A 57,671-nucleotide genomic window follows, 5' to 3' on the forward strand; every position below is an offset into this window, starting at 1 on the left:
GAGTAACGGAGGCGCCCAAAGGTTCCCTCAGGCCGGACAGAAACCGGCCGAAGAGTGCAAAGGCAGAAGGGAGCTTGACTGCGAGACAGACAAGTCGAGCAGAGACGAAAGTCGGGCTTAGTGATCCGGTGGTACTGCGTGGAAAGGCCATCGCTCAACGGATAAAAGCTACCCTGGGGATAACAGGCTAATCTCTCCCAAGAGTTCATATCGACGGGGAGGTTTGGCACCTCGATGTCGGCTCATCACATCCTGGAGCTGGAGTAGGTTCCAAGGGTTGGGCTGTTCGCCCATTAAAGTGGTACGCGAGCTGGGTTCAAAACGTCGTGAGACAGTTTGGTTCATATCCATCGCGGGCGCAAGAAGTTTGAGGGAGGCTGCTCCTAGTACGAGAGGACCGGAGTGGACGGATCAACGGTGTACCAGTTGTCACGCCAGTGGCACGGCTGGAAAGCCGCATCCGGAAAGGATAAACGCTGAAAGCATCTAAGCGTGAAGCCCGTCCCAAGATGAGACTTCTCATCAGCAATGAGTAAGACCCCTTAAAGACGATGAGGTTGATAGGCTGTGAGTGGAAGAGCCGCGAGGCTTGGAGCGACGCAGTACTAATAGGTCGAGGTCTTAACTTAATTTCACAAAAGCACGACCGGCTTGAAAGAGCCTTCGGAACTTCTTCTGTATAGTTTTGAGAGAACAGACTCTCAGATTCAGTGGTGATAGCTGTGAGGATACACCCGTACCCATGCCGAACACGGTAGTTAAGCTCACAAACGCCGAAAGTACTTGGCTGGAAGCGGCCTGGGAGGATAGGAAGCTGCTGATTAACTAAAAGGGCACTAACCAATATAGGTTAGTGCCCTTTTGCTTTATGTGTCATCTTGGCTGGAATGGCTGGGAGGAACAAGCAGAGCTGATTAACTAAAAGGGCGTTGGTCTTACGATCAGCGTCATTTTTATTTGCATGAATACCTGCTGCTTATCTTGGCTGGAATGGTGAACAACAAGCAGAGCTGATTAATAAAAAAGGCTCTTCACGCTTTTTTGTGGGATAAAAATAATAACATATAAAATTGGCATTGAAAAAGAGCATTATCTACTCCAAAATGTAAGTTGCCTAAAACTACGCACGGAGGTCGAATAATGCTCTTTTATTACCATAATGAAATCACTTTTAATTGTCAATATTATCGCACAGAAAATATCACTAACCATCCAAATCCTCATTGCCATACCCGAGTTACCAGTCTACGGACTGCCAGAGATTTTTCCTGTCCGCACTGTCACTCCCGTATGTATAGTTATGGGGCTTTTTCTGTACTCATCAAGGATTTTCCAGATCTTCCTAAGCAAAAGAAGTATATAGAGTTCTCGGGGCACAGATTCCGCTGCACATCCTGCGGGGAGACCATAACGGAAGATATCCCCTGCCAATGCCCTTTCACACGCGTTACTTGGGATATGGCCTTGTGGATTATCCATCTGCTTAAGTGTCATACATCCATTTCTGCCATTTCGGCCATGCTCTCTGTACATTGGAGTGCCATACAGAAAATACAAAAGCATATCATGGATAAGGCGTTGGCTGCCTTTGAAACCTGCCTGAAGAAAAGTAACTATCGCCCACGGTATTTGGCCGTAGATGAGTTCGCTATCCATAAGGGCCATCGCTATGCCACCTGCGTTATGGATTTGGAAACGGGATTCATCTTGTGGGCCGGCCTGGGCCGCTCCATGGCAGATTTTGAGCACTTCTTTAAGAGCATTGACCTTTCGCTTCTTTCCAGGCTAAAAGCGGTGGCCATGGATATGAACGCATCCTTTAACAGGCTGTTCCAGAAATATTGTCCGAAGGTCCCCATCGTTTATGACCGGTACCATATGCAGGCACAGTTTGGGCGTGATGTTATGGGAGCCGTGCGCCTGGAGGAAGCACAAAAGCATAGGCAGGAAGCAGAAGCATTAAAGGAATATACGAAAAAAACTAATAATCCAGAGCTCCAGAAGATGGCCAGGGAAAAGAGCCATGAAGAAAGGAAGCTTTATACCGAATTAAAGAAATCCCGATGGATACTGTTAAAGAAGGACGACCACCTGAATGAAAGGCAGAAAACTCATCTGTTGGATATCCTGAGCGAGCATAGGGATTTGGCGATTTGTTATGCCATGAAGCAGGAGATGACTCGTCTGTTCACATTGACTGACTATGAAGAAGCTCTCGCCGGATGGACAAAATGGATTCAGGCTGGACTGGAGAGCGGGATTCCTGCCCTGGTAAAGTTTGCCCGGCAAAAGCAGAAGCGAATCAAGGGACTGGCTGCTCATGCCCTGTATCCTATCAATACGGGGAAGCTTGAAGGATTCAATAATAAGATCAAGGTACTAAAAAGAATCGGATATGGGTACCGAAACATGGATTATTTCTTTACCCTTATCCGATTCCATTCTTTACCTAAAAATTATTCATCCCCCAAATTTCCGTGAAGAGCCATAAAAAAGGACGTCAATCATTACGATCGATGTCCTTTTTTGCTTTGTGTGAATAACCTGCTGCCTCATCTCGGTTGGAATGGAAGGGAGGAATAAGCAGAGCTGATTCAGCTAAATCCCATCAATCTTTACCGGTTGGTGGTTTTATTGCATGAATACCTGCTGAGTCCTCTTGGCTGGTATGGTGAAAAACATGCGGATTTGATAAGCGAAGGTATGTCAATCATTGCGATTGACTTTTTCATTTTATGTTTATATTATGTTCTGCACTATCATTGCTGAAATGGTTAATGGAAGAGACGGGGGATTAAGAGGGACGTCAATCGGCGTAATTCGTGTTCTTTATGTTCCCTTTTCTTTTATTATGCTGACATGGTAAACTATATGTAACATTGACTGAAAGATACGATAAAACTATGGCAGGGGGATTTATGATGAAAGTAAAGGACGGACAATGCCGGGTGGCTGTGGTGCAGGCGGAGCCTGTGATGTTTGACAAGAAGGCCTGTCTTTCGAAGGCTTTATCGCTTTTGAAGAAGGCGGCTAAGGGCGGGGCGAATCTTGTTGTGTTTCCGGAGCTTTTTATTCCCGGTTATCCTTATGGAATGAATTTCGGCTTTTCTGTGGGACGTCGTACGGCTGATGGCAGGAAGGACTGGAAGCGTTATTCGGATGCATCCATTGTTGTGGGTGAGGAAGAGACGGAAGTGCTGAAGGAAGAGGCCAGGAAGCTTGGCGTGTATGTAAGCATCGGCATTTCGGAAAGGGATGCGGTGAACGGGACGCTTTATAATTCCAATCTTCTGATTTCCCCGGATGGTGAAGTCTTGACGCACAGGAAGCTCAAGCCTACGGGCTCGGAGCGTGTGGTCTGGGGCGATGCGAATGAGGGATATTTCCCTGTGATGGATACGCCTTGGGGGCCGATCGGCTGCCTGATCTGCTGGGAGAGTTACGTGCCTCTTGCAAGGACGGCGCTGTATCAGAAGGGGATTACGATCTATATTTCCTGCAATACGAATGACAATGCGGAATGGCAGCATACGATCCGTCATATTGCACTGGAAGGACGCTGTTTTGTCATCAACTGCGATATGCTGATTACAAAGGATTCTTATCCGGGGGATCTTGCAACGGCTCCGGAGAAGGATGCTGTTTCCAAGGGTATCGTATGCCGCGGAGGAAGCTGTGTGATCGATCCTTATGGTCATGATATTTCTGAGACGGTATGGGATATGGAGCGTATTATTTACGCGGATTTGGACATGGAGGACGCTGCGGCTGCCAAGATGGAATTTGATCCCTGCGGTCATTATGCAAGAAATGATGTCCTCTCACTTCATGTGGACGACAAATAATCAATAAAAGTGCAGGCGGATGGATATGTCCCGGTTCGGGATATTCCATCCGTTTTTCATTTATTTAGGTTTTGTTTTCTGTTACAATAAGGTAGACATGAATGAATTTGGATCCGGGCATGCCTGGATTTTTTCTATTGGAATCAATAGTCTGATGATCCCTGCCTGATGAATTGAAGGCAGGAGACACGGACAGACAGAGTCAGGGGTGGGAATATGTTGATAGGAAATGCAAGGAAGAAGGCAGGAATAGCGGCAGCTGTGATTCTTTTCGGAATCATGGGTCTGACGGCCGGATGCGGCACGACGGCGCAGAAAAGCAATGCTGTTTCTGTCAAGACGATGAAGGTGCTCCAGCAGGATGTATCTGTTTCCCATGATTATTCAGGGGAAGTACAATCGACGGATGCGGTAGCCATCAAGCCAAGGGTTTCCGGTTCTATTGTGGAAAAGTATTTTACCAGCGGGCAGGCTGTCCAGAAGGGGCAGCCGCTTTATAAGATCGACAGATCGACGATCGTCAGTATTCGTCCCAGGTACTTTCTGCAAGGTCGAATGTGGATAAGGCCAGGACGGCTTACAACAATTCCCTGATTGATCTTCAGCGCTATGAAAAGCTGGAGGCTTCGGGTGCGATTGCAGAGCAGACGCTCACGACGCAGAGAGCCACGGTGGAAACAAACCGTTCTGAATATGAAGATATGCAGGCACTTTTGCAGGAGGCAGAGGAGAATCTGGATGATACTGTCGTCCGTTCTCCAATGTCAGGAAAGCTTTCTGTCGATGATGTGGCGGCAGGGACGTATGTGACGTCGGGATCGACGCAGCTCGTATCTGTCGGCACAATCAATCCGGTCTATGTCTCTTTCTCTGTCAGTGAAAATGAATTCCTGAATTTCAGAGAAAACGGACGCAAGCCGAAGGAAAGCGATGCAGCAAGCAGTGAATTTGTTCCGCCGACGGCAACGCTCACGCTCAGCAATGGTTCCAAGTATGCGGAAACAAGCACGACATATATTGCTGACCGCCAGCTCAATCAGTCCACTGGTACGCTCACAGTCAAAGCTCTCTTCAATAATGACAATCATCTCCTGCTTCCAGGCATGTTTGCCAAGATTACGATTGAGGGCCAGCCGCAGAAGGATGCACTTCTCGTTCCGCAAAGAGCAGTGCAGCAGGTTCTCAACAAGTCCTTTGTCATCGTCGTGGGGCCGGACAACAAGTCTGTTTCCAAGATCGTAGAGCTTGGCGATGAAGTGGGAAGCTACTATGTCGTCAAGAGCGGTCTTACCAAGGATGATAATGTCGTAGTAGAAGGTCTGACGAATCTGAAGGAAGGACAGGCTCTGAATCCTACGGAAACGAATGCGCAGGAACTGGGGCTGTCCCTGACGACAAGCACGACGCCGTCTTATGCCGTTACCTCCCAGCAGTCATAAAGGAGGCCGGTTATGTCTAAATTCTTTATCAGGCGTCCAATCTTTGCGATTGTCATTTCGCTGATTATCGTACTCCTCGGCCTGATCTCGCTTTCGACACTGCCAATTGCGCAGTATCCGCAGATTTCTCCGCCGACGATACGTCTCAGCGCCAATTATACGGGTGCCAACGCAAGCATCGTCAATCAGACGGTCGCGCAGGTCATTGAAGACCAGCTGAACGGCGTTGAAAATATGGACTACATGTCTTCGACGTCAAGCAACAGCGGTTCTTACAGCCTCTCGATTGTCTTTGACCTCGATTCTGACGGGGATACGGATTCCGTCAATGTACAGAACAGTGCCAATCTGGCCAAGAACAGCCTGCCTTCCGAGGTCCAGCAGACGGGCCTTACTGTCAGGAAAGCATCCGGCGATATGGTGCTGATGGTCAATCTGTATTCGCCAAAGGGTACATATGACCAGGCCTTCCTTAAGAATTACGCAGATATTTACCTTCTGGATAAACTGCAGCGTGTAAACGGCGTAGGCAATGTCAATACATTCGGTTCCAGCTATGCCATGAGAATCTGGCTGAATCCGGACAAGCTCGCTGAAAGAGGGCTGACGGTGGCAGACGTCACATCTGCCATCAAGGAGCAGAACGTGTCCGCTCCTGCCGGTACGATCGGTGCCCAGCCGGCACCGGCTACGCAGGAAAAGCAGTACAGTGCCAAGGTGGAAGGGCGTCTCACGACACCGGAACAGTTCGGGAATATCATCCTGAAGTCTGCTTCCAATGGCCAGTTTGTCCATTTGCAGGATGTTGCCACGATTGAAAGAGGCACGCAGAATGAAAGCAATAATTCGAAGATCAACGGGAAGTCGGGGATCGGGTTTGGCGTACAGCTGACCAATGATGCGAATACTCTTGATACTGTCACGCAGGTCAAGCAGATTCTTTCGGAGGCCAAGGACAGTTTCCCGCCGGATCTTGATTACATTATCGTCATGGATAATACGTCGTTCATCAATGCATCCATAGATGAAGTCAAGGCTACATTCATTGAATCTTTGATTCTTGTCGTTCTCGTCGTATTCCTCTTCCTGCAGAAGTGGAGGACGACGCTGATCCCGGTCCTCGCAGTGCCGGTTTCCATTATCGGTACGTTTGCTTCTTTCGTTCTTCTTGATTTCTCCATCAATACGCTGACACTCTTTGCGATGGTCCTGGCAATCGGCATGGTCGTCGATGATGCGATTGTCGTCATTGAAAACGTTGAAGAGCACATGGAAAGGGAGGAACTCGATCCAAAGGCTGCGACGGAAGCGGCTATGGATGAAGTACAGGGGCCGATTGTCGCAATGACGGCAGTCCTGGCATCCATCTTCATTCCGGTTGCCTTCCTTGGCGGCATCACGGGCGTCCTTTACAAGCAGTTTGCCGTGACGATTACGATATCGATTGCAATTTCCGCATTTGTTGCACTGACGCTGACGCCTGCCCTCTGCGGGCTTCTCCTGAAGCCGGGCGATACAGGTTTCAGGCATGGCCCGCTTGCCGCATTCTTCCATAAGTTCAATTCTTCTTTCGACCATATACGCGAAGGCTATACGAAGAAGGTTGACTGGATGATTCATCATCTGAAGTTTGCAGGCATTTTCCTCGTCGTCATATGCGTCCTCATGGGTGCTTTCTACAAGATTCTTCCTTCGACCTTTGTTCCGTCTGAAGATCAGGGATTCTTCATGGCAAGCATCAAGATGCCGGAAGGGACGTCCCTCAATCAGACAATCAAGACAGTCGATGCCATGGCGGCTGAAACGAAGACGATTCCAGGCGTCAAGGATGTCATGACAAATGCAGGCGGATCCAGTTCGAATACAGGAAATCTTTACGGTTCTCTGGATAACTGGGATCAGCGGACTGCATCGGCCGAAAGTGTCACGTCCATTATTACCCAGTTCAACATGATGGCGGCAAAGGATCATCCGGAAGCCAGCATTTATGCATTCAATGTGTCCTCGCTCCCGGGCCTTGGCATGGAAGGCGGCTGGAGCATGCAGCTGCAGGATAATCTGGGCCTTTCGGATACGGAACTCAGCGATCTGGCGGCCAAGGCTGTCGCAGCCTGCAACGCGCGTCCTGAGCTCATGAGTACAAGAAGCGACTACAGTGCTGATACGCCAAGCTATGAATTCTCTGTCGACCGTGAGAAGGTCAAGAGTCTTGGCATCAATTTGTCAGATGTATTTACGGCCCTTCAGGTCAACTTCGGCGGTACGCAGGTCAATGATTTCAATCAGTTCGGCCGTACGTACAAAGTCATCGTACAGGCAGGCACGCAGTACCGCTCCCAGGCGGATTCCCTGAAGTTCATTTCCGTTAAGACTTCCAGCGGCGATATGGTTCCGCTTGATACCATCCTGACGAAATCCATTACGACAGCGCCTTCTTCCATCACGCGTTTCAATGGTGTAAGAAGTATTGCCATCCAGGGCAGTGCCGCTTCCGGCTACAGCTCCGGCGAAGCCATGGAAGCGGCTAAGGAAGCTGTCCTTTTCGTCGCTCCTGCAGGGGAGACAATCGAATGGTCCGGCCAGAGCCGCGAGGAAAATAACTCCTCTAGCTCAACGATGAAGACACTTGCCATGGCGCTTGTCTTTGCTTTCCTCTGCCTGGCAGCTCTCTATGAAAGCTGGTCAGTCCCGTTTGCCGTACTCTTTACCGTACCGACGGGTATTTTCGGAGCGCTCTTCTCTGAATATGCCATCAATAAAATGGCAGCGCTTCTCGGATCGACCAGTGATGGTTTCCAGAACAGCGTTTACATGCAGATCGGCATTATCATGATCATCGGTCTGGCGGCAAAGAATGCCATCCTGATCGTTGAATTTGCCAAGGAACGTGTCGATAACGGCATGGATCCGCTGGAGGCTGCAGTGGAGGCATCCCGTCTCCGTTTCCGTCCGATCCTCATGACAGCCTTCACCTCCATCATCGGCTGCCTGCCGCTGGCGCTTGCAACCGGTGCGGGCGCAGGGGCCAGATGCGGCATGGGTGTTGCCGTCGTAGGAGGTATGACATTTGCTACGTTATTCGGGCTCTTCCTGATCCCGGCATTCTATATCGTAACGGAGAAAGCAGCTGCTGCCATCCGCAGTTCAAAACTTGGCGGAGGCATCAAGCCGTATTTCAAAAAGCAGAAGTAAGTTGATGAAAAGAGGGGCTGACAAGAGCTCCTCTTTTTCTATTGGAATATTCCATGGGAACCGCGCATAATGGTACAATAAAGAAATAAGCATAAACCGGGATTCTCTGCGCTTTGCCAGGAAAGAGGTAAAATGATTCATCCGGATGGCAGGAGCGGCAGGAAGGCCCGTTTAAATTGAAAGAGAGAAAAGTATGAAAGAATTCAGGGTCCGCGAATCGGAAGCAGGGCAGAGTGTATGGAAATACATCACGAAATTGATGCCCGGTGCATCAGCCAGTCTTCTGCGGAAGAGTCTTCGAAAGAAAAATATTACACTGAACGACAGGAAGCTTGAAGGAAAGGAAAAAATCCAGGCAGGGGACAGCATTAAAATCTGGTTCTCCGATGAAACGATAGACAAGTTCATGGGAAAAGAAGAAAAGGTCCCGGAAAGGAAAGCTGACGGGGATGAACTCTCCGGAAGAATCGTCTATGAAGATCATGATGTGCTTCTTGTCAACAAGCCGGCAGGGCTTCTGACGCAGGGGGATGCATCCGGGGAAAAATCATTGAATGATGAAATCCTTGCGTACCTGAAGGATGAAGTGACGCCTGTTTTCAAGCCGTCCGTCTGCAACCGCCTCGACAGGAATACGAGCGGCCTTGTCATTGCAGGAAAGAATATCCATGCCCTGCAGGCCATGAATGAAATCATCCAGAAGCGTGATGTGAGAAAGATCTACACAGCCCTTGTTTACGGAGAAATGAAGGGGAAGGGAAAGCTGGAAGGCTATCTTAAGAAGGATCATGAGGATAACCAGGTACGCCTCGTGAAGAAATCAGAAGATGCGCAGCATATTGAAATCCTCTATGAAGCCGAAGAAACGTATCGCAAAGAGGGAATTACCTTCACGCGCGTAGAAATCGAGCTCCTGACAGGACGTTCCCATCAGATCCGCGTGCAGATGGCAGGAGAAGGTCATCCGCTCCTGGGGGATAAGAAGTACGAAACAAAGGAGAGCATCGAAGCGTCAAGGGAACTTGGCATCAAAAGGCAGATGCTTCATGCAGGACTGCTATCATTTCCTGCCTTTGAAGAAGGCTTTGAAGGCGTTTCAGGGAAATCCTTCCGCGCGCCGCTTCCAGAAGATATGGAAAAACTCATTCAGAAATAAATACATGGAGTGTACATACAAAAAGACCCTGTCATGCCAGGCGGCATGCAGGGCCTTTCATTTATATTGCATCAGCAGATGACGTTTTTCTGGTCGCCTTTCAGGTAGTTCTCAATATTGTGGAATACAAGGATGGCTCTTCTTTCCATAGCTTCTTTCGTATCAAAGCCTACGTGCGGCGAAAGGATGGTGTGAGGAGCAGAGAGGAGCGGATGATCGGCAGGAAGCGGAGGTTCGCCTTCAAAGACGTCGATGCCTGCGCCGGCAATTTTTCCTTCCTTCAATGCATCGGCAAGGGCTTTGCTGTCGACGACAGGGCCTCTGGCGGTATTGATCAGGATGGCATCCTTCTTCATGAGGGCAATCTTTTCCTTATTGATCAGTCCTCTTGTCTCATCGGTCAGGGGGACATGGATAGAAATGATGTCGCAGGTCTTAAGAAGGGTATCAAGATCGGTGTAGTTGACAAGGTAAGTCTTCGGTGTGCGGCTGTATCCATAGACTTCGCATCCGAATGCCTGGGCAAGACCGGCCACGCGCTGTCCGATAGCGCCTGTTCCGATGATGCCGAATTTCCTTCCCTTGAGCTCGATGCCGCAAAGGCCGGCGTTCGTTTTTCCATTTCTTATGGCTTCCCCGCATTCAGGAAGCATGCGGTAGAGAGAAAGCGCCATGCCGAAGGCAAGTTCAGCAACGGATTCAGTGGAATAGCCTGCGCAGTTGGATACGGCAATATGTCTTTCCTTGCAGTAAGAGATATCGACATGATCGACACCGGTGAAAGCGACGCAGAGGTACTTGAGGGAAGAGGCTTTTTCCAATGCTTCCTTCTTCAAAGGATAGTTGGCAATGACAGCGATGTCAGCACCTTCGATGCGTTTCCCGAGCTCTTCCTGTCCGGAGGGGACTTTGTCATAAGCGGTCAGGTTCCAGCCTTCTTTCTTAAGACCGGATGCAAGGGATTCCAAAAGCTCCCTGGTAATGCCCAATGGCTGCGCGATAACGATTTCTTTCATAATACTGCTCCTTCCTGATCAATTCCCGTAAGGGGATGAATACATCGTGGGATTTATGAGATGGGTTTTTCTCTGAGCCGGAGAATGGCCCGGCTTGGAAGCTGCGAGACGAATACGCCTATGCACATGGCGGCAATGCCTGCCATCTGGCGTTCGGTGAATGTGTCGCCCAGGAAAAGGACGCCGCTCAATCCGCCGAAGACCATTTCAAGGCTTAAAATCATGGAGGCTTCAGTCGGGGGCATGTATTTCTGCCCGACTGCCTGCAGCGTGTAAGCAACGCCGCTTGAAAGGATGCCGGTATAGAGGAGAGCGCCCATAGCGCCTTCGATTCCGGTCCATGTCGGTGTTTCATACATAAAGGCAAGGACAAGGTTCAGGATGCCTGTGACGAAGAACTGTCCCGATGAAAGAAGAACGGGATCGAATCTCTGCGTCAGGTAATCAAGCGCCAGAATCTGCAGGGAGAAGAAAATAGCGCAGAGAAGCATCATGAGGTCGCCCGGACTGATGGTGAAATCTGATTTGATGGACATGAGGTAGACGCCCGTAATAGCAGTGACGGCTCCGACAAGGTGCGTCAGGCGGAGCGGATGTCCCAGAAAGAGCCCGAAGAAGGGGACCAAGAGTATGTAATTGGCTGTCAGGAAACTGGCCTTTGATGCCGTTGTGAACTTGCAGGCCGACCTGCTGGATCGTGGCAGCGGCAAAAAGGGGAAGTCCCGTCATGAGGAAAGCCGCCCAGAGCGGAATCTTCGTGGACTTGGGATTTTCCTTATGCCGGTTCATATAAATAATGGGCAGAAGGCTTGCGCTTCCCAAGAGGAAACGTACGCCGCCGAAGGTAAATGGACCGATCGTGTCCATGCCGACGACCTGCGCCACAAAGGCAGAGCCCCAGATCAAGGCCGCCAGTACGAGCAGAAGACGATATTTCATACATTCTCCGTTGAAAAAAAGAGCCGCGGCAGGCTCTGGAATTTGGCATGAGGCATGCCCTTGATTATTATTTATTATAATGAATAATCCTGCTTTTTGCTACCATTCAGCAAAGAGGAAGGTGAAATCGGCTCCATTTGGCGCCAAGGGTATTTTCTCATCTGTAAATGTGGTATAGTCGAATAAGAATGTTCTTTTGAAATAATTACCCGTTTACCGGGTATCATACAGGGATTTCCCTGAAGAAGGAGAGTTTTGATATGTCGATTCGTATGATGGCGATTGATCTTGACGGTACGCTCCTGCATGACGACATGACCATTTCCTCATACTCTCGTGATGTAATCAAGAAAGCATCGGAGGAAGGATTCAAGGTCGTCATTGCTACGGGACGTATGTGCAATTCGGCCAGGAAGAAAATGGAAGTGCTCGAACTGGGCAATGTCCCGGTCGTATGCTATACGGGCGCATGGATCATGATGGGGGAAACGGGGGAAGCCATCTATCAGGAAGGCATGGATCCAAAGTTTGCTTCAAAGGCTCTTTTATGGGCAAAGGAAGAGGGGCTCAAGGTCACTGCGTTCTGGGATGATAAAATCTACATGGAAGGCCCCGACGGGACGGAAATCAAGTACAGGAAGTACAGGACCGTGCAGCCAGAATTTCTCGGGGCGGCTTTCTTCAATCCGCCAAAGAAGGTGACAAGGATCGTTTTCTCTGATCCGGATCCCGCTGTCAGGCTGGAAATCAGGAAAGCTATTGAAAACAAGTTCGGGGATGCAGTAGATGTCGTATTCCCCGGAGATGACTTCGTCGATATGCACAAGAGCGGCATTAATAAAGCAACGGCTGTGAAGTACCTGGCGGATCAGGCAGGGATTTCCTCTTCCGAGATCATGGCATTTGGAAATACGGAAAATGATGTCCCGCTTCTCAGGATGGCAGGAGAGTCTTATGCAGTAGCCAATGCGGACAAGATTGCCCTTGATGCAGCGAAAGCTGTCTGCGCATCGAATGAAGAAGACGGCGTAGCGCACATGATTGAAAAACGTCTGAAATAAATCCAACAAAAAGAGACTGGAATCGATGGTTCGATTGACAGTCTCTTTTTATTGGATTATTTGGTATTCTTTTCCCGCTGGGTAAAGAAGGAAAGGGTATCCTTCAATCCGTCGTTTAAGTTGTACGATGGTTTCCAGCCGAAGAGAGATTTCAGCTTTTCATTGGACAGGCAGGAACGATGGATATCTCCTGTACGTTCTTCTGTGTAATGAATGAAGGAATCATCATATCCGGCCAGTGTGACTATTTCATGGGCGAGCTCGTTCAGGCTGATTTCCGTTTCCGTGCTGACATTGCAGATTTCCCCGCTTCCTTTTTCAAGGGCAGCGACATTGGCTGCAACGATGTCATGGACGGAAATGAAGTCTCTTGTCTGTGAACCGTCGCCGAAGATGGTGATGGGCTTTCCGCAGGCAAGGGCTTTTGCGAAAATGTAGATGACGCCGCCTTCTCCGTTAGCTCCCTGACGGGGACCGTACACGTTGCTGTAGCGAAGGATCGTGTAATCAAGGCCGTACAGTTTCTTGTAAAGTTCCAGGTACTTCTCGGTCATCCACTTGGTCAGGCCGTAGAAGGATTCCGGGACAGGCACTTCATTTTCCTTGAGGGGAAGGGCGGGGTTGTCCCCGTAAACAGCGGCAGAGGAGGAGAAAATAATCTTTCTCACGCCAGTCGCTCTTGCGCACTCAAGGACGGAAAGAAGTCCCATGATGTTTTCGTCCGCATCATAGCTTGGATCCTTGATGGATACAGGAACCATGGTCTGTGCTGCTTCGTGATAAACGACGTCAAATTTCCTTTTTTCAAAAAGGTCTTGAAGGGTCTTTCTATCTCTGATATCCGCTTGAATAAATTCCGCCTGAGGCGGGAGGAATTCTCCCGTCCCTGCGGAGAGGTTATCAATGACGGTTACTTCATGGCCGAGCGACAGAAGCTTGTCGACCAGATGAGAACCTATAAATCCGGCACCGCCGGTTACTAAAATTCGCAAAATTCCACCCCCCGGAATCAGTCCTGATGGAAGCGGTAGCCTGCGCCCCAGACGGTTTCGATTCCTTCATAAGGATGTCCGGCAGCGTTTTTCAGCTTGTCTCTCAGTCTGTTGATATGTACGGTGACCGTTGCAGGATCGCCGATCGGATCGAAGCTCCAGATTTTCTCGAAGAGCTGTTCCTTGGAGAATACTTCATTCGGATGCTGGACGAGGAAGTAGAGGAGGTCGAATTCCTTGCCTGTCAGTGTGACGTCCTTGCCGTTCAGGAGTACCTGGCGGGCTTTCGGACAGATGGTGACATCGCCTACGGTAATGCCTTTTTCCACCTGCGGTCTTGCAAGGTCTCTGCTGAGGAGACGGTTGTGGGTAGCGAGCTGAGCTCTCAGGTGAGCCATGAGGACAGTGCCCTTGAACGGCTTCACGATGTAGTCATCAGCGCCGAGGCCCAGACCTCTGACGATGTCCGCATCTTCTGTGCGTGCTGTTGCGAAGATAATCGGCGCATCAGTCTTTTCACGCATTTTGCGGCAAAGAGAGAATCCATCCTCTCCCGGAAGCATGACGTCAAGGATGATAGCATCGATTTTCACTTCATCCATGATCTTGAGGGCTTCCTCGCCATTGTCTGTGACATATGGTTCAAAGCCGGCGCCTTCCAGGAAATCTCTTTCCATGTTGGCAATCTTCGGTTCATCTTCCACTACAAGTACTTTTCTCATTATTTTGTGTTGCTCCCTTCTTTCAGCGGGATATCAAATATCATTTTCAATCCATTTTCATTGACAGCGCGGTAACGTCCCTTATGCGCCGTGACGATCTCCGCTACAATCGCAAGACCAAGGCCGCTGCCGTTGCTTGTTTTGCTTCTTGCCTCATACGTCCTGTAAAAGGCTTCGAATATGTGGGCGGTCTTTTCCGGAGGAACTCCGGGGCCGTCATCCTGATACGTGAATTCTGCATATTTTCCCTTGCGGTAAATCTGGATCAGGACTTCTGAGGTATCTTTGTCTCTATATTTTATCGTATTTGCCAGTAAATTGAAAGCCACTCTCTGGAATTCTTTCTCATCAAGCATGGCGATGATGGAATCATCGGTGTTGTAAGAGACGTTCACATTCCTGGATTTCAAGTATTCCAGGTCTTCATTGATGAAGGAGTGGATAGCGCGGCTGAAGTTCGTCGGTACCGGATGGCAGATGATGCGGCTTGTCGAAAGTTTATTATAAAGAGACAATTCATCGATCAGTTTTGACAAGTCATCTGCGCACGAGGCAATCGAGGCAAGGTACTGCTTCCTCTTTTCCGGCGTTTTGCCAAGTCCCAGCTGCAGGGCTTCCGTGTATCCCATGATTGTCGTGAGCGGGGTCCTAAGGTCATGTGTAATGCCTGAGAAGAGGATCTTGCGGCTTGTGAGGAGGTGGGCGCGTTCTGCGATGCTGTTCTTCAGGTATGACTGCATCGTGCGGAATGTGTTGCAGACCTCGCCAAGCTCATCATCGCTGTGGTGGTCAACCACGACATTGAAGTTCCCGTACTGTATGGCATGGGCTGCCAGGGACAGCTGCTGGAGCGGGATGATGATGCGCGACTTCGTTCTTTCATAGAAGAGGTAATCCATCCTTGCGCTGAAAGCGATGATCGCAAGGATCAGGAGGATGAATCCCATGTAAACATACTTGTTGATGACGGCGTCCCCGTGAGAAGCATAGAGGAGGAGCAGTGTCGTAATGATGATGGAAGCGGAGACAGGAATGCCTATGAGTCCCAGTGTGCTTGCAATCATCTTCTGCTGCAGACTGCTTCCTTCCGGCGGGGCAGGCGGTACAGGTGGCAGCGGAGGTGCTAAGTTCTCTGCCGGATTATCATTTTCATCCATATTGATTCGCCTCCGTCCTTAATCCAGATCAAGATCAAGTTCGACAGGGCAGTGATCGCTTCCCATGATTTCCGGATGGATCTTTGCATCCTCGATATGCGCCTTCAAAGCATTGGAGACGATGAAGTAATCGATTCTCCATCCAATGTTTCTTTCCCTGGATTTAGCAAAATAGCTCCACCAGGAATACGCCTTTTCCTTGTCAGGATACTTGAAGCGGAAGGAATCGGTAAATCCTTCTGACAGAAGCTCAGTCATGCGGCTTCTTTCTTCGTCGGTGAATCCGGCGTTCTTGTGGTTGGATGCCGGGTTGGCGATATCGATTTCCTCATGAGCGACATTGAGGTCGCCGCAGAGGATGACGGGCTTTTCTTCGGAAAGACGCTTCATGTAAGCAATCATTTCCGTTTCCCATTTCATGCGGTAGTCCAGACGGACAAGTCCGCGCTGGCTGTTTGGCGTGTAGCAGCAGAGGAGATAATGCGATCCGAAATCGGCAGTGATGAGACGCCCTTCCTGATCATGTTCCTCGATCCCTAGTCCATAGGTGACGGACAAAGGCTCTTTCTTGCTGAAAATCGCGGTCCCGCTGTAGCCTTTTTTGACAGCGCTGTTCCAGTACTGGTGGTATCCGGGCAGGTCAAGTTCGATCTGATCCGGCTGCAGCTTGGTTTCCTGCAGGCAGAAACAGTCTGCATCCAGATCATGGAATGCGTCCATGAACCCTTTCTTGATGCAGGCCCGGAGTCCGTTGACATTCCAAGAGATGTATTTCAGTTTTGACATACGGCCCTCCTTTGATTCAAAAACAATTTACCATGGCTGGTAAATTCAGAAACTTCTATTCCCATCCTAATTATACACTTTTTAGACGGCATAAATACAGTTTTAGTTTATAAATAAATTTATAAATTCAACGGATAGTTCAGTGTTTTGAATACTGGGGAGCCACATATCGCTTTTGTAGTAAATTTCGATAAACATCCACGCTGATACAAGGGCTGCTTTTCAAAGTATAAAGAAGAGTCTTTAAGCGATCGTCAACGAAGTTTATACAATTTATAAACTTATATCGGAAATCAATAACACATGAACGTAAAAAGCAGGTACTTCTCTGCATTTTGGGAATAATAGAAATCATACCATTTCAGAGAGATTTTTGCAGGGTCAAAAGTGAAGGGAAAGGGAAAGGTGACAATTAAAAGCAAAAGAGAGCATTCCTGCCTCTGCTGCCGCCTGGCAGCCCGGAATCAAATGATGAAAAATAATGATGAAAAATACGGAAAGACATAGAAGACAGAGGCCTCAAATGCCATAAGAAAAAGGGGGATCTGTGCTATAATAGCTAGAGCAGTACAACAAACGGGAAGTGACTGCCTAGGCAGTGATGGAAAAAGGGCGCTTCCGGTATGCCGAAGGGAGGACAGAACATGAAAAAAATCGTGGTAACCGTCATTGGTGCCGACCGCGTCGGTATTGTTGCCGGCGTAACAAAGGAACTTGCAAAAGAAAACATCAATATTCTGGATATTTCCCAGACCATTCTGGATGGAATCTTTGATATGGTGCTGATCTGTGACATGGAGAACGCAAAGGGCTCCTTGAAACAGGTACAGGACGATATGGGAGAACTGGGCCGTGAGCTGGGCGTCGATGTCAGAGTGCAGCTGGCGGATATCTTTTATGCCATGCACAGGATCTGAAAGGGGGAGCCATGCTCGATATAGAGGAAATTCTTGCGACGGAGCGCATGTTTGACCAGAATAAGCTGGATGTCCGCACGATTACCATGGGCATTTCGCTCCTGGGCTGCGTATCCGACGATGAAAAGACCCTGCTGACCAGGATCTATGATACGATCTGCCAGAAGGCAGAACACTTGACGGAAGTCAGCCATGATATTTCCAGGGAATACGGTGTGCCGATCATCAACCGCCGTATTTCTGTCACGCCGGTAGCGCTCATTGCCGGCGGCACGAATGCAAAGAGCTATGTGCCGATCGCTGAAACGCTCCAGAAAGCAGCTGATGCTGTCGGTGTCGACATTCTGGGCGGATTTTCCGCACTTGTAGACAGAGGCATGTCTTCTTCGGATAAAATTCTGATCGATTCCATTCCGGAAGCTTTGGCTGTCACGAAGAGCATCTGCAGCTCGGTTGCCATCGGATCCACCAGGGCAGGCATCAATATGGATGCTGTGAAGCGCATGGGCGAGATTGTGAAGGAAACAGCTGAACTCACAAAGGATCAGGATGCATACGGATGCACGAAGCTTGTCGAATTCTGCAATGCAGTCGAAGACAATCCGTTCATGGCAGGCGCCTTCCACGGCGTCACGCAGGGCGATACTGCCATCCATGTCGGCGTATCCGGTCCGGGCGTCGTCAAGAGAGCGCTGGAAGATGTCAAAGGCGCACCGCTTAATGTCGTTGCCAAGACGATCAAGAATACAGCCTTCATGATTACCCGTCTTGGACAGATGGTGGCAGAAGCTGCCGTCGATCGCCTCCATGCGCCGTTCGGCATTATCGACCTTTCCCTTGCACCGACTTCTGCTGTCGGAGACAGTGTAGCGCAGGTTCTTGAGGAAATGGGTCTTGAGAGCTGCGGCGGCCCCGGTACCACGGCAGCCCTGGCGCTCTTAAACGATGCAGTGAAGAAGGGCGGCCTTATGGCTTCTTCTTCCGTCGGCGGTCTTTCCGGCGCTTTCATTCCGGTCAGTGAAGACCTTGGCATGATTGAAGCCGTACAGAAGGGAAGCCTTTCCCTTGAAAAACTCGAAGCCATGACCTGCGTATGCTCGGTCGGCCTTGATATGATTGCCGTTCCCGGAGACACGACGGCATCCACGATTTCCGCCATCCTTGCAGATGAAGCGGCTATCGGCATGATCAACAACAAGACGACGGCTACCCGCCTGATTCCGGTACCTGGAAAGAAACCGGGAGACATGGTTCAGTTTGGCGGACTCATGGGATATGCTCCTGTCATGAAGATCAACGAATTCAAGGCAGATGAATTCATTGCAAGAGGCGGCAAGATCCCTGCACCGATCCGTTCCCTGACAAACTGATACAGGATAAACTGATACAGGAAAATAAAATGCCCGAAGGGGGTTCCAGTGCAATGCCGGAGCCTTTCCTTCGGGCGTTTTTTTGATGGAATGGAAGGAAATTCATGTAAAACGAGGGAAGAGGGACCTTTCCGTTCCTTGATGTATTTTTTGCATACTTGTGATAAAATAAAACAGTTATTTTTTTATCAGTAAGGATATAGTTACGGGTATGTAAAGGGTTATCATGACACGTAAAAAAATAAAAGCAGGGAAAGCTTCCGCAGGGAAAAAAGATCTTCCGGGAAAGAAACCGGCAGATGAAATAAAGAAAGAAATAAATGAAATAAAAGAGCCGGACAAAGAACCGGTGAAAAAAATGGAAAAAAGAGAAAGTCTGGGCCACTGGAAACGCTGGTGGGCAATCGCAACGCTCGTTCCATTTACGATTGCTCTCTTCCTTTCCTGGTACTTCGGTGCACCTGGCGGATATGCCTTCGCATCTCAGATCAAGGTATTCCTGCTCTTCCTGCAGGTGGGTTTTGTTACTGCCTACTTCATCCGTCACGATTTGAAAAAGGCTGCGCTCCATCTATGGCTCACGATTGCATTCCTATGGGCGCTGGGGCTGATTGTGCCGTTCCTGTCCACGCAGACGAATGTCCTTCTGGATATGTCGGATATATCAGGGGAGCTGTCGACGCCGCTTTATCTCTTCATTTCCTGCCTGACTGCCGCATGGATCCTGCCGGGGAAATGGAGAACGATAGCACGTATCATCTGCGCGCTTCTCATTGTCGTTTATGTGCTTATCCAGTTCACTTATATCGGATATTACTTCATTACGCATTCCCTGATTTCCATCAACATGCTGCTCGCACTGGCGCAGACCAATCTGGCGGAGACGATGGAATACATCCAGGTCAATATCCCGTATGCAGGCATTGCCGTGGGCGTGACAGCCGTTCTTCTCCTTGGCTGGCTCATTTACCACAACAGCCGCTTCAGCTTTGACCGCGTGGAATCTGTTTCGAGAAAGACATGGTTTGCCATGCTGGGGCTCTTCATCGTAAACCTCGGTCTCTGCGGACTGTCGATCGGCGGCACGCGCATTGCGCAGGTCTATGCAGAAACGTATGAAACGCTGCAGAGCTTCCATGATTTCCAGAAAATCGTTGAAGCCCGCAGAAATATGAGAATCAAGGATCCTGAAATCATTGAAAAGCTCAAGGCTGCGCCGGACGGGGTCTATGTGCTTGTCATCGGTGAATCCCTGACGCGCGATCATATGAATGTCTATGGATACGAAAGAGATACGACACCGTTCCAGTCACAGGCAGCCATCGATCCGCATTATGTATTCTTCAATCATGCTTACTCCTGCTATACGCAGACCGTCCAGGTTCTGACCGAAGCTTTGACAGAAAAGAACCAGTATAATGATATGGCGCTTGCCAATGCTTATTCCATCATCGATATGGCAAGGGAGGCTGGCTTCCATACGACATGGATTTCCAACCAGTCCCGCTTCGGCATCTGGGATACGCCGATCGGCGCAATCGGATCTGCCTGCGACGACCAGTACTGGATCAACCAGTATGTCGGCACTGATGTCATCACCAAGGACTACGATACAGTGCTTGTCCCGTACTTGAAGAAGGTCGACCCGAATAACCGCCGCCAGCTCATCGTCATCCATCTGATGGGCAGCCACGTCAGCTATTGGGACAGGTATCCGTCCGAGTTCTACCACTGGTCGGAAGATCAGGGCAAGGTCAGAAGCACTTCTGAAATCATGAATGATGAATACGACAACTCCGTGCTTTTCAATGACTATGTCATGGGAAGCATCATGAATTCTGCCACGAACTATCTCCACGCTGACAGCGTCATGTACTTCTCCGATCATGGGGAACAGGTGACGGAAAGACCGGGCCATAATGCGGACCAGTTCGATTTCACCATGGTCCACATCCCGTTCTGGGTGTACACATCCCCGCAGTATGAGAGAGAACGTCCGGAAGAGTTCCGCATGATGCTCGAAAGAAGAAATATGCCGTTCACCAACGACATGCTCTATGATACCTTCCTTGGCATCATGGGAATCAAGGCGGCTCATTATGATCCGACCGACGATTTCTTCTCGCCGAAGTACGACAAGGACGTCACAACGCTCATGACCATGTATGGCAACATCATGATCAGGAACGATGTGGAGCAGCTTGGATCGGATAAGGCGGCCAATGACGCAGCCTGGAATCAGGGCCTGCAGGACCGCGCAAGAGCATCCGGCAGTGATGAATTCGACTGGAGCCGTTTCAAGCCGGTCAAGATTTCCGCCAAGCCGATGCCTGAAGTGGAAAACGAAGGACTGTCCCAGGCATCGTAATCATTTGAACTATTTTTTAGGAAAGAGCCAGGATTGCCCGGCTCTTTCTTGCTATCCTATTAAAATTCATCTAAAATGTTGAATTAAGATTTCATTTTCCCGTATAATATAAGGAGGACTAATGAGACTTCGCAGAAAGCCCTGGATTGAAGAATCCATTAAGCAGTACACTTCCATTCTTTTTCTGGAAGAACCGAAAGATCTGAAAGGCAAATGGAGCACGCAGTTCGCGCATCCTGAAAAGCCGATTCATGTGGAATTCGGTACAGGAAAGGGACAGTTCATCTCCGGAATGGCAGACATTCACAGGGATGTCAATTACATCGGTATGGAAGTGCAGGAAGGCGTCATTTACTATGCCGCAAAGAAAGTAGCGGAAAAAGAACCGCCGCTCGACAATGTACGTTTGATCCTTGGGGATGTCAGTGAAATTCTTGATATATTCGCACCGGGGGAGGTTGAGGTGATTTACCTGAACTTCAGCGATCCATGGCCGAAGAAACGCCATGCCAAGAGAAGACTGACATACCGCGATTTCCTGAAACGCTATGCCCTCATCCTCAAAGAAGACGGGGAAATCCGTTTCAAGACTGACAATAAGGATCTTTTTGATTTTTCCATCGAGGAATTCACAGAGATGGGATGGAAATTATCCGACGTGACTTATGATCTGCATCAGGCTCCCGTGCCAGGCGATGTAGAGACGGAGTACGAGGAGAAATTTTCCAGGAAGGGGAATCCAGTATGTCGTCTCGTAGCGAGACGTCCCAAGTCAAATTAGAAGTTTCGCGATATACACCACCTGAATTATTGGGGCTGGTTGCTGTCACGGTAATTCTGATCTGCATCGGGACTGTGAATATCTACAGCTCAACTCAGTACATGAATATCATATCGGGGGACAGCACGTACTCCCACTTGGCAAGACATCTTCTGTTCCTCTCAATCAGCGTAATTACAGCATTCGTGCTGACGAAGCTTCCAATCAAGCTCGTGCGCAAAGGGGCGCTGGTCTGGGTCATCGGGACGGTGCTCTTGCTCTGCCTTGTCATCGTAGCCGGTAAGAATGTCAACGGTGCGACCCGCTGGATCCAGCTCGGTCCGGTGTCGCTGCAGCCATCGGAATTTGCGAAGGTGACAGGAATCATATGGGCCTCTTCTTATCTTGCCAAAAAGGTGGATGCCGGAGAGAAAATCGCCCTTATTCCGCAGGTTTTCCGCGCCATTGTCGGCATATTCGTCAGTATTTTCCTCTTTGCTTCAGGCTCCAAAAGGAAGAAAAACAAAAAGTACACGTTTGGCCAGCTTCTGACATACATTTCGCCATTGGCGGCGCCGCTTGTCATGGCGGCTCTCGTCATGAAGCAGCCGGATATGGGCACGGCAGCCATCATCCTGCTCCTGCCATGCCTCCTTTATATCATTGCGGGGCTTCCTGCCATTGAAATTCTTTTGGGCGGCGCAGGGATCGGTACGCTCGGACTTCTTCTGGCGCTCAGCTCAGCGTACAGAAGAGACAGGCTTTTCGTGCTCTGGGACCCGTTCTCTGATGCGGCCGGCAAGGGATATCAGACCGTGCAGAGTCTGATTGCCGTTGGCTCAGGCGGATTCCTCGGGCAGGGCATAGGCAAGGGATTTGCCAAGTTCCTTTATCTCCCCGAGCAGTATACGGACTTCGCCTATGCCGTATTCTGCCAGGAAATGGGCTTCATAGGCGGAATTATCGTCATGCTCCTTTTCATGGCATTCCTGCTTTTGGGATTTGCCACGGCAAGGCGTCTGAAGGATTCCTACTCAGCCTTCGTGGTCTATGGGCTGACGCTCATGATCTCGCTTCAGGGGCTCATCAATATGGCGATGGTTCTTGGATCATTCCCTGTTACAGGCGTTCCGCTGCCTTTCATTTCCTTTGGCGGCACATCCCTGATGACGAATATCTGCTCCGTCGGCCTGATTTACGGAACCGCTGTGCAGAGCATTGAAAACACCGAACGGGAAGTACGAAAGAAGCGGATACAGGCGATGGATGGAGTGAATCCTTTCTGGCAGTAATGAATGGTTCCACAGCCAGCTGGCTATAATGGAGGAAGGCGGCGATGCCGCCTTTTTTTACGGAGGAAATCATGGAAATGGATTGGAGAGAAGAAACGCTGGAAAGCCTTCTTGCTTACTTTAATAAAAATCCGAAGGGGACGCCATGGGCAGATATTGCCGTTTATTATCCGGCAGGCGAAGTGCTTTCTGCTATCCTGAAGAAGGCAGCCATGATTTCTGAAAAATCGGGACTGTCTGTGTTTCTTGCGCCGGCAGGCGATGACAGGCCCTACTACCTTCGGGAAGTTTTCCGCTGCAGGTCAGCTTTGTGGATTGTCCGGTCTGAAGAAGAATGCGGGAAGACAGCCCTCTTTTCATCCCGGATGGGAAGGGACGGTGTTTCCCTCTATGGACGGGATGACGGCGGCATTTCTCTTTCGGGAACCAATCTTCTCTCTTTTGCAAGAAAGGGAGACACGGGTTCCACGGTCTTCTCAGCGGATGATCTTGCATTTCCAAAACGCAGCAGAGACGAGGAATTTTCCCAAGCGGAAAAAGATGAAGGGATAGAAAAAGAGCAGGTGCTTTTATATGCATCTCTCATCCTTTTTGCAGGCGGAAAGGCAGGTACGCTTCTTGGCGCGGCAGACCTTGCCCGCCATTATTATATGGGACACTAAAAAAGGACCGTTTCCGGTCCTTTTGGAATTCAGTCTTTAAAATATTTTCTTGCCAGGCGCCACGAGAACATCAGCGATTTCTGCAGGAGGAAGAAGTAGACAGCCTTCTTCGGATGCGTCAGAAAATAAATAGTCCCGATCGGCTGCAGCGGTCTCCACAGATCCTTTTCTGTCAATTCCTTGGAGTCAGCCGTGACGAGTTCGTGCTTTTTATCATTTTTCTTCTTCAATGCGCGTGTGACGAGAGCTGTAATGATCGTCATCACAATCGCTTTTTTTGAGCTTTCAGATTTTCCCATGGGAATCACCTCTTTTATTAATCATAGCAAAATGAAATGGGAAGTTCAATTGGGAATCGGAAAGCCTGGCCAGAAAGAAAGGAGGACCTTATGAAACAGCTCATGAGCTACTATGTCATGGATGATGATACAGATGAAAAGATCAGGGAGATGACAGATAATCTTGGCCTTGACGGGATAGAGAGTCTTGTGTACGGAACAAAATCAAGAGATCTTCCCGGGAAAGAATCGACTATCGGATGCCACCTTAATTACTGGCCTGACTGGATGAATTTCTGGCTGGGGAAAAGGGAACTCTTCGAGAAGGAATTTCCGACAAGGGATTCCCTGATTTCCTACTATGGGGGAGAAACACCGGAAGAGTGGCTGGAAACAATCCGGGGAAATCTAAGAGCGGCCGCCAGGGAAGAGCCCAAATACGTCGTCTGGCACGTGGCTGACTGTATGGCAAGAGAGGCATGGACAGGAAAATTCCATTACACGGACAAGGAAGTCCTTTTCGAAACGGCAAGAATCTACAGTCTTGTCAAAAATGCGCTTCCGTCCAATGTCACCGTCCTTTTTGAAAATATCTTTTGGCCGGGGCTCAATGCACTTTCTCCGGAAAATGTGGATTATTTCTTCTCTCTTCTGGGCGGCGGAAATGTTGGACTCCTGCTTGATACAGGCCATCTGATGAATACGAATCCCGATATCAGGGATGAAAAGGATGGTGCAGATTATGTGACGAAGGTAATCAAGAATCTGGGATCCATGAAGGATCTGATTCTTGGCATGCATCTTTCCTGCTCGATTTCAGGAGAGTACAGGAAAAGGGCGGCTGGGAATATTCCTGGGGAAATCACGCCTGAAGTCATCAGCCGCCATATTTCATCCATCGACCGGCATGAACCTTTCAGGACAGAAGCAGCCGCACGGATCGTGGAAGTGGCCGAGCCTTCCTATATGACGCACGAGCTCTTTGGCAAGGGCCCCGGAATCCCGGAAGAAGAAATCAAAATACAGATGAATGCCATGAAAAAGGGTTATAATTCCTGCAATCGTTTTTCGTTATTTGTTGCATATCGGGAAAAGTAGTATAATGGGCGGAAACGGGGTATTGCCCGGAAAGAGGGATCTTACTATGAACAAAACGAAAATGGCATGGGCATCGGCCGCACTGGCACTGGCTTTATTGCTGCCAGCGGCAGGCGTCAAAGCCTATAGCAGCGAAAATGTCTCACTGCCAAGTCCGATTGTGGAATATGCATCATACAATAAGCTTCGCGAGGCAGTCGGTTTTGAACCGCTCTTCCTGCCGCGTATTGCAGGATACAAGACGGAACATTTCCTTTTCATAGGAGAGGGACTGGCAGATGTCCGTTACAGCGGCAATCTTGGCGAACAGCTGACAATCCGTTCTTCCCGTCTGACAGGAGAGAATCCGGATACAGATATCAGTGGCGTCTATACAGGAAAGTGGAAGGATATCGAAATAGGCTCGACGGTTGTTTCCGTGGCAAAACTTTCGGATAAATCTTTTGCCGCTCACTGGATTGAAGGCGGCTACGCTTTTTCCTTCATGGGAGAAAATATGAAAGAGAAGGATTTCGAATCCCTTCTTTCAGGATACTTCATCGATGTGACAGAACACGTCTTTGGAACGGATGATGCTTCTTCCATCCACCATGATATGCCGTTCTAGCTTTCAGGAAACGGGCGCCCCTGCGGGCGTCTTTTCTGTTTGCAGGATAGTTTCCGCTGAAAAAAGCAGGCAAATGATGTAAAATAGAGGACAGCGTATAAATATCGGAGGATAATCGATGGACCGCATAGCTGTGCTCATTCCGTGCTGGAACGAAGCTTTGACAATCAGGAAAGTCGTGACGGATTTCAAAAGGGAGCTCCCGGAAGCCGTCATTTATGTGTATGACAACAATTCAACGGATGATACAGCTGCCATTGCCAGAGAGGCAGGAGCCGTCGTCAGAAAGGAATACCGCCAGGGCAAGGGAAACGTCATCCGTTCCATGTTTCGTGATATCGATGCAGAATGCTACATCATGACGGACGGGGATGATACATATCCCGCAGAATGCGCCCGCGAAATGGCGGATATGGTTCTTTCGGGGCAGGCGGATATGGTCGTAGGCGACCGCCTTTCCTCCAGTTACTTTGAAGAAAACAAGCGGCCCTTCCATAATTCAGGAAATGTGGTCGTCCGCCGCTTCATCAATATGTTCTGGGGCAAAAACAGCCATGACATCAAGGACGTCATGACCGGCTATCGTGCTTTTTCCACCATGTTTGTCAAGACATTTCCTATCCTTTCCAAAGGATTTGAAATTGAAACGGAAATGACGATTCATGCGCTGGACAAGAACCTTCTCATCCGGAACCTTCCCGTATCATACCGGGACAGGCCCGAAGGGAGCGTCAGCAAGCTCCACACCTTCCGCGACGGGACCAGGGTTCTCCGCACGATTTTCCTTCTTTACAAGGATTACAGGCCGCTCCGTTTCTTCACGATGGCATCGCTCATCCTTGCTCTGATTGCCCTTCTTCTTTTCATCCCCGTATTCCATGAATACGTAATGACGGGACTTGTGCCCAAGCTTCCGACGCTTGTCACATCCGGATTCTTCATGGTATCTGCCGTCGTGGCGCTTGGGATAGGCCTTGTCCTTGATACGGAAGTGAAGAACAGCAGGAAAAATCTTGAGATCCAGATGAATATCATCCAGATGATGCTGAAGAAGTAAGTCATCCCATTGGGAAATAATAAAAATCCAGGAGCATTATGATTAAGAAACTGATATTGAAATACTTTCCATCTGAAGAACGATTCTGGGAAGTTTTCCGTTTTCTCCTCGTCGGAGGCGGATGCTTCGTACTCGAATACGTCCTTCTTTACACACTGACAGAGTATGGCGGCCTTCCTCCGCTGTATTCAGCGCCGATCGCCTTCACGGTCTCGCTCATATTGAACTACTTCCTCTGCGTCAGCTTTGTCTTCCATGCCGAGCATCAGAGCCGCTCGCAGGTCGTCCTCTTCGTCGTGACATCCCTTATGGGACTTGGCATCAATCAGGTGACCATGTGGATTTTCATCGACCTTGTCGGTATCTGGTACATGTTTGCCAAAGTCATCGCTTCGGCCATCGTCATGATCTGGAACTACTTCACCAAACGCTTCATTCTGCACCATTGATAATGATCAGGAAATGAAAAACCTCTCTCCGCGATTGGAGGGAGGTTCTTTTTATTTCCTGAAGAAATCGGCAAGCTGGTTCCTGAAAATGTTGGCGCCGCCATTTGCCGGGTGGCGTAGTCCCTTGACGGAGAAGCCTGCATCCAGGAGCGTGTTCTCGCTCTTCTTTCCAATGGCAAGAAGGGGAAGGGACCCGGTGAGGGAGAGGAGCTCTTTTGTGTAGGAGAGCCCGATGGCAAGTTCATCATCTGTCGGCGTCCTGTTGGAAAGAAGGTCGTCTTTCTTATGAGGATGGAAAGGATAGATGTTCCATAAGATGAATTCATCAGCGGAAAGGCCGGCATCGAGGCATGCTTTCCATACGACGGAATCGGTCGGCTCATTGAAGCCTTTTTCCTTCTGCGTGGGTTTTGCAATCATGGGAGAATCTTTCCTGCTTGTCCGTTTTCCCTCTTTCCCGAGGATCATGAGGCTGTTTACTGCGGGATGCTCGTTTAGTATCATGCGCTCGCATGTCATGGCAATCCCGGTGAAGTGTCCGCCCTGATAACCGCATGCCTCAGCGATCAGAAGAAGCTTTGCCTTCCCAACGCGGCGGGAAAGGTAGTCGTGAAGCTGCTCTTTCCTTATGGATGGCGCATTTTCCACTTCATAGCGAAGGTCCGTATCTTTCCAGGGATTAAAGGTGAGCGCTCCCTCGTAGGAAGCAAGGCTCTTAATGAATGCATCGATAGTCATGGCAGTTCCTTTCGTCTAAAAGAAAAGCCGGCATAAGCCGGCTTTATCAGTTTTCTTCAGCCGGGGAGAGGGGCGCTGTTTCGCCCGCTGCTTCCGGTTCATCATTTAAATGGTAAAGTGTTCCTCTTGGAAGATCCTTATCCTTTGTGAAATCATCTTTCATCGGCCATTCCTTGAAGTACTTCATATCGCTCTTGGAAACAAAGAGATAGACAGACTTGCCGGAGTCTTTGTATTCCTTGGCAAAGTCTTCATCAGACTCGGACGGCATGACATACTTTTCATTCCAAAGAGCGCTTCTCTTTTCTTCGTCAGGAAGAGAAGGAACAAGGCGGATGCCTGTTTCTCCGGTATAGTACGTATAGCCGGCCGGATAGGAATGGAAGAAGTAATGGATGCCTGGTGCATCATGGATATCATTGGCCGAGTCCATGATGGAACGCGACGGAAGGTAGTTGGGAAGTCCTTCCATGATGATGAAGAGGTAAGCCGAAGCAGTAACGGCGGAAATGACTGTCAGACGGCGGCCGCTGCTCTTTTTCCAGCGGAGGATGAGTTCCCATACGGCGTAAAGGATGACAGCGTAGAAAAGAAGCCAGCTTCCTTCCTTGATGTAAATGGTACCTGCCACAAGAGCGGCAATCAGGAAGAAGAAACCACCGTAAGCGCAGAGGCTCGATGCTTTTTCCCCTTCACGCACGAGGAGCGCGCACATGGCGGAAAGAATAATGGCAGGAACGATGGAAATGTAAGTGTAGGTCACATACTTTGTCGCCATAAGGGTGTAGAAAAGGATTGTGCCGATCATCCAGACCATGAGAAAACGGTAGAACGGGGTCTTTTCTTTCCACTGCCTGACGGCTTCATAAATTGTCATGCCGGTCCAGGGAAGGAGAGCGGCCGGGAAGATGACAAGGTAGTAGTACCAGTGATTGTCTTCCGGATGCTCGGAAACCGTAGCTCTTGCTATGTTGTGCAGGCCGAGGAACTGGGAAACGAAGTCGCTTCCATGAATGGCATACATGCCGCCGTACCAGGGAAGGACGACGACAAGGAAAGCAAGGATGCCCGTGATGGGGAAGAGGGAAAGAATCTTCTTCGGCTCTTTCATGGAAAGGCACCAGAGAACAAGAAGGATGCCTGGAAGGACAAGCCCGACAGGGCCTTTAGTGAGGCAGGCAAAGCCAGCAGCGGCATAAGCAATGATCAGATGCTTCCTGCTTCCTTCCATGACGCCGATGTAAGCGGAAAGAAGGGTCGGAATCGTAAAGAGAAGAAGGATGCTGTCCGTGATGATGGCATGGGAGATGATCCAGAATTCAAAGGAAAGCGCCAGCATGAGCCCTGCCCAGATGGCTGCAATATTGTCCTTCAGGATTCTTCTTACGTACCAGGTAAGAAGCGTGACGGAAAGCGCCCCGCAAAAGGCAGAGGGGAGCCTTGCCGCGAGATCGGTGAAGCCCAGGATGGAATAGCTGATGGAAAGCAGCCAGTAAACCATGATAGGCTTGTCATACCAGTAAATGCCATAAATCTGCGGGGACATCCAGTTGCCTGACATGACCATTTCCTTAGCCGTCAGCGCATAATTGGATTCGACGGGATCGGTAATGGGGAGGGCCCAAGATCCCCAGAGCAGGAATGCAAAGGCAAGGATGAAGATGAATCCCAGGGATTTCTCTGTCACATGGGAAGTAGAGAACGCTTCCTGCCTTGCTTTTTCCTTCTTTTCTTTTTTCTGTCGTTTCGTGCTCAAAATGGATTCCTCCCTGAATGAAGTGAAATGTGATTACTTCTGCAAAGAACCTTCGCTATTTCCTTTGCGGAAGAGGTAAGCCGTATCTTTTTCCCAAATGAGTGTGAGGTCCTTCTTCTCCTCATCCGGCCAGTTCTTGTAAAGCTTTTTCTGAATCAGTATGTATGCCTGATCCGGCAGGCGGGCAGGTTCTTCAAGGCCCGGAAGCAGGACGCCGTTTTCCTTGTTCTTTTCATCGACCTGCTGCTTCCTCTTGTCGAAGTCAGGAAGCGCTTTTCCGTACAGATCCTCATAGAAAGCAAAGGACGGACGGTAGAAAGGATCGATATAAAGAGGGACATCGGGGTCGAGTGATTCAGCGGCTGTCTTTTCCGCAATGGCTCTTGATGTGAAAAGATCGGAGACCGGTTTTTCAAAAGCGCCCCAGACGGAAAGGACGAAGACGAGAATCAAAGCAGCCTGCGTCATGAAGAAGGCATGGAACCTTCCTTTTGCGAGGCGGCTTGCCGAGAAGAAGGCAGCAAGGACCATGAGCCCTGCGATAGCGTAGTGGACGATGGGTCCGCCTTCCGGAGAAAAGGGGACAAAAGCGACGGCGCCGGTCGTAATCAGTGCAAAGACGACATGGCAGATGATGAAGGCTTTGGAAATGTGCCCTGTCTCTTCAATCCGCGCAAGATAAGCGGAAGAAAGAATGGCAAGCGGCGGGAACATCGGAAGGATGTAGGAGAAGAGCTGCGTGGAAGATACGGAGAAGAAAAGGAAAATGAAAAGCGCCCATACGATGAAGTAGAGCATGACCTTGTCTTTTCTCCATTCACGGAAGCTCTTCAAAAGCCCCGGAAGCGTTCCGCTCCATGGATAGAAGCCTGCCAGCACGACGACGATGTAGAGCCAGTAATGGTTCTGCCCTGCGTGCTCAGGAGCCACGAAGCGCGTGATATTATGGTAGCCCAGAAATGTATCGATGAAAGCATCTCCGTGGAGCATGCCCATTTCAATGTACCAGGGAAGTCCGACGAGGCAGGCAAGCGGGATGCCCCAGTACCATTTAAGTCCCATGATGTGCTTAATGTCAAACTGGCGCGAAAAAATGAGCCAGAGACTGACAATCAGGGCCGGGAATCCGAATCCAACAGGCCCCTTCGTCAAAAGTGCAAGGCCGCACGCGATATACGCAGCTGCGTATTCTTTTCTCAGGAATGACATGAGCGCAACAGTCAGTGTGAGGCAGAGGAGCATGTCCGTGACCGAGCTTCTGGCAAGGACGATGATTTCAAGCGATGTGGCACAGATGAAGCCTGCGCGAAGCGCAGCCCTTTCTCCTAAGAAGCGGCGGGAGGAGAGGAAGAGGTAGCAGGGCGTCAGCGCGCCTAAAAGGACGGAAGGAAGTCTGGCGGCCCAGGTAGAGACGCCGAAAATCGAGAAGGAAATAGCTTCCAGCCAATAGAAAAGCGGCGGTTTGTCATACCAAAACTCGCCGTAGATGCGCGGGGATATCCAGTCTCCTGTCGCCAGCATCTCCTTGGCCGTTTCGCCATAAACGGGTTCATCCGGGTCCAGAAGCGGAATCAGTCCGGAAAATGTGCCGTAAAGAAAAAGGCAGAAAAGGAAAAGGAGGATGCAGTTTCTATATGTTTTCATGGGTATCTTTGCTTGCTTTCTGTTTTCGCTTTGAATATAAATGGAATCCAAGGGCGACCGCAATGGAAATGACGACGCAGACGAGTGCGATTTCCAGCTTGTAGTCCAGGATTTTCTGCCAGTTGTGGCCGAGGACGGATCCTGCGTATACGAGGAAAATCGTCCAGGGAACCGTTCCCAGAATCGTAAGGCCGATGAATTCAGGCATCGGATACTGGGCAATTCCGGCAGGAAGAGAAATGAACGTGCGGACGCCCGGAAGAAGGCGGCCTGTGAAAATGGCGATTCCGCCGTATATTTCAAACCAGTCTTTGGCAGCAATCATTTTTCTTGCAGTAAGGCCGCCTTTGGCCGTATGTTTCAATATGAGTCCGCGTCCGCCTTTGTAGCCCATGTAGTAGGAAGCGACGGAACCAGCAATCCCGGCAGCCGTCCCGATGGCAATGGTAGGCCAGAACGAGAAAATTTCCTGAGAAACAAGAAAACCGGCAAAGCCCAGAATGATTTCACTGGGAATCGGAACATTCATGTTTTCAAGAGCCATACAGATGAAGAGAGCGAGGTATCCCCAGTCATAGAGGAAGTTGATGATGATGTCCATAGAAGTCCTTTGTGTATAAACGACGCGGCGGGGAGGAAGCAGAAATATCTTGAAGAATCCCCTGCCTAAAGAGTAAGGTAAAAACTTATACAATACATAAACAATATCTAAATTCTCTAAAATTTTTTGCCTTGCATAGTCTTCAGAGTATTTGCACTTTCAAATATAACATGACAGCGGGCAGGGGTCAACGAAAACGGGAATCTGCCGGGCAAAAAGGCGGTGAGAAGAGGGAGAATTCTTCCCTGCAGCCGAGTATTCATTTTATTCAAAGGCGGTTTTTTCACTCTCCTATTTTCACTCTCCTATATATAATGAAATATTATATATGCAGTCATATACAGAATAATCAGTATTTTTATTGACAGGAATGTATAAAGTTGATAGAATATGCATTAAGTTATGTATGGAAAAGGATATTCCAGCCGGATGGGGTGGAGAAATACACCGGACGGAGAGCTTTTCTGTATCTGCAATGAATTTTCATGCAGATTCCTTTTATTCATTTGTAAGTTGTCATTTGTGGAGATGAAACATATGCTGGGCAAAAAGTTAAAAATTCTGTTGGCTGTCGGAGCTGCTTCCGCAGTTATGCTTGCTGCAGGATGCGGCGGCGGAGATTCCAAATCGAGTTCTGCTTCAGGAAAAGGCGGCATTCCTGCTGTTATCCGTGTCGGCTCTGAAACAACATTCCCTCCGTTCGAATTTACAGAGGATGATAAATATGTAGGCTTCGATCTTGATCTGGCTGACGCCATCATTAAACAGATGGGCAGCAAGATGGAATTCAAGAGCATGGGCTTTGATGCACTGATTCCGGCTGTCCAGTCCGGACAGATCGACATGATCGCTGCCGGCCTTGATGCTACACCGGAAAGAGCTAAGCAGGTCGCTTTTTCTGACGTATACTTCAAGGATAACGGCTACTGCATCGTTGTAAGAAAAGACAATACCACGATCAACGACTGGGCTGATCTTGCAGGAAAGAATGTAGGCGCTCAGGTAGGCACCTACCAGGTCAAACTGGCTCAGGAAGCCAAGGCTGCTGAAGTCAAGCAGCTCGATTCCAATTCCCAGGCATGGATGGAACTGCAGGCTAATACGCTTGACGCTGTCGTCATCGATCAGCCGGTTGCCATGTACTACCTGAAACAGGGCGCAGGCAAGGACCTGAAGATTGTTGGAACACAGAAAGACGGTTCCGGAATGGTATTCGCATTCAAGAAAGACAACAAGCAGCTTCAGGAAGGCGTCAACAAAGCGCTGAAGGAACTGAAAGCAAACGGCACATACGACAAGATTTATGAAAAATGGTTCGGAAAGCCGGCTTCTAAATAATTACAAAGATAATGATGAAAAGAGGGCAGGAACACCTGCTCTTTTTTCTTTGCATACAGTTTAGGGACGCTGTTCATCTTTTCTTTAAGCATTGTTTAAGTCTTGCCTATATACATGCTGGATGACGATGGTATAATAAGAACAGTGGTGAATGATCACCGCCGGGTATATTCCAGAGAAAGGAGATGCTGCATTGAAGTCCAAAATTTTGGCCGCTTTAGCAGGTATCCTTGTTCTTGCAGGAGGTTATACCGTCTGGGCAGAGACCTATGGTCCTTATTGCTACGGACCTGGCGCTTACAGTTCAGAGGTGCAGTCTTCTCAGGATCAGAGTCAGTACCCCTGCGGTCCTTACGGCCCTAACGGGAACGGCAGAAGAAATTTCTGCGGCGGTCCCTATTACAACAGAGGATAAATGATCATCCGCGCTCTATGGAGGCGGATGGCTGGTGTCCTTCGGCAGGACAAGCGGTACAAATATGTCTGGGAAACAGACAAAGTCGGAATGATTGGCTGTGACAGCTTTCGGCAAGCGGCGTGCCTGCGGGCCCCGCGTGCCAGATGCGGTCAGGGGAGGAAGCAATTCTTCTTCCCGTGAACGGAAATTGAAAACCGCAAGCAGACGCTCTCCATGTATAGGGCGCGGGTTTGCGGTTTTATTTTGCCTTTTTGGGGATGGTATCCCCTTGTGATATACTATATGTAGTATGCGTTTCTTGGATTTGTTCTTGTTAAATGCATATATAAGGAAGAAAGGGCAGAAAAAGCCCGAAATCAGGAACAAGAGAGAGCTGGAAAACAAATCGAAAAAATTTCATATATTTACAGCTACACGTAAATAATATAAAATGGAATAAGATTTTGATTGTATACATTCTCTGACGTATACAGATTACAATATATGAGGTGATAGAATGACCGAATTACTCCGCGTGGAAAATCTTCACGTTTCAGTAGGCAAGAAAGAACTCCTTCATGGAATCAACCTGACTGTAAACAAGGGAGAAGTCCATGTGATTATGGGCATCAACGGCGCCGGCAAGTCGACGCTCCTTCATGCCATCATGGGGAACCCTGTTTATACAATTACTGAAGGCCGTATTTTCTTTGAAGGACAGGATATTACAGAACTGTCTGTCGATAAGAGAGCCAAGCTCGGCATTTTCCTTTCTTTCCAGAATCCGATTTCCGTTGCCGGCATTACGACTGAAAACTTCATTCGTACAGCCAAGACGACGATTTCCGGAAAGCAGCAGAGACTCTTCCCTTTCAAGCGTCTCATGAAATCCAGAATGGAAGATCTGGCTATGGATCCGTCCTATGCAGAACGTTACCTGAATGACGGCTTCTCCGGCGGCGAAAGAAAGAAGAGCGAAATTCTTCAGATGCGCATCCTGGATCCGAAGCTGGCTATGCTTGATGAAACAGACTCCGGTCTGGACGTCGATGCTGTCCGCATCGTTTCCCGCAACATTTCCGAATACCACAATGAAAATAATTCACTTCTGATCATTACCCATCTGAACCAGATCCTGAAGTTCATCACACCGGAATTTGTCCACGTCCTCATCGACGGCAAGATCGTCAAGGAAGGCGGTCCGGAACTGGTGGACGAAATCGAGACCAATGGCTTTGACGCATACCGCAGCGAGGTGTGATCATGGCTGAAGAAAAGAAGAAGAGCCAGGTCGATGACATCAATCGAAGCATCTACGACATCAAGGACAAGGTGGAGTACTCCTACAAGGCTGACAACGGTCTGACTGAAGAAGTCATCCGTGAAATTTCTGCCAAGAAGGAAGAACCGGAATGGATGCTTGAAAAGCGCCTGCAGGCTCTTGAAATATACAATCATATGGACTTCCCGGAATGGGCTCCGGATATCTCCGAGCTCGATATGGATCATATCGACACCTACATCCGCCCGAAGACGGATATGAAGGCGAAATGGGAAGACCTGCCGCAGAATATCAGGGACACATTCGATCGTCTCGGCATTCCTGAAGCAGAAAAGAAATCTCTTGCCGGCGTCGGAGCGCAGTATGACTCTGAAGTCGTTTATCATAATATCCAGAAGGAACTGGAAGAACAGGGCGTCATTTACGTTGACTTCGAAACCGCTGTCAAGGAATACCCTGATCTGATCAAACCGTATTTCGGAAAGCTCATCACTCCGAATTACCATAAATTTGCTGCACTGCACTATGCTGTGTGGTCCGGCGGCTCTTTCGTTTACGTTCCAAAGGGCGTTCACGTACGCATGCCGCTGCAGAGTTATTTCCGCCTCAATGCGCCTGGTGCGGGACAGTTCGAACATACTCTGATCATCATTGAAGAAGGCGCTGACTGCCATTTCATCGAAGGCTGCTCGGCTCCAAGATACAACGTGGCAAACCTTCATGCCGGAGCCGTCGAGCTCTACGTCAAGAAGGGGGCAACGCTGCGCTACAGCACGATTGAAAACTGGTCGAAGAACATGTACAACCTGAATACCAAGAAGTCCATCATTGAAGAAGACGGACACATGATCTGGGTATCCGGTTCCTTCGGCTCCCATACATCCTGCCTCTATCCGGATACCATCCTCAAGGGCGATCATTCCACCTGTGATTTCACAGGCATCACGTTTGCCGGCAAGGGTCAGTTCCTCGATACTGGTTCCAAGGTGGAAGCACTTGGAAAAGGCACTTCCATCAATATCAACTCCAAATCCATTTCCAAAGCAGGCGGCACTGCAATTTACCGCGGCGTCGTTTACATCGGACCGGAAGCAAAGGGAACAAAGGGCACTATCAGCTGTGAATCCCTGATGCTGGATAATGAATCCAGATCCGACACGATCCCGGACATCATCATTGAAAATGATGACATCGATCTTGGCCATGAAGCTAAGATCGGCCGTATCCCGGATGATGATATTTACTACCTCATGAGCCGCGGCCTTTCTGAAGAAGACGCGAAAGCCATGCTCGTCCGCGGATTTGCCGAACCGATTTCAAAGGAACTTCCTTTGGAATATGCTGTAGAAATGAACCGCCTCATCGATCTTGAATTCGAAGGCGCTATAGGATAAGGAGGACCATATGGAAGAAATCAGAGTCAACCGACTGTCGCTTCTTACGTACCGGTACCTTCATACCAACGATACCCCGATGCAGTTCGAGGCGCCCGAGAAATCAGGCGAACCGGTCTTCTCCGATATAATATATGTCAAAGAAGGGGGAGAGCTTCCGGAAGACTTCAACGGGGCATCCAAAGAAACCGTAAAAGCGGCCGCAGACGGCAGACGTTACACCATCACCGTTCCGGCTCATGCTGAAACATCACTCACGATTACGCTCAAGGCAGATGAAGCTCATCCTGACTTTGCAGGCCAGTTCGTATTCTATCTCGGCGAGGAAGCCAAGCTTTCCCTCGTATGGAGAATCGAAGGCGAAGCACCGTCCGATACCTGCCTCATTGCTGCGTATTATGATCTGAAGGAAGGCGCAAACCTCAGCGTTTCCTGTATGGAAAAAGGCCTGACGCATGCGACTATCTATGACCAGAGACATACACACCTTGCCAGAAAGGCAAAGGCCGTATTCCTGGCTGCCGAACTTGGCGGACAGAATGTCATCGTCCACAGCTACGGCAAACTGGAGGGCGACAAGTCCACGATGCAGGAAAAGGCTGTTTATGCAGCAAGAGGCGACCAGCACCTCGACTTCTTCTGCCACATCGACCATATCGGCAAAAAGACGAATGCCGAGATCGATATCAAGGGCGCACTGGCCGATACAGCCAAGAAGATTTTCAGAGGCACATTGAATTTCAAGAAGGGATGCAGCGGATCTGTCGGCGATGAAGGCGACTATGCCATCCAGCTCGATCCCCATACCAAGAATATTTCCCTGCCGCTTCTGCTCTGCACCGAAGACGACGTTGTGGGGAATCACGCATCCAGCGCAGGACAGCTCGATGCCAATACGATTTACTTCCTCATGACACGCGGCTTCTCGCTTGAAGAGGCAAGAAGAATCGTTGTGGAAGCGCTGATCCGTCCGATCATCGACAGCATGGACAGCTCGCTGCATGATGAAGTGATTGAAGAAGTCAGAAGGAAACTGGATTCCAAGGAGATAAAATGAACTTAGACTTAATCAGAAAAGATTTCCCGATACTGGAAACCCAGGTCAACGGTCATCAGATCGTATACTTTGACAACGGTGCGACCACTCAGAGGCCGCTTCCTGTCGTCAATGCTGTTGTGGACTATGTCACTCACCAGAATGGCAATCCGCACAGAGGCGCGCATATTTTCGCCATCTCTGCATCAGAAGCTTACGACACTTCCAAAGAGGTCGTCCGTGACTTCATCCATGCAAGAAGCGAAAAAGAAATCATTTATACCAGAAACACGACAGAATCCCTGAATCTCGTATCCCGCTCCTATGGCGAGACACACCTGAAGAAGGGCGACCATATCCTCATCACGATTGCGGAACATCATTCCAACCTCGTCACCTGGCAGAGAGCTGCCGAGAAGACAGGCGCTGTCCTTGACTATATCTACATTGACAAGGAAACCGGCCATTTCCCGGAAGAAGAACTCAAGAAGATCAATGATCCGAGAGTGAAGATTCTGGCATTTGCCCAGGTATCCAATGTGCTCGGTGTTGAATTCGATCCGAAGCCGCTGATAAAGAGAGCGCATGCGCATGGCGCAGTCGTCGTCCTTGACGGCGCGCAGTCCACACCGCACAAGCAGATCGACGTGCAGGATCTTGACTGTGATTTCTTCGCTTTCTCCGGACACAAGATGTGCTCCATGGGCGGCATCGGCGTTCTCTATGCCAAGGAAGAACTCCTTGATGAAATGGAACCGTTCCTCATGGGCGGAGACATGATTGAAACCGTAGAAGAACAGACGACGACCTTTGCAGAACTTCCGGCCAAGTTTGAAGCAGGCACGCAGTACGTCGAAGGCGCTGTCGGACTCGTCGCAGCCATCAAGTACATTCAGGCAATCGGATATGATGATATCCGCGCACAGGAAAGAAAGCTCGTCACCAGATGTCTGGAAGGCATGAAGAAACTGCCGTTCATCCAGATCATAGGACCGAAGAACCCGGAAGAAAAAGAAGGCCTCATCGCTTTCGAAGTCGAAGGTGTTCATCCGCATGATGTAGCACAGATCATGTCTGCAGAAGGCATCTGCATCCGCACCGGGCATCACTGCGCAGAACCGCTGCATCATTACCTTGGTGTCAATGCATCCTGCCGCGCAAGCTTCTATTTCTACAACACGGAAGAAGAAGTCGACTACTTCCTCGATAAACTGAAGGACGTGCGTAAAGTCATGGGGTATGATGACTGATGGAACTGAAACAGCTGTATACAGATCTGATTCTGGAATACAATAAAGACAAGACAAACAAACGCAAGATCGAAAATCCGACCGTGCATGAACATGGACATAATCCAAGCTGCGGCGATGATATCGATATCGAAGTGAAAATCGAAGACGGCGTGATCAAGGATCTCGCCTATACAGGTACAGGCTGCGCCATCAGCCAGGCTTCCACAGCCATGATGGCAGAACTTCTTCAGGGAAGAACCGTTGAAGAAGGAATCCGCCTCTGCCGCCTTTTCCTCGATATGATCCGCGGCAAGGTGACTGATGATGAAAGCCTCGAAGAACTCGAAGCAGCCATCACACTGAAGGATATTTCTAAAATGCCTGTCAGAGTCAAGTGTGCAACCCTCGGGTGGCATACACTGGAAATGGCGCTCACACGCATTGAAAAACAGCTCTCCGAGCAGAAATAAGCATACTAAAAGCCCGCTCTCCCAAATGGAGGCGGGCTTTTTTCACTGCATTGCGAGCCGTGACTTTGCGGCGGCAAAGGAGCCTGAATCATGCCGCAGGTGCGCTGATTACAGGAAGCTGTGATTATCAGGAAGCATGAACTCACGGATCTTATTGAAAATGCCATTGTAGGCCATGGAAAGAGGGATCAGTGTGAGCATGACAAGCTTAGTCACCAGCATGGCGATCGAAGACGCAATCCCAATACGGATCGGAAGGAACAGACCAGGCGGCACAAAGAACGCAAGCGCGAAACCGGTCATGACAGCCCATAAGACAAGGATTCGTTTTTCGTGACGGAATCCTGCCAGAAACAGAAGAGCAAAAATCAGACCAGTAATTCCGGCCAGCGTAGAGTGGCCGAGGAATAAAAGAACGAGACTCAATACGGCGATAAGAGGCATGGCGAGCGCTCCTTTCCACGGAAAACAGTTGGGTGTTCTTATTTATTCTTCACAGGAAGGAATCGCCTTCCGAGGCGGCATTGTTCCTCTCCGGCCGCGGACCGGAAAGGAAACGGGGCAAGGGAAGCGGAAGGGTGTTCTATAGAATACCTCCTTTCATGGAAGATCTATTTCATCCGCTGCAGATGAATCCATCCGTATCAATCCATCGAGCGGCTGATTATGATTTAAACACATCTTTCTATACTTTAATTATATCATAACAGGCATGAGATTGTGTTCAATAACTCGATTTAAAGTTAAGAATTCAAAGAGAATTTTATTTAAATTTTCATAGAAAATAAATGAACGTCAGTCAATTATTAATGAACCGAAGTCAATTATTAGATAAAAATAATATTTTTTAGATGATGTGAATAAAATGATATAAAAATAAGTTTAATATTTAAAATAAATAAATTTATGATGAGAACTAATAAGAGGCTGCTGAAATGAAGATGCTTTACCTGAGCGAATCATTATATAAAGAAAATCCCCTGCAGGTAAACAGATGCAGGGGTGATCAAATATTATATGGCATTTCCGTCGCTGTCGTAATGGAAGCCCCATTTCATGATTTCATAAAAAATGGGCTGAAGATCGTTTCCTTTTTCCGTGAGAGAGTACTCTACATGGGGCGGGATTTCATTGAATTGTTCCCTTTTGATGAGCCCGTCAGATTCCAGCTCGCGGAGAGCCTTCGTAAGGGATGCATTCGTGATTACTTTGAGCATCCGTTTCAAAAGTCCGAATCTTGCCGTATCGTGGATACAGAGTTCATAAAGGATCTGGGCTTTCCACTTTCCCTGCAGCATCAGGAGGAGCGGCGTGACGGGACAGTGGCCGAGATCGGTCACGATTCCTTTTTTCACATTGACCAGGTATTCTTCGTATGTCATGTATTCCATAGGAATTCTCCTTTACGCGGCAGGCACATGCATTTTCTGTACTTGATTTAAATTTTGGATATAGTATATTTTTTATATAGTGAAATGTCAATTGCAGGGAAAATAAAGGATGGGAAATATGGAGAAACAGTATGAAAAAGCAGCGGATGCGCCATCAAGCATAGAGGTCAGAGGCGCCCGCGTCCATAACCTTAAAAATATCGACGTGGATATTCCCTTGGGAACGATTACGGGCATTGCAGGGGTTTCCGGTTCGGGCAAGTCATCTTTGGCGCTCGGCGTCCTCTATGCGGAAGGATCGGGAAGGTACCTGGAGGCGCTTTCCACTTATACGAGGAGACGCATGACGCAGGCAGCAAGAGCAGATGTGGATGAAGTGCTCTACATTCCGGCTGCTCTTGCGCTTCATCAGAGACCGGCGGTGCCGGGAATTCGCTCTACCTTTGGTACGGGAACGGAGCTTCTGAACGGGCTCCGCCTCATGTATTCAAGGCTGGCCAGCCACGAATGTCCCAACGGGCATTATGTCCTGCCTTCTTTGAATGTGGCAGCAGGGAAGGAACTTACCTGTCCCGTCTGCGGCGTTCATTTCCATGCGCCTTCAGCCGAAGAGCTTTCCTTTAACAGCCAGGGTGCCTGCCGCACATGCGGAGGTACGGGCATGGTGCACATGGTCGACCGCGCGTCTCTCATACCCGATGAAAATCTTTCCATTGACGACGGCGCCGTTGCTCCCTGGAAAACACTGATGTGGTCTCTTATGACAGACGTCTGCCGCGCAATGGGCGTCAGGACAGATATCCCGTTCAAGGACCTCACGGATGAAGAAAAGGAAATCGTCTATGATGGGCCGGCTGTCAAAAAGCATATCTTCTACAGGCCGAAGAACGGTTCCAATGAAGCAGGCGAACTCGACTTCACGTATTACAGCGCCGTCCATACCGTGGAAAATGCGCTGGCCAAAGTCAAGGATGACAAGGGCATGAAGCGCGTCAGCCGTTTCCTGAAAGAGGAAACATGTCCTGACTGCCAAGGGAGCCGGTTTTCAGAGACTGCCAGAAAGCCGCATCTTCGCGGGATTTCAATCGATGAAGCATGCCGCATGACCCTTGGTGAAATCACAGAATGGGTGAAGGGCGTTCCGGAGTCTCTTCCGGAAGAAATGCGTCCGATGGCTGAAAGCATCTGCGGATCATTTCTGAGGACAGCAAAAGGGCTGATGGATCTTGGCCTGTCCTATCTTTCGCTGGACAGGGCAGGAAGCACGCTCTCTACCGGCGAAAGGCAGAGAATGCAGCTGGCAAGAGCGGTCCGGAACAGGACGACCGGCGTCCTTTATGTCCTGGATGAACCGTCGATAGGACTTCATCCTTCGAATATCGAGGGGCTTTGCGGCGTCATGAAAGATCTCGTCAGCGACGGGAACTCCGTCGTCCTTGTCGATCATGACACGCAGATCCTGAAAGAAGCATCCTGGATTGTTGAAATGGGGCCTGATGCGGGAAGTGATGGAGGAAATGTCATTGCAGAGGGGACTGTCGAAGAAATCGGCAAAAATCCAAAGTCGAAAATAGGCCGTTTCCTTTCCGGAAATTATCCGCGCCGCGTATTTCCTGTTATTCCCAAGGAAGAAATCTTCAGCGAAGGATGCATCCGGATGAAAACGGGGCCGATCCATACAGTAAAGCCGCTTGACGCAGAAATCCCTAAGGGAAGGCTCACGGTCGTGACAGGTGTATCCGGCTCTGGAAAGACGACCATGGTGCTTGAAAGTCTTATCCCGGGACTTTTGGCAGCGCTTGCAGGCGAAAAACTCCTCGGCCATGTGCCTTCTATCGATCCTTCCGGCATAAAGAATGTCAAACTTATCGATTCTACGCCGATTGGCATCAATGTACGATCGACGGTTGCGACTTATGCGAATGTCCATGATGAGCTGAGAAAAATCTACGCCAGGAGCGAAGGTGCCAGGGAAAAGGGATTCAAAGCAGGAGATTTCTCTTACAATACGGGAAAACTCAGATGTCCAGTCTGTGACGGGACAGGCGTCATCAGCCTGGATGTACAGTTCCTGCCGGATGTGGAGATTCCCTGCCCGTCCTGCCATGGCTCGCGCTATGGGAAGGACGCAGAAGGCATCCGTCTTGTGAATAAAAAGGGAGAAGCAAGATCCCTTCCTGAACTGATGGACATGGATGTGAATCATGCGCTCGGATTCTGCCAGGACATGAAACTCGTCAAAAGAAGACTCGAGGTTTTGAGGGAACTGGGCCTCGGGTACCTGACACTGGGAGAAGAAACGCCGGGACTTTCCGGTGGGGAAGCGCAGAGGCTCAAGCTGGCAAGCGAAATGGGGCGCGCCCAGGAAGATACGATTTTCATTTTTGATGAACCGACCATCGGCCTCCATCCGCTCGATGTAAGGACACTCCTTTCTGTATTCCGCGCACTTGTCGACCACGGCGCGACGCTCATTGTCATCGAGCATGATCTTGACGTCATACGGAATGCCGATTACATCATCGACATGGGCCCGGGCGGCGGAGAAGAGGGCGGACGCATCATTGCCTGCGGTTCGCCGGAAGAAATTGCAGATTCCCCCAAGAGCATCACAGGGAAATACCTTCGCCCGCTGAAATAAATGCACGAAAAAAGGAGCCGCAGAATGACTGCCCATTCTGCGGCTCGCTTTATATTCATTATTTAAAGTCCTGATTTTGAAAACTGCCTTTCGCGGATGCGCTTTTCTTTCCAGACTTCCATGCTGATGTCCATGGATGCGATTTTCAGTGTCAGCTTCGATAAGCCGTCAGCATTTTCCTCGCTGATGATTTCGGCGGTCACGTCATCATTGACCCAGAAAGGGTGGTGCTTTTCAGACAGACCGGGACTGACGCCAAGGCCCTTTGTCAAAGCGTGGATGAGGTAGTCTCTGGCGGGGCGGTAAATCATCCAGTGCTCGGGAATCGTTGTAAAGGAAATGATCCAGAGCTTTTCGTTATGAAAGGTCAGTTCCATATTCCTGTCGATATCAAGGGAAAGGATATGAAGGGGAAAAGTGCCGTAATAGACAGCTTTTACGATTTCACTGTCTGTCATGCCGTCGTGGATCCATTCTGCTTTTGGCACTGTTTCAATGGAGGAATCCATGCGGTCGATGGATTCTTCGAGACGCAGTTTTCCAAAAGAACGTGATGCGTCAGAAGGCAGGTGCAGCAAACGGGAAACATATTGATGCAGACGGTTCATAAATCACACTCCTTGAAGGAAGGAAAAAGCAGGAACAGATAGAAATTCTATTTTGATTTATATCTAAGTTTATCATTGGGCAGGAAAACCTGCTATCTCACAAAATTTTTATAACTATCGATAAGATAACAGTAAAACAGATAATCCTGCTTGTCATGCAGCGCCTGATGACAGATAATAGTAAGTAATACAGGACACTGGAGGAGAGCAGCTCATGAATAATTACCTTGGCGATATTATTTCCATTTTCATATGCCTTTGGTTTATCAAGACATATCTTCTGCATTACAGGATGACAAAAGAAGAAGCTTTCATTGTCAGGGAGGCGCCGAAGGTCTTCCTCTATCCTTTGACGATCCTTGTCTGCATCATGCTGATTCTCGTACCGCTTTCGGAAAGAGGGCTTGTTCCCGGCGTTGTGCCTGATTCCATCCTGAAATATACCCTCGTTTCCTTCATGCTCTGGATCACGCTGGTCCTTTATACGAAATGGAACTGGGGCGTGCATGTGACCGACAGAAAGGTCAGGAGCAGAAACAACATGCAGATGCTGCTTCTCCTGATTCTTCTCTTCCTTCTGGCAACAATTCTGTAAACGAAAAAGGGGATGTGACAAAATTCATCCCAACAAAAAAGGCTCTGCCCCGGATCATTTGGTCCGGGGCAGAGCCTTTCGTGTTATAATTTTTTACAATGAAAAATAACAACACTAGCAATCATTTTACCGCAGAACAAGGCATTTTGCCAATGTTTCCCTCTGAGATTCTCAATGTCGATGATCCTGTTTTAATGTATGACAGATTTATGGAGGAAATCGATCTTAAAAAGTACCTTCGTTACATACCGACGCGTGGCGCTGGCAGACCCAGGTATAATCCCGTCAACATGCTGAAAACGATCATCTATGGTTTCGCAGAAGAAGGATATTGCTCTTTTAGAAAACTTGAAGATAATTGCAGGGTTAATATCAGATATATGTACCTGATGAATTATGAAGCCCCATCCTATCGGACATTCTGTCATTTCGTGAAGGGCTTTCTTAAGTATTCTCTCAAGGATATCTTTTATTCAATTACGAAAGAACTCTGCGGCAAACTCAACGTGGATTTGCAGCATATATATATTGACGGTTCCAAGTTTGAAGCGAACGCAAATAAATACAGCTGGGTATGGAAGAAATCCGCTGAAAAATCCCGCTACAAGCATTTTGCCAAGATTACCAGCCTTTTTGAGTTACTCAATGATGATCTTAAGTATGACCATATGAGTGTAAACATCAATACAGAATACGCTCCGGACTATCTGCGTCTGGTATTGGATAAATTAAAAGAAATCTGGCAGATTGATGAGACGGCCTTTGTTCATGGAAGCGGGCATCGCAAGTCCGATCATCAACGCAAGTATGAGCAGCTTAAGGCATATACATCAAAACTTGAAGAATATGTTGAGAAGATACAGATATGCGGTACTTCCAGAAACAGTTATTCGAAGACCGATACGGATGCAACATTCATGCGAATCAAGTCGGACTACATGGGAAATGATCAGCTTCTGCCTGCATACAATGTCCAAATAGGTGTTGCCGATGAATTTATTGCCGTAATTGATGTTAACCAGTATCGTTCAGATATGGATTGCTTCGTACCGCTGATGGAGGAATTCCACGAAGTCTATGGGGCTTATCCTAAGTATCCTGTGGCAGATGCAGGATATGGATCTTTCAACAATTACATCTATTGCGAGCAGCACGGTATGGAAAAGTATATGAAATTCCCCATGTACAAGAAAGAAACGAAAGACAAGAAATACCATACCAATCCGTTTCGGCCAATAAACTTTAGAGTTGATGAGAATGGAACCATCCGTTGTCCAAATGACAGGGCTTTCAAATTTATCTATAGACATCTGGTCAGAGGGAACTTATACGGCAGGCAGGAGGAAGTATTTGAATGCGAAGACTGCCAAGGATGCCCGCTGGCAGAGCAATGTAAAAAGACCCCGAAGAACAAAAGAATCTCATTGAGCAGAGAACGGAATAACATGTACCAGGAGGTTCAGGATAATCTGGAAAGCATCCATGGAGCCCTGCTAAGAATGAACCGGTCAATCCAGGCTGAAGGAACTTTTGGAATCATGAAACATGACAGATGGTACAAAAGAATCGTCAGAAAAGGGATAGATTCTGTAAAAGCCGAGTTATACCTGGTAGCACTTGGCTATAATTTAAGGAAATACATCACAAAAATAATGCGTATAAGGATTGCCGCCTAAGACAATATAATTAAAAGTCTTATGGGGGTAAGGGGGCTTACGCGCATTTTTACGTAAAAGGCTTACAGCAGAGCTAAAAATGATGAAATAAAGACGCAAAAAAGAGGCTGCAACAAAATGATTAACCATTTTGTCACAGCCCCTTTATTGTGAATTTATTCAAAGAATTTCAGGTTATCGTACGTTGGGGAAACGATCCAGTTTCCTTTTGTATCGATAAGGCCCCACTTGCCATCGACTTTGACGCCGGCCCTGTCATTCATGAAGGACGTCATCTGGCTGATCTTCTTTGGGAAAACGATGACGTCGCTGCCATCATAGCTGATGACCTTCCATGCATCATCCTTCACAGGAATCAGGCCGCAGGAAGCAGTGCCCGTTTCGCGGTAGAGGGGAGCGGAAATGACTTTCCCATCCTTATCAAGGATGCCGTATTTCCCGTCCTGCTTATAGGAAAGGATCGAGCTTCCCAGGTACTTGATCTCATCGTAAGAGAAGGGAACGAGTTCTTTGCCGTCGTCCATGGAAAGGACGCCCCAGTCTCCCTTGTCATTCCTGCAGATGAGGATGCCTGCTTCATCGACGGGGATGACTGCTTTGTAAGCGATGTGGGCAATGAATGTGCCGCTCCTGTTTTCCCAGCCGTAGCGGTCATTATTGAAAACAAGGATGCCGCGGCTCGATGCCGGGAAGACGCGAGCATTCGACGTGCTTGCAATGACCTTGCCGGTATTATCGATGTAACCGCGTTTGACAAGGACGGTTGGAACCGTTCCGTATTCATAGCCCCACGGATCCCAGAGCGGGAAACCGATGCCAAAACCCCATCCGCTGTGATAGCGGTGGTGATGGTGGGGACGCAGCCAGTGGCCCCAGCCCCAGCCGATTCCGATCGAGACAGGATAGCGGCGTACGACGCCTTCTTCCCTGACCTCGCCCTTCCTGACTTCTGCCAGACCATCTTCGAAGGGGAAGAGCATGTCATAATCAGCCATGAAAGCAATCGTCCCGTCCGGCTTGATATAAGCGCCGCTGTCGATTGTCTTGACACCTGCCAGGCCTTCAGAAAATTCTGTCATGACGCGCTTGAACTGCGGCTTTACAGCAACCGTTCCCTCGTCATTGATAAAGCCCCAGAGGCCTTCCTTATTCTTGACGGCTGTCAGGTGTTCGGAAAAAACAGGTACAGCTTCTTCATAAGAGAAGGGTACGACAGGTGTATTTTCCTTATTGATGAAACCCCAGAGATTTTCCTTATTCTTGACTGCCAGAAGACCGCTGCTGAAGGATGGCCCTGAATCCTTATAAGAAGGCTCGATGACAACGGCGCCGGTCTGATTGATGACGCCCCATTTCCCGTCCATCTTTACAGGCGCAAGCCCCTCAGCAAACCAGCGCGCTTCCTGGTAGAGAGGCGCAATTTCCTTTCCGTCATAGAAAAGGTAGCCGTACTTGCCATCCAGCTTGACAATGGCAGAGCCGCCCTGGAAATCAGAGACCTGATCATACATGTGATCGGAGATGACAGTGCCGTCTTCCCGATAGAAGCGTATCTTGCTGTCGGGAAGCTTGACCGCAAGCGCATTGTCCTTCCAGACAGAACGGCTTTCATAGGAAACAGGGACGATGACTTTGCCTTCCCTGTTGTAGAAGCCGCGAAGCTTGCCCTTTGATACCTCGATCAGGTTGTCACGGCCCGCCTGGCTCGCAAGGTCAGCTTCCTGGTCTTCAGAATCAGAAAGGGAAACTGCTTCCTTGTCATAAGAAAGGGGAATGACGACCTTGCCCGACGCGTCAAGCGCGCCCCACTTGCCATCCTTTTCAACGCCCGCTGCAAAGGGGACAGGGGAAAGAGCTTCAGAAGGCTGAGGGGTTTCAGCTGCATAGACATTTGCCGAAAGCGTAAGAGCGGCCGCCGCAAGAATGGCTGCCAGTTGATGATGGAACATAGAATCACCTCACAGAATAAATCTGGGAAAGCTTTCTTTTCCAGTGTTAGTTTCATTTGCCTTTATTTTAGCATATTTCGATATAAGCTTTAAAAAGAAAATATAATTGGTGTATTATAAGCAAAAGATTAATTTAATATTACAGAATAATTGACATCATTCTAATAACGGGGCATAACTTGATAAGTATAGCATGAATTCCAATGTTCGTTCTGATCATAAAAAGAAGCTGTTCTTTGAGAGGTATTATGAAAAAGTTTTTCCTGATTTTCTTCTGCTGCTTTCTTTCGATGGCCATGCTTACCGGCTGCATGGTTGAGAAAAGTTCGACTGGGCGCGTGTTGACTGATGATGCGGGAAGGGAAGTAAGGATCCCTGAAAAGCCGTCGCATATCATTTCCCTGACGTATGGCACTGATGAAGTCCTTCTTGGGCTTGTAAGTACGAAGCGGATCAGTGCGCTTTCTAAATATGCAGGGGATGAAGGAATCACTTTTGTGACGAAGAAGGAAAAGGAAGCGGTGGGGCGCACGATGGATCTCAATCCGGAAGCCGTCATGGCGCTTAAGCCGGATCTGGTCCTCGTTTCTAAGGGAACGCCTGCCAATTTCGTCCAGACACTTTCTGCATCCGGCGTGCCTGTGTTTGTCTCAATCATTCCAAAGAACTGGGATGATATGGAGGTAAGGATTAAGGGGATTGCAAAGGCGGTCGATGAAGAGGACAAGGGAAATCAGATGATAGAGGATATGAGGGAAAAGCGGGATGCTTTGGAAAAGAAGCTTTCCGCAATTTCGCCAGACCAGGAAAGGAAAGCGCTCGGACTTTCCTTCAGGGGCATCCTTGGAAAGAAGGGGACTTTGTTTGCGGAAGTCCTTGAAATGGCACATGTGAAGGATGGCGCCGCCATCTATGATATCCGCGAGATTCCAAGGGGAAGCAGCACCTTTATTTCCATGGAAGTGCTGCCGGCCATCGATCCGGATGTGATTCTTCTGCCGGTCTGGCAGTCCGGCATGCACATGAGTGAAAGCGAGTTTGCTCATGAGATCCTGTCGAATCCTGCTTTCCAGGATGTGAAGGCAGTGAAGAACCATAGGATGGTGCCATTCCCTGAGAGGTACAAGTTTGTCATGTCGCAGCACATCACCGATTCCGTGGAGGCAAGCGCAAAGGCCGTTTATCCTGAACTCTTTGATGATCCGGATAGTATGACGGTCAATGGGAATTGAATACTTGCATAACTGCTTTACATTTAGCCCTGCATTTGTTATTATGTTTCCATAACTACGGCGATGAAGAAAAGGAGTACGCACAGTCAGCGATCCGGTGACAGTGAGAGACCGGTATGGTGCGGAAGGCGTTTCGGAGCTGCTGCCTGAACAGAGTAGGGCTGCTATCAATTAAGGCGGGCCAATGGCCAATGAGGGTGGAACCGCGGGTTAATGATCCCTGTAACTCGTCCCTGTAACTATATTGTTACAGGGATTTTTTATTGTTTTTCAGATTGTTTTCAGGAGGAAATATGACATTTCAGCAGATTATTCTGGCACTCCAGCGTTTCTGGTCAAAACAGGGATGCGTACTGGGAGAGCCATATGACGTGGAAAAGGGCGCAGGCACGATGAACCCTGCGACATTCCTTCGCACCATCGGACCGGAACCATGGAACGTAGCATACGTTGAACCGTCCCGCCGCCCGGATGACGGAAGATACGGCGACAACCCGAACCGTCTGTACCAGCATCATCAGTTCCAGGTGATTATGAAACCGTCCCCGAACAATATCCAGGAGACCTATCTCGAATCCTTGAAGGAACTCGGCATCGATCCGGAAGAACATGATATCCGCTTCGTAGAAGACAACTGGGAATCCCCGACGCTCGGCGCATGGGGCATCGGCTGGGAAGTATGGCTCGACGGCATGGAAATCACCCAGTTCACCTATTTCCAGCAGGTCGGCGGCATTGATGAACATCCGGTAGCCGTTGAAATCACATACGGTCTCGAACGTATTGCCATGTACATTCAGGAAAAGGACAATGTCTATGATCTGGAATGGACTGACGGCGTTACCTACGGCGACGTATGGCATGAAAACGAATATGAACAGTCCGTTTACAGCTATGAGCTTTCTGACCATGATATGCTCTTCAAGCTGTTTGACATGTATGAAAAAGAAGCAACCCGCGTAGTCAAGAAGGGCTTCGTCCTTCCAGCTTACGATTATGTACTGAAATGTTCCCATGCATTCAACCTTCTGGATGCTGCCGGCGCTATTTCCCTTTCTGAAAGAACGGAATATATCGCACGCGTCAGAAACATGGCAAGAATGTGCGCCAAGGAATGGCTGAAGAAGCGCAAGGAACTGGGATTCCCCATGCTGAAGGGAGGCGAGGGAAATGAGTAAGAATCTGCTTTTGGAAATCGGCACGGAAGAAATGCCGGCTAATATTATGTCCGGAGTCGTTGATCAGCTCCGCGTTCTGGCGGAAAATGCCTTCGGAGAAAATCGCATTTCCCTTAAGGAAATCACCGTTTACGCAACACCGAGAAGACTCGCAGTCCTCGTCAAGGAAGCTGCTGACCGCCAGCCTGATGAAGAAGTCAAGAAGCGCGGCCCGTCCATTAAGGCTGCTTTTGATGAAGACGGCAATCCGACCAGAGCGGCACAGGGCTTTGCAAGAGGACAGCATATCGATCCTTCCGAGCTTATCAGGGAAGGCGAATATACATGGGCTCATGTCGTCAATGAAGGCAAAAAGATCGAAGACATCCTTCCTTCTCTTTTCACGTCCCTCATTACAGGACTGAACTTCACAAGAAGCATGCGCTGGGCTGATGAGGAAGCCCGTTTCATCCGTCCGATCCGCTGGATCGTCGCTCTCTGCGGCAGCGAAGTCGTTCCGATGGAATTTGCTCATGTCAAGAGCGGCAGAATCAGCCGCGGACATCGTTTTCTCTGCAAGGAAGATGTCACGATTGAAAGCCCGGAAAACTACAAGGAAACCATGCGCAAGGCATTTGTCATTGTCGATCAGGATGAACGCCGCGACATGATCCGCAAGGGCCTTCTTGCCAAGGCGGAAGAACTGGGCGGCAATGTCTGGCACAATGCAGACCTTCTTGAAGAAATCAACTACCTCGTTGAATATCCGACACCTCTCTATGGCCGCATCGATGAAGAATTCCTGAAGCTTCCGGTACCGGCTGTCGTTACCCCGATGAGAGATCATCAGAGATACTATCCTGTCAGAAATGAAGACGGCTCCCTGATGCCGTACTTCCTTACCGTCAGAAACGGCGGCACAAAGGCAATCCATAACGTACAGATCGGCAATGAACGCGTTCTCCGCGCCCGCCTTGACGACGCTAAGTTTTTCTTTGAAAACGACAGGAAGAAGAGCCTGGAAGGCCACCGGGAAGACCTGACCCGCATCAACTATCAGGAAGGCATGGGCACCATGCTTGACAAGGCTGACCGCCTCCAGAAGCTGTCTGATTTCATCTGCGACGGATGGAACCTTTCCGCTGATGAAAAGGCTGATGCAGAAAGAGCAGCTTACCTTTCCAAATCCGACCTTGCTACCGGCATGGTTACCGAATTCACTGAACTGCAGGGCGAAATGGGCAAGGAATATGCTCTCCTCGACGGTGAAAAGAAGAACGTTGCACAGGCCATTTTCGAACAGTACATGCCAAGATTTGCCGGCGATATCCTCCCGCAGGAATCCATCGGCCGTGTTCTTTCCATGGCTGACAAGCTCGACAACCTCGCTGCTACATTCCTCCGCGGCCTCATTCCGACAGGCTCCCAGGATCCGTTTGCTTTGAGAAGACAGACCATCGGCGCTGTCAACATCCTGACTGACGGCGGCATCCACTGGGATATCAGGGAAGGCATCAGAAAAGCGCTCGAACTCCTCCCGGGTGAAAAGGAAGCCAAGGAAACAGCTCTGGGCCAGATCGAAGAATTCTTCCGCCAGAGAATCAAAGCCATCATGCTCGATGAAGGCATTGCTTACGATATCATTGACGCAGTCCTCGCAGGCCCGGTCGACGACATCGAAGCTCTCTTCCTGAAAGCAAGAGCCATGGCAGAAAGCCAGCTGAAGGATGAAACCGATCTCCGTCAGGCTGTCACAAGACTGGCAAACATCACCAAGGACAAGGAAGGCGGAGCAGTCGATCCGTCCCTCTTTGAAGTAGAATATGAAAAGAACCTGCAGGCAGCACTTGATGAAGTGAAAGCTGAAGTTCTTCCGCTCTACAAGGAATACCAGTACGGAAAAGCTCTTGCTTCCCTGAAGAAGCTGACAGCTCCGATCAATGATTACCTGGACAACGTCATGGTTATGGTCGATGATGAAAAGGTCAAGGCCAACCGTGTTTCCCAGCTGATCTCTGCACTGGATCTCTTCCGCGCATGGGGCGATTTCAGCAAGCTCGTCTGATAGGACATAAAGCATCAATAATAAAAAGGAGTCTCTTCTAGCCGGAGAGGCTCTTTTTTCATGCCGGGAAGGGGATAAATCAAAAGGATCTCTCTTTATGTTTACAAAATTCGATCTAAATGATAATGAATGGTCACAAAAACGCAACACATTATGAAATTTCTATATCGAAATACGTTTGACTATTTCGAAAATTTATGATACAATATATTCAGAGTTAGTTGTTAACTAAATATCTTTAGATAAGTTTACATATGAGAGGAGAGTTTATTATGGCTTTTGAATTACCCGCTTTACCTTATGCTTATGACGCTCTTGAACCTGTGATCGATGCAGACACCATGCGTTTCCATCATGATAAACATCATGCAACCTACGTAGCAAACCTGAACAAGGCACTGGAAGCTCATCCGGAACTGTTTGAAAGATCAGTTGAATTCCTGATCGCTCATCTGAATCATCTGCCGGAAGACATCAAAGGCGCTGTCCGCAACAATGGCGGCGGAACATACAACCACACCCTATTCTGGGAAATGATGGCTCCGGAAGGACAGACTGCATTTGCAGGCCCTGTTGCTGACAAGATCAAGGAAACCTTCGGTTCCTATGAAGAATTCAAGAAACAGTTTGCTGCTGCTGCCGCAGGCCGTTTCGGAAGCGGCTGGGCATGGCTCGTCGCTGACGGCGACAAGCTTGAAATTCTTTCCACTGCCAACCAGGATAACCCGCTGACAGAAGGGAAGAGACCGCTGCTCTGCCTGGACGTCTGGGAACATGCTTACTACCTGAAGTATCAGAACCGCCGCGTTGATTACATCAATGAATGGTTCCGCATCATCAACTGGGACTTTGTCAATGAACAGTACAAGAAGTCTCAGGAAGCAAGACACTGCGGCAAATAATCACGAAAATTAAGGATACCCTTAATGATAATCACCTCACAAAGACCCGCCCTTCTGGGCGGGTTTTTAAATGTGAGAAGAGCAGTAAATTAATTGTCAACTGTTAATGAAATCTAGTTGACATAAATCAACCAAGTGACTATAATAATTCAAGTAAATCACTACACGGAGGGGTTCTTATGGGAAATAATCATTCTGTACGCATGCAGGTCATGTGTGCTCTCTTTACAGCAGTCTGCGCCGTATTCTCGCAGCTGACAATACCGATCCAGCCGGTGCCGATCACTCTGGGCTCCTTTGCAGCCCTCATGGCAGGCGGATTCCTTGGCAAGCGCTACGGTTTCCTGAGTCTTGTCATCTACCTGCTTCTTGGCATGGCAGGTGTTCCTGTATTCTCCATGATGCGCGCAGGCGTTTCCGTCATTGCGGGACCATCCGGCGGATTCATCGTCGGCTTTGCAGTCATGGCATTCATCGTCGGCCTTGTCGGTGAAAAGCTCGGCTTCACATTCAAGAACATGCTCCTTGGCACAGTACTTGGTACGGCAGCCTGCTATACGATGGGACTGGCATGGTTCATGTTCCTGACCGGAAACGGACTCTGGGCTTCCATGCTTCTCTGCATGTTCCCGTTCCTGCCGGGGGATATCACAAAGATCGTTTTGGCCTCTTACCTGATCAGCAGATACCGCAAGAGACTGATCGGAACCAACTGATTCATAAGACCGTTCCCCAGGGAACGGTTTTTTCATAGGAGGAAATATGAAAGATGCAGTAAAGGCCATCTGCCGCATATGGCGCCCGGAGTGGCAGGGGATGCTGATGGGCAGGCTGACATATAAAAAAGGAAATGGAGAAAATAAAGCGTATGAGGAAATCATCCGCGATGGGAAACTTCTCCGCGTGGCCGTCCGCGGCAGGGAAAGCGGGGAATTTCTTGAGCTCATCCTTTCAAAACCTTCTGCTCCCAAAGAAGGAGAGAAGCGGCCCGATGAAGCCGCCTTCTGGAAATCATTTTCAGCAGATGAAGTCAGAGCTTACAGCAAAGCGCTTGGCGACCATAATGAAATCCATTACACAGAGAAACCCGTCGTCAGCGGATTTCAGATTTTTGAATCCGTGATGGAAGAGTATCCCTCAGATGGCATGAAAATTTCGTTCCATCATCCCGTCTTCAGCGGAGAAGAAGTATACTTGATGGAGAAAGATCAGAAGATTGAAGGATACACGGATCAGTTGTGCTTTGTGGCGGTGAGATCATGAGAGACAGGAAGGTATATATATTAGGAGGACTCCGGTCGCATATCGGGATCCGGTATGGGATTTTCAAATCAGTAAGGCCCGAAGTGCTGGGCGGTCGTGTAGCCGCCGAGCTTTGCAGAAGGTACAGCGTCGTGCCGGACCTTTGCATTTGCGGGAATGCAGTGGGACCCGGAGGAAATATCGGAAGACTGCTTCTTTTGGAAAGCGGTTTCCCTGAAAGGGTGCCTGCTTTTACGCTTGATCTCCAGTGCGCTTCCGGTCTTGCCGCCATCGATATGGCCGCAGGCAGGATTGCGGCAGGGCAGTGCGATGTAGTCCTGGCAGGCGGCGCGGAAAGTGCATCCCTCCAGCCAAAAAGAATATATGCCGATCATGATGAAAGGGCAAAGCTCAGGAATCCGGAATTCACAGCGGCGCAGTTCATGCCGGGAGAATTCGGAGACGATGCCATGCTCCTTGGGGCAGAACGAGCTGCCAAAGCGGCAGGCATTACAAGGGAAGAAGCGGATGAAGCGGCGCTTAGAAGCCAGATGCTTGCAAAAGATGCATCCGAAAATGGAATATTCAGGGATGTCATCCTGCCCCTCTTTGGCAGTACAAGGGATGAAGCCATCCGTCCCAGAATGAGCAGGAAGCTTCTGGAAAGGGCGCCGCGCGTGACGGATTTCCAGGACGGGATACTGACGGCCGCCAACTCCTGCACAATGAATGACGGAGCCGCTTTCCTTCTTCTTGTTTCTGAAGCTTGGGCGGATGAACATGAAATCACGCCTGCCTTTGAAATCGCAGATACGAGGCTCATCGGCAGCGATCCCAAGGTGCCGCCTCTTGCGGCGGACGCGGCGGTATCGGAAATGCTTGAGGCCAATCAGCTCACTTACGAGGATATCGATGCTTTCGAGTATAACGAAGCATTTGCCGTCATCAGCGCGCATTTCATGAAGAAGCATCCTGAAGTGGCCGGGCGTCTCAATCAGGCAGGAAACGCTCTTGCCTACGGGCATCCTTATGGCGCATCCGGCGCTGAGATCATGATCCATCTGATGGAAATCCTCCGGGAGAAGGAAGGGCGTCTTGGCGCGGCTGCCATTCCTGCTGCCGGCGGTGTCGGTGAAGCCATCCTTGTAAAGCGCACGGAGGCGGAAGAATGAAATTATCCGATTATGTGATCCGCTGGGGGAAGGACAGGCCGGATCATGCTTTTCTTTCTCTTGACGGGAAAACGATCACTTATGGAGAAGCGGATGCTTTTACAAAAGGAAAAGGGGAATCTTTGCCTGAAGAAGTGCACGGGAAGGTCGTTGCACTCTACCTGACGGACCCGGCAAGCCAGGTGCTCTGGTTCCTTGCCGTGGAAAGAGCAGGAGCCGTTCCGCTCCTTGTCCATGAATATATCAAAGGGGAAAGACTCGAGGAACTCTTCGATGCGCGCCCGATTGATTTCTTCCTGACGGACAGCGAGACGGGCGGCGTTTCCGTTTCCAAAAGGGAAGACGGGCTTTTCTTTGGAAGAATCAAGGATACGGGCATCACAAGAAAAGAAGGCGTTGCTGTCCTGACTTCAGGAAGCAGCGGCCTTTCAAAGATCTTTTTCCGGCGTGTGGAAAGCTGGGCGGATTTCTTCCCTGTGCAGAACAAGGCCTTTGGTGTGGACGGAGATTCCATCCTGTATACGCAGGGATCCATGGCATTCACGGGAAACCTCAACATGCTCTTTTCCTTCATGGCCGAAGGCGCGGTGATTGCAGGGACAATGAAAGTCCTTCCGCGCACATGGATGAAGGAAATCATATCACTCCATGCAACGCATATTTACATGATTCCTTCCAAGCTGTATCCTCTTTCAAGAATGAACGGGTCGTCGGATTCTGTGAAATATATCCTGACCGGTTCCCAGCTCATGACCGAGCGGATCCTTACCGGCCTTAAAAAGCGCTTCCCGAAATCTGATACCGTTATGTACTATGGCGCATCAGAACTGAATTATGTTTCCTGCATACGGGGAAGCAAGATCCTTGAAATGCCTGACAGCGTGGGGAAACCCTTCCCCGGCGTTAATGTCACGATCAAGGACGGAGAAATCTTTGTAGAAAGTCCGTACAGGGTCGAGGATATTCCTCTTCCCTTTACCTGCCATGACCTGGGCTATTTTGACAAGGACGGATGGCTCCATTTCACAGGAAGAAGAGAAGATGTATATAATATCAAGGGAAACCACGTCAGCCGCCAGCGCGTCATTTCCCATATCCTCATGACTGAGGGCATCGATGAAGCGGAGCTTCTTGCCGTTCCATCAGAAAACGGGCTGCGCCTTATTGCCTTTGTCGCAGGGGATGATGTGCCGGATACCAGGACGATGATACGGAAACTTCATGAAAAGCTGGAAATCTGGGAAATCCCTCACCGCTTCATCCGCGTCAAATCCATTCCCAAAAGATCGACGGGAAAGACAGATAAAGATGCGCTTTTGAAAATCCTTGAAGAATCAAAAGAATAAAAGTAAAAGAAGCTCTGACAAAATGACTGCACATTTCGCCAGAGCTTTTTTATTGAAAGAATAGAACAACTATTCCTATATAAAAGTCCTTGTGCTATAATATGGAATAGAAAAAATGTTCTAGGAGGAAGAGATGGACATAGAAGACAGACTGGATATACTGGCAGACGCAGCGAAGTATGATGTGTCCTGCTCTTCAAGCGGCTCATCGCGGCCCAATCGGCCAGGCGGCCTGGGGAATGCCCATTACAGCGGCATCTGTCACAGCTGGACGGCGGACGGGCGCTGCATTTCACTGCTGAAGATCCTGATGACGAATTCCTGCATTTATGACTGTGAATACTGCGTGAACCGGAGGAGCAACGATACGCCGCGCGCCATGCTGACGCCCGATGAAATCGTGCTTTTGACGATTGAGTTTTACCGCAGGAACTATATAGAGGGACTTTTCCTTTCATCCGGCATCGTGAAGTCGCCGGATTATACGACGGAGCTTTTGATCCGCACGGCAAAGCTTCTCCGCGAAAGGGAGCATTTCAATGGGTACATCCATATGAAAGGCATTCCCGGAACGGATCCGAAGCTTTTGAACGAGCTTGGCCGCTACGTGGACAGGGTGAGCGTCAATATAGAGCTTCCCTCGG

General features: G+C 49.1%; 51 protein-coding genes, 2 rRNA genes and 1 pseudogene (2 of these 54 only partly in view). 38 read left to right on the forward strand and 16 right to left on the reverse strand.

Going from position 1 to position 57,671, the window contains the following annotated elements; translation table 11 throughout:
• The 8 genes from Dia5BBH33_RS02495 to Dia5BBH33_RS02525 all read left to right on the forward strand — a co-directional run.
• Positions 1 to 629: ribosomal RNA gene (locus tag Dia5BBH33_RS02495) — 23S ribosomal RNA — on the forward strand; it begins 2,296 nt to the left of the window's first position.
• Between the two features lie 77 nt (positions 630 to 706).
• Positions 707 to 823: ribosomal RNA gene (gene rrf, locus Dia5BBH33_RS02500) — 5S ribosomal RNA — on the forward strand.
• 317 nt (positions 824 to 1,140) lie between these two features.
• Positions 1,141 to 2,481 carry an ISL3 family transposase gene (locus tag Dia5BBH33_RS02505; protein WP_143332309.1) on the forward strand — a complete coding sequence of 447 codons (1,341 nt, stop codon included), beginning with the start codon at positions 1,141 to 1,143 and terminating at the stop codon, positions 2,479 to 2,481.
• Between the two features lie 437 nt (positions 2,482 to 2,918).
• Entirely contained in the window at positions 2,919 to 3,845 is a 927-nt protein-coding gene (locus tag Dia5BBH33_RS02510) for a carbon-nitrogen hydrolase family protein (protein ID WP_232518072.1), read from the forward strand.
• 216 nt (positions 3,846 to 4,061) lie between these two features.
• Positions 4,062 to 4,439, forward strand: a complete 378-nt coding sequence (locus Dia5BBH33_RS11255) for a biotin/lipoyl-binding protein (RefSeq protein ID WP_232518073.1) — start codon at positions 4,062 to 4,064, stop codon at positions 4,437 to 4,439.
• The gene (locus Dia5BBH33_RS02515; protein WP_232518074.1) at positions 4,403 to 5,284 is read left to right on the forward strand and encodes an efflux RND transporter periplasmic adaptor subunit; all 882 of its coding nucleotides are present in this window, start codon (positions 4,403 to 4,405) and stop codon (positions 5,282 to 5,284) included. The genes Dia5BBH33_RS11255 and Dia5BBH33_RS02515 overlap by 37 nt, the downstream gene beginning before the upstream one ends.
• 12 nt (positions 5,285 to 5,296) lie before the next feature.
• Positions 5,297 to 8,476, forward strand: a complete 3,180-nt coding sequence (locus Dia5BBH33_RS02520; RefSeq protein WP_143332310.1) for an efflux RND transporter permease subunit — start codon at positions 5,297 to 5,299, stop codon at positions 8,474 to 8,476.
• Positions 8,477 to 8,669: 193 nt separating this feature from the next.
• The gene (locus tag Dia5BBH33_RS02525) at positions 8,670 to 9,632 is read left to right on the forward strand and encodes an RluA family pseudouridine synthase (protein ID WP_143332311.1); all 963 of its coding nucleotides are present in this window, start codon (positions 8,670 to 8,672) and stop codon (positions 9,630 to 9,632) included.
• A 71-nt stretch (positions 9,633 to 9,703) separates the two neighbouring features.
• Here Dia5BBH33_RS02525 and Dia5BBH33_RS02530 read toward each other — a convergent pair whose 3' ends face one another.
• The 3 genes and pseudogenes from Dia5BBH33_RS02530 to Dia5BBH33_RS11415 all read right to left on the reverse strand — a co-directional run.
• Positions 9,704 to 10,648, reverse strand: a complete 945-nt coding sequence (locus Dia5BBH33_RS02530) for a 2-hydroxyacid dehydrogenase (protein WP_108849951.1) — start codon at positions 10,646 to 10,648, stop codon at positions 9,704 to 9,706.
• 53 nt (positions 10,649 to 10,701) lie between these two features.
• The gene (locus tag Dia5BBH33_RS11260) at positions 10,702 to 11,274 is read right to left on the reverse strand and encodes a DMT family transporter (protein WP_232518075.1); all 573 of its coding nucleotides are present in this window, start codon (positions 11,272 to 11,274) and stop codon (positions 10,702 to 10,704) included.
• Positions 11,275 to 11,410: 136 nt separating this feature from the next.
• Positions 11,411 to 11,587: pseudogene (locus Dia5BBH33_RS11415) on the reverse strand (EamA family transporter); the annotation flags it as partial.
• Positions 11,588 to 11,847: 260 nt separating this feature from the next.
• Between Dia5BBH33_RS11415 and Dia5BBH33_RS02540 the strand changes: the two are divergent.
• Positions 11,848 to 12,648 carry an HAD family hydrolase gene (locus Dia5BBH33_RS02540; RefSeq protein WP_143332312.1) on the forward strand — a complete coding sequence of 267 codons (801 nt, stop codon included), beginning with the start codon at positions 11,848 to 11,850 and terminating at the stop codon, positions 12,646 to 12,648.
• 56 nt (positions 12,649 to 12,704) lie between these two features.
• Here the strand turns inward: Dia5BBH33_RS02540 and Dia5BBH33_RS02545 are convergent, their stop codons facing one another.
• Genes Dia5BBH33_RS02545 through Dia5BBH33_RS02560 form a run of 4 tightly spaced genes read right to left on the reverse strand, consistent with a single transcriptional unit; the run spans position 12,705 to position 16,296 of the window.
• The gene (locus Dia5BBH33_RS02545) at positions 12,705 to 13,640 is read right to left on the reverse strand and encodes an NAD-dependent epimerase/dehydratase family protein (protein ID WP_022382809.1); all 936 of its coding nucleotides are present in this window, start codon (positions 13,638 to 13,640) and stop codon (positions 12,705 to 12,707) included.
• Positions 13,641 to 13,657: 17 nt separating this feature from the next.
• Positions 13,658 to 14,362 (reverse strand): response regulator transcription factor, encoded by a 705-nt coding sequence (locus Dia5BBH33_RS02550; protein WP_022382810.1) that lies wholly within the window; start codon positions 14,360 to 14,362, stop codon positions 13,658 to 13,660.
• A complete protein-coding gene (locus tag Dia5BBH33_RS02555; protein ID WP_143332313.1) occupies positions 14,362 to 15,519 on the reverse strand; it encodes a sensor histidine kinase in 1,158 nt (385 codons plus the stop codon). Before Dia5BBH33_RS02555 ends, Dia5BBH33_RS02550 begins: the two co-directional genes overlap by 1 nt.
• Before the next feature lie 18 nt (positions 15,520 to 15,537).
• Positions 15,538 to 16,296, reverse strand: coding sequence for an exodeoxyribonuclease III (locus Dia5BBH33_RS02560; RefSeq protein ID WP_174182972.1), 759 nt, complete (start codon positions 16,294 to 16,296; stop codon positions 15,538 to 15,540).
• A gap of 653 nt (positions 16,297 to 16,949) precedes the next feature.
• Here Dia5BBH33_RS02560 and Dia5BBH33_RS02565 point away from each other — a divergent pair.
• The 6 genes from Dia5BBH33_RS02565 to Dia5BBH33_RS02590 all read left to right on the forward strand — a co-directional run bounded on the left by Dia5BBH33_RS02565 (position 16,950) and on the right by Dia5BBH33_RS02590 (position 23,674).
• Positions 16,950 to 17,222, forward strand: coding sequence for an ACT domain-containing protein (locus tag Dia5BBH33_RS02565; protein WP_022382813.1), 273 nt, complete (start codon positions 16,950 to 16,952; stop codon positions 17,220 to 17,222).
• Between the two features lie 11 nt (positions 17,223 to 17,233).
• The gene (locus Dia5BBH33_RS02570) at positions 17,234 to 18,592 is read left to right on the forward strand and encodes a PFL family protein (RefSeq protein ID WP_143332314.1); all 1,359 of its coding nucleotides are present in this window, start codon (positions 17,234 to 17,236) and stop codon (positions 18,590 to 18,592) included.
• Positions 18,593 to 18,950: 358 nt separating this feature from the next.
• Positions 18,951 to 20,960: a sulfatase-like hydrolase/transferase gene (locus Dia5BBH33_RS02575; protein WP_108850911.1), complete on the forward strand. Its 2,010-nt coding sequence runs from the start codon at positions 18,951 to 18,953 to the stop codon at positions 20,958 to 20,960.
• Positions 20,961 to 21,081: 121 nt separating this feature from the next.
• Complete coding sequence (trmB, locus tag Dia5BBH33_RS02580; RefSeq protein ID WP_022382816.1) at positions 21,082 to 21,741, forward strand: tRNA (guanosine(46)-N7)-methyltransferase TrmB; 660 nt, start codon at positions 21,082 to 21,084, stop codon at positions 21,739 to 21,741.
• Positions 21,742 to 21,842: 101 nt separating this feature from the next.
• Complete coding sequence (locus Dia5BBH33_RS02585; RefSeq protein WP_232518076.1) at positions 21,843 to 23,012, forward strand: FtsW/RodA/SpoVE family cell cycle protein; 1,170 nt, start codon at positions 21,843 to 21,845, stop codon at positions 23,010 to 23,012.
• Positions 23,013 to 23,083: 71 nt separating this feature from the next.
• Positions 23,084 to 23,674, forward strand: coding sequence for a hypothetical protein (locus Dia5BBH33_RS02590; RefSeq protein WP_143332316.1), 591 nt, complete (start codon positions 23,084 to 23,086; stop codon positions 23,672 to 23,674).
• A gap of 29 nt (positions 23,675 to 23,703) precedes the next feature.
• On the opposite strand, the gene Dia5BBH33_RS02595 is transcribed toward Dia5BBH33_RS02590, so the two are convergent.
• On the reverse strand, positions 23,704 to 23,973 hold the full coding sequence (locus Dia5BBH33_RS02595; protein ID WP_143332317.1) for a hypothetical protein: 270 nt from the start codon (positions 23,971 to 23,973) through the stop codon (positions 23,704 to 23,706).
• 90 nt (positions 23,974 to 24,063) lie between these two features.
• Here Dia5BBH33_RS02595 and Dia5BBH33_RS02600 point away from each other — a divergent pair, with 90 nt between their 5' ends.
• From Dia5BBH33_RS02600 to Dia5BBH33_RS02615, 4 genes are all read left to right on the forward strand, one after another.
• Positions 24,064 to 25,050: a TIM barrel protein gene (locus Dia5BBH33_RS02600; RefSeq protein WP_143332318.1), complete on the forward strand. Its 987-nt coding sequence runs from the start codon at positions 24,064 to 24,066 to the stop codon at positions 25,048 to 25,050.
• A gap of 46 nt (positions 25,051 to 25,096) precedes the next feature.
• Entirely contained in the window at positions 25,097 to 25,657 is a 561-nt protein-coding gene (locus tag Dia5BBH33_RS02605) for a hypothetical protein (protein ID WP_143332319.1), read from the forward strand.
• Between the two features lie 118 nt (positions 25,658 to 25,775).
• Positions 25,776 to 26,714, forward strand: coding sequence for a glycosyltransferase family 2 protein (locus tag Dia5BBH33_RS02610; protein ID WP_022382822.1), 939 nt, complete (start codon positions 25,776 to 25,778; stop codon positions 26,712 to 26,714).
• Positions 26,715 to 26,752: 38 nt separating this feature from the next.
• Complete coding sequence (locus Dia5BBH33_RS02615) at positions 26,753 to 27,163, forward strand: GtrA family protein (RefSeq protein WP_022382823.1); 411 nt, start codon at positions 26,753 to 26,755, stop codon at positions 27,161 to 27,163.
• A 51-nt stretch (positions 27,164 to 27,214) separates the two neighbouring features.
• Here Dia5BBH33_RS02615 and Dia5BBH33_RS02620 read toward each other — a convergent pair whose 3' ends face one another.
• The 4 genes from Dia5BBH33_RS02620 to Dia5BBH33_RS02635 are packed head-to-tail and all read right to left on the reverse strand — an operon-like array spanning position 27,215 to position 31,902.
• Positions 27,215 to 27,901, reverse strand: a complete 687-nt coding sequence (locus Dia5BBH33_RS02620; protein WP_143332320.1) for a uracil-DNA glycosylase — start codon at positions 27,899 to 27,901, stop codon at positions 27,215 to 27,217.
• Between the two features lie 46 nt (positions 27,902 to 27,947).
• Positions 27,948 to 29,657, reverse strand: coding sequence for an ArnT family glycosyltransferase (locus Dia5BBH33_RS02625; protein WP_022382825.1), 1,710 nt, complete (start codon positions 29,655 to 29,657; stop codon positions 27,948 to 27,950).
• A 33-nt stretch (positions 29,658 to 29,690) separates the two neighbouring features.
• Positions 29,691 to 31,301, reverse strand: coding sequence for an ArnT family glycosyltransferase (locus tag Dia5BBH33_RS02630; RefSeq protein WP_143332321.1), 1,611 nt, complete (start codon positions 31,299 to 31,301; stop codon positions 29,691 to 29,693).
• Positions 31,288 to 31,902: a DedA family protein gene (locus Dia5BBH33_RS02635; protein WP_022382827.1), complete on the reverse strand. Its 615-nt coding sequence runs from the start codon at positions 31,900 to 31,902 to the stop codon at positions 31,288 to 31,290. The genes Dia5BBH33_RS02630 and Dia5BBH33_RS02635 overlap by 14 nt, the downstream gene beginning before the upstream one ends.
• Before the next feature lie 537 nt (positions 31,903 to 32,439).
• Here Dia5BBH33_RS02635 and Dia5BBH33_RS02640 point away from each other — a divergent pair.
• The 7 genes from Dia5BBH33_RS02640 to sufU all read left to right on the forward strand — a co-directional run bounded on the left by Dia5BBH33_RS02640 (position 32,440) and on the right by sufU (position 39,051).
• Positions 32,440 to 33,240 carry a basic amino acid ABC transporter substrate-binding protein gene (locus Dia5BBH33_RS02640; RefSeq protein WP_143332322.1) on the forward strand — a complete coding sequence of 267 codons (801 nt, stop codon included), beginning with the start codon at positions 32,440 to 32,442 and terminating at the stop codon, positions 33,238 to 33,240.
• A gap of 193 nt (positions 33,241 to 33,433) precedes the next feature.
• Positions 33,434 to 33,655 (forward strand): hypothetical protein, encoded by a 222-nt coding sequence (locus Dia5BBH33_RS02645; RefSeq protein ID WP_022382829.1) that lies wholly within the window; start codon positions 33,434 to 33,436, stop codon positions 33,653 to 33,655.
• Positions 33,656 to 34,154: 499 nt separating this feature from the next.
• Positions 34,155 to 34,898: a Fe-S cluster assembly ATPase SufC gene (gene sufC / locus Dia5BBH33_RS02650; RefSeq protein ID WP_108849944.1), complete on the forward strand. Its 744-nt coding sequence runs from the start codon at positions 34,155 to 34,157 to the stop codon at positions 34,896 to 34,898.
• Between the two features lie 2 nt (positions 34,899 to 34,900).
• Complete coding sequence (gene sufB, locus Dia5BBH33_RS02655) at positions 34,901 to 36,313, forward strand: Fe-S cluster assembly protein SufB (protein WP_022382831.1); 1,413 nt, start codon at positions 34,901 to 34,903, stop codon at positions 36,311 to 36,313.
• A 10-nt stretch (positions 36,314 to 36,323) separates the two neighbouring features.
• A complete protein-coding gene (locus Dia5BBH33_RS02660; RefSeq protein ID WP_108849942.1) occupies positions 36,324 to 37,370 on the forward strand; it encodes a SufB/SufD family protein in 1,047 nt (348 codons plus the stop codon).
• Positions 37,367 to 38,599, forward strand: coding sequence for an aminotransferase class V-fold PLP-dependent enzyme (locus tag Dia5BBH33_RS02665; RefSeq protein WP_108849941.1), 1,233 nt, complete (start codon positions 37,367 to 37,369; stop codon positions 38,597 to 38,599). Before Dia5BBH33_RS02660 ends, Dia5BBH33_RS02665 begins: the two co-directional genes overlap by 4 nt.
• On the forward strand, positions 38,599 to 39,051 hold the full coding sequence (gene sufU / locus Dia5BBH33_RS02670; RefSeq protein WP_022382834.1) for a Fe-S cluster assembly sulfur transfer protein SufU: 453 nt from the start codon (positions 38,599 to 38,601) through the stop codon (positions 39,049 to 39,051). The genes Dia5BBH33_RS02665 and sufU overlap by 1 nt, the downstream gene beginning before the upstream one ends.
• 108 nt (positions 39,052 to 39,159) lie before the next feature.
• On the opposite strand, the gene Dia5BBH33_RS02675 is transcribed toward sufU, so the two are convergent.
• Positions 39,160 to 39,495 (reverse strand): hypothetical protein, encoded by a 336-nt coding sequence (locus Dia5BBH33_RS02675; protein ID WP_108849940.1) that lies wholly within the window; start codon positions 39,493 to 39,495, stop codon positions 39,160 to 39,162.
• A gap of 569 nt (positions 39,496 to 40,064) precedes the next feature.
• The gene (locus Dia5BBH33_RS02680) at positions 40,065 to 40,442 is read right to left on the reverse strand and encodes a winged helix-turn-helix transcriptional regulator (protein WP_197710288.1); all 378 of its coding nucleotides are present in this window, start codon (positions 40,440 to 40,442) and stop codon (positions 40,065 to 40,067) included.
• Positions 40,443 to 40,560: 118 nt separating this feature from the next.
• On the opposite strand from Dia5BBH33_RS02680, the gene Dia5BBH33_RS02685 reads away from it, so the two are divergent.
• Positions 40,561 to 43,083, forward strand: coding sequence for an excinuclease ABC subunit UvrA (locus Dia5BBH33_RS02685; RefSeq protein ID WP_143332323.1), 2,523 nt, complete (start codon positions 40,561 to 40,563; stop codon positions 43,081 to 43,083).
• A 62-nt stretch (positions 43,084 to 43,145) separates the two neighbouring features.
• Here Dia5BBH33_RS02685 and Dia5BBH33_RS02690 read toward each other — a convergent pair whose 3' ends face one another.
• On the reverse strand, positions 43,146 to 43,691 hold the full coding sequence (locus Dia5BBH33_RS02690) for a hypothetical protein (protein ID WP_143332324.1): 546 nt from the start codon (positions 43,689 to 43,691) through the stop codon (positions 43,146 to 43,148).
• A gap of 214 nt (positions 43,692 to 43,905) precedes the next feature.
• Here Dia5BBH33_RS02690 and Dia5BBH33_RS02695 point away from each other — a divergent pair, with 214 nt between their 5' ends.
• Together Dia5BBH33_RS02695 and Dia5BBH33_RS02700 are read left to right on the forward strand one after the other, a co-directional pair.
• Positions 43,906 to 44,286: a hypothetical protein gene (locus Dia5BBH33_RS02695; RefSeq protein ID WP_022382839.1), complete on the forward strand. Its 381-nt coding sequence runs from the start codon at positions 43,906 to 43,908 to the stop codon at positions 44,284 to 44,286.
• 98 nt (positions 44,287 to 44,384) lie between these two features.
• Entirely contained in the window at positions 44,385 to 45,962 is a 1,578-nt protein-coding gene (locus Dia5BBH33_RS02700; RefSeq protein WP_143332110.1) for an IS1182 family transposase, read from the forward strand.
• Positions 45,963 to 46,117: 155 nt separating this feature from the next.
• Here Dia5BBH33_RS02700 and Dia5BBH33_RS02705 read toward each other — a convergent pair whose 3' ends face one another.
• Positions 46,118 to 47,911 (reverse strand): WG repeat-containing protein, encoded by a 1,794-nt coding sequence (locus tag Dia5BBH33_RS02705; RefSeq protein ID WP_108849937.1) that lies wholly within the window; start codon positions 47,909 to 47,911, stop codon positions 46,118 to 46,120.
• A gap of 248 nt (positions 47,912 to 48,159) precedes the next feature.
• Here Dia5BBH33_RS02705 and Dia5BBH33_RS02710 point away from each other — a divergent pair, with 248 nt between their 5' ends.
• The 9 genes from Dia5BBH33_RS02710 to Dia5BBH33_RS02750 form a co-directional block, all read left to right on the forward strand.
• Positions 48,160 to 49,143 carry an ABC transporter substrate-binding protein gene (locus Dia5BBH33_RS02710; RefSeq protein WP_108849936.1) on the forward strand — a complete coding sequence of 328 codons (984 nt, stop codon included), beginning with the start codon at positions 48,160 to 48,162 and terminating at the stop codon, positions 49,141 to 49,143.
• 293 nt (positions 49,144 to 49,436) lie between these two features.
• The gene (gene glyQ / locus Dia5BBH33_RS02715; protein WP_108849935.1) at positions 49,437 to 50,321 is read left to right on the forward strand and encodes a glycine--tRNA ligase subunit alpha; all 885 of its coding nucleotides are present in this window, start codon (positions 49,437 to 49,439) and stop codon (positions 50,319 to 50,321) included.
• The gene (gene glyS / locus Dia5BBH33_RS02720; protein ID WP_108849934.1) at positions 50,314 to 52,365 is read left to right on the forward strand and encodes a glycine--tRNA ligase subunit beta; all 2,052 of its coding nucleotides are present in this window, start codon (positions 50,314 to 50,316) and stop codon (positions 52,363 to 52,365) included. The genes glyQ and glyS overlap by 8 nt, the downstream gene beginning before the upstream one ends.
• 272 nt (positions 52,366 to 52,637) lie before the next feature.
• Positions 52,638 to 53,267, forward strand: coding sequence for a superoxide dismutase (locus Dia5BBH33_RS02725; protein ID WP_022382844.1), 630 nt, complete (start codon positions 52,638 to 52,640; stop codon positions 53,265 to 53,267).
• Between the two features lie 179 nt (positions 53,268 to 53,446).
• The gene (locus Dia5BBH33_RS02730; RefSeq protein ID WP_022382845.1) at positions 53,447 to 53,983 is read left to right on the forward strand and encodes a biotin transporter BioY; all 537 of its coding nucleotides are present in this window, start codon (positions 53,447 to 53,449) and stop codon (positions 53,981 to 53,983) included.
• A gap of 46 nt (positions 53,984 to 54,029) precedes the next feature.
• Entirely contained in the window at positions 54,030 to 54,530 is a 501-nt protein-coding gene (locus tag Dia5BBH33_RS02735; RefSeq protein ID WP_108849933.1) for a MaoC family dehydratase, read from the forward strand.
• On the forward strand, positions 54,527 to 55,681 hold the full coding sequence (locus Dia5BBH33_RS02740; RefSeq protein ID WP_022382847.1) for a thiolase family protein: 1,155 nt from the start codon (positions 54,527 to 54,529) through the stop codon (positions 55,679 to 55,681). The genes Dia5BBH33_RS02735 and Dia5BBH33_RS02740 overlap by 4 nt, the downstream gene beginning before the upstream one ends.
• Positions 55,678 to 57,027, forward strand: a complete 1,350-nt coding sequence (locus Dia5BBH33_RS02745) for an AMP-binding protein (protein WP_143332325.1) — start codon at positions 55,678 to 55,680, stop codon at positions 57,025 to 57,027. Before Dia5BBH33_RS02740 ends, Dia5BBH33_RS02745 begins: the two co-directional genes overlap by 4 nt.
• A gap of 133 nt (positions 57,028 to 57,160) precedes the next feature.
• Positions 57,161 to 57,671: the 5' end (the start) of a putative DNA modification/repair radical SAM protein gene (locus tag Dia5BBH33_RS02750; RefSeq protein ID WP_143332326.1), read on the forward strand. It continues 737 nt past the right edge of the window; 511 of the gene's 1,248 nt are visible here — the first part of the coding sequence; it begins with the start codon at positions 57,161 to 57,163; its stop codon lies beyond the right edge, outside the window.

It is taken from the genome of Dialister hominis (assembly GCF_007164725.1).
GTDB lineage: Bacteria > Bacillota > Negativicutes > Veillonellales > Dialisteraceae > Dialister > Dialister hominis.

Excerpts from the sequence above, each read along its gene's own strand:
- Dia5BBH33_RS02505 (WP_143332309.1), top strand. The coding sequence starts at position 1,141 with ATGCTCTTTTATTACCATAATGAAATCACTTTTAATTGTCAATATTAT.
- Dia5BBH33_RS02510 (WP_232518072.1), top strand. The coding sequence starts at position 2,919 with ATGATGAAAGTAAAGGACGGACAATGCCGGGTGGCTGTGGTGCAGGCG.
- Dia5BBH33_RS11255 (WP_232518073.1), top strand. The coding sequence starts at position 4,062 with ATGTTGATAGGAAATGCAAGGAAGAAGGCAGGAATAGCGGCAGCTGTG.
- Dia5BBH33_RS02520 (WP_143332310.1), top strand. The coding sequence starts at position 5,297 with ATGTCTAAATTCTTTATCAGGCGTCCAATCTTTGCGATTGTCATTTCG.
- Dia5BBH33_RS02525 (WP_143332311.1), top strand. The coding sequence starts at position 8,670 with ATGAAAGAATTCAGGGTCCGCGAATCGGAAGCAGGGCAGAGTGTATGG.
- Dia5BBH33_RS02530 (WP_108849951.1), bottom strand. The coding sequence starts at position 10,648 with ATGAAAGAAATCGTTATCGCGCAGCCATTGGGCATTACCAGGGAGCTT.
- Dia5BBH33_RS02540 (WP_143332312.1), top strand. The coding sequence starts at position 11,848 with ATGTCGATTCGTATGATGGCGATTGATCTTGACGGTACGCTCCTGCAT.
- Dia5BBH33_RS02550 (WP_022382810.1), bottom strand. The coding sequence starts at position 14,362 with ATGAGAAAAGTACTTGTAGTGGAAGATGAACCGAAGATTGCCAACATG.
- Dia5BBH33_RS02555 (WP_143332313.1), bottom strand. The coding sequence starts at position 15,519 with ATGGATGAAAATGATAATCCGGCAGAGAACTTAGCACCTCCGCTGCCA.
- Dia5BBH33_RS02565 (WP_022382813.1), top strand. The coding sequence starts at position 16,950 with ATGAAAAAAATCGTGGTAACCGTCATTGGTGCCGACCGCGTCGGTATT.
- Dia5BBH33_RS02570 (WP_143332314.1), top strand. The coding sequence starts at position 17,234 with ATGCTCGATATAGAGGAAATTCTTGCGACGGAGCGCATGTTTGACCAG.
- Dia5BBH33_RS02575 (WP_108850911.1), top strand. The coding sequence starts at position 18,951 with ATGGAAAAAAGAGAAAGTCTGGGCCACTGGAAACGCTGGTGGGCAATC.
- trmB (WP_022382816.1), top strand. The coding sequence starts at position 21,082 with ATGAGACTTCGCAGAAAGCCCTGGATTGAAGAATCCATTAAGCAGTAC.
- Dia5BBH33_RS02585 (WP_232518076.1), top strand. The coding sequence starts at position 21,843 with ATGAATATCATATCGGGGGACAGCACGTACTCCCACTTGGCAAGACAT.
- Dia5BBH33_RS02590 (WP_143332316.1), top strand. The coding sequence starts at position 23,084 with ATGGAAATGGATTGGAGAGAAGAAACGCTGGAAAGCCTTCTTGCTTAC.
- Dia5BBH33_RS02595 (WP_143332317.1), bottom strand. The coding sequence starts at position 23,973 with ATGGGAAAATCTGAAAGCTCAAAAAAAGCGATTGTGATGACGATCATT.
- Dia5BBH33_RS02600 (WP_143332318.1), top strand. The coding sequence starts at position 24,064 with ATGAAACAGCTCATGAGCTACTATGTCATGGATGATGATACAGATGAA.
- Dia5BBH33_RS02605 (WP_143332319.1), top strand. The coding sequence starts at position 25,097 with ATGAACAAAACGAAAATGGCATGGGCATCGGCCGCACTGGCACTGGCT.
- Dia5BBH33_RS02610 (WP_022382822.1), top strand. The coding sequence starts at position 25,776 with ATGGACCGCATAGCTGTGCTCATTCCGTGCTGGAACGAAGCTTTGACA.
- Dia5BBH33_RS02615 (WP_022382823.1), top strand. The coding sequence starts at position 26,753 with ATGATTAAGAAACTGATATTGAAATACTTTCCATCTGAAGAACGATTC.
- Dia5BBH33_RS02620 (WP_143332320.1), bottom strand. The coding sequence starts at position 27,901 with ATGACTATCGATGCATTCATTAAGAGCCTTGCTTCCTACGAGGGAGCG.
- Dia5BBH33_RS02630 (WP_143332321.1), bottom strand. The coding sequence starts at position 31,301 with ATGAAAACATATAGAAACTGCATCCTCCTTTTCCTTTTCTGCCTTTTT.
- Dia5BBH33_RS02635 (WP_022382827.1), bottom strand. The coding sequence starts at position 31,902 with ATGGACATCATCATCAACTTCCTCTATGACTGGGGATACCTCGCTCTC.
- Dia5BBH33_RS02640 (WP_143332322.1), top strand. The coding sequence starts at position 32,440 with ATGCTGGGCAAAAAGTTAAAAATTCTGTTGGCTGTCGGAGCTGCTTCC.
- sufC (WP_108849944.1), top strand. The coding sequence starts at position 34,155 with ATGACCGAATTACTCCGCGTGGAAAATCTTCACGTTTCAGTAGGCAAG.
- sufB (WP_022382831.1), top strand. The coding sequence starts at position 34,901 with ATGGCTGAAGAAAAGAAGAAGAGCCAGGTCGATGACATCAATCGAAGC.
- Dia5BBH33_RS02660 (WP_108849942.1), top strand. The coding sequence starts at position 36,324 with ATGGAAGAAATCAGAGTCAACCGACTGTCGCTTCTTACGTACCGGTAC.
- Dia5BBH33_RS02665 (WP_108849941.1), top strand. The coding sequence starts at position 37,367 with ATGAACTTAGACTTAATCAGAAAAGATTTCCCGATACTGGAAACCCAG.
- sufU (WP_022382834.1), top strand. The coding sequence starts at position 38,599 with ATGGAACTGAAACAGCTGTATACAGATCTGATTCTGGAATACAATAAA.
- Dia5BBH33_RS02675 (WP_108849940.1), bottom strand. The coding sequence starts at position 39,495 with ATGCCTCTTATCGCCGTATTGAGTCTCGTTCTTTTATTCCTCGGCCAC.
- Dia5BBH33_RS02680 (WP_197710288.1), bottom strand. The coding sequence starts at position 40,442 with ATGGAATACATGACATACGAAGAATACCTGGTCAATGTGAAAAAAGGA.
- Dia5BBH33_RS02685 (WP_143332323.1), top strand. The coding sequence starts at position 40,561 with ATGGAGAAACAGTATGAAAAAGCAGCGGATGCGCCATCAAGCATAGAG.
- Dia5BBH33_RS02690 (WP_143332324.1), bottom strand. The coding sequence starts at position 43,691 with ATGAACCGTCTGCATCAATATGTTTCCCGTTTGCTGCACCTGCCTTCT.
- Dia5BBH33_RS02695 (WP_022382839.1), top strand. The coding sequence starts at position 43,906 with ATGAATAATTACCTTGGCGATATTATTTCCATTTTCATATGCCTTTGG.
- Dia5BBH33_RS02700 (WP_143332110.1), top strand. The coding sequence starts at position 44,385 with ATGAAAAATAACAACACTAGCAATCATTTTACCGCAGAACAAGGCATT.
- Dia5BBH33_RS02705 (WP_108849937.1), bottom strand. The coding sequence starts at position 47,911 with ATGTTCCATCATCAACTGGCAGCCATTCTTGCGGCGGCCGCTCTTACG.
- Dia5BBH33_RS02710 (WP_108849936.1), top strand. The coding sequence starts at position 48,160 with ATGAAAAAGTTTTTCCTGATTTTCTTCTGCTGCTTTCTTTCGATGGCC.
- glyQ (WP_108849935.1), top strand. The coding sequence starts at position 49,437 with ATGACATTTCAGCAGATTATTCTGGCACTCCAGCGTTTCTGGTCAAAA.
- glyS (WP_108849934.1), top strand. The coding sequence starts at position 50,314 with ATGAGTAAGAATCTGCTTTTGGAAATCGGCACGGAAGAAATGCCGGCT.
- Dia5BBH33_RS02725 (WP_022382844.1), top strand. The coding sequence starts at position 52,638 with ATGGCTTTTGAATTACCCGCTTTACCTTATGCTTATGACGCTCTTGAA.
- Dia5BBH33_RS02730 (WP_022382845.1), top strand. The coding sequence starts at position 53,447 with ATGGGAAATAATCATTCTGTACGCATGCAGGTCATGTGTGCTCTCTTT.
- Dia5BBH33_RS02735 (WP_108849933.1), top strand. The coding sequence starts at position 54,030 with ATGAAAGATGCAGTAAAGGCCATCTGCCGCATATGGCGCCCGGAGTGG.
- Dia5BBH33_RS02740 (WP_022382847.1), top strand. The coding sequence starts at position 54,527 with ATGAGAGACAGGAAGGTATATATATTAGGAGGACTCCGGTCGCATATC.
- Dia5BBH33_RS02745 (WP_143332325.1), top strand. The coding sequence starts at position 55,678 with ATGAAATTATCCGATTATGTGATCCGCTGGGGGAAGGACAGGCCGGAT.